Annotated in this window: 53 protein-coding genes and 1 pseudogene (2 of these 54 cut by a window edge); 32 read left to right on the forward strand and 22 right to left on the reverse strand. The window is 53.6% G+C overall.

From position 1 onward, the window contains the following. The 4 genes from lacA to On2M_RS09150 form a co-directional block, all read right to left on the reverse strand. A protein-coding gene (lacA, locus tag On2M_RS09135; RefSeq protein WP_210904695.1) for a galactoside O-acetyltransferase crosses the window boundary here: on the reverse strand, nucleotides 1-166 show its 5' portion. The gene continues 446 nt to the left of window position 1, outside the view; 166 of the gene's 612 nt are visible here — the first part of the coding sequence; the start codon lies at nucleotides 164-166; its stop codon lies off the left edge, out of view. A gap of 29 nt (nucleotides 167-195) precedes the next feature. Beyond that, a complete protein-coding gene (locus tag On2M_RS09140) occupies nucleotides 196-1,449 on the reverse strand; it encodes an MFS transporter (protein WP_187252955.1) in 1,254 nt (417 codons plus the stop codon). A 54-nt stretch (nucleotides 1,450-1,503) separates the two neighbouring features. Further along, nucleotides 1,504-4,581 carry a beta-galactosidase gene (locus On2M_RS09145; RefSeq protein ID WP_210904696.1) on the reverse strand — a complete coding sequence of 1,026 codons (3,078 nt, stop codon included), beginning with the start codon at nucleotides 4,579-4,581 and terminating at the stop codon, nucleotides 1,504-1,506. Nucleotides 4,582-4,702: 121 nt separating this feature from the next. Then, nucleotides 4,703-5,785, reverse strand: a complete 1,083-nt coding sequence (locus On2M_RS09150; protein ID WP_151224824.1) for a LacI family DNA-binding transcriptional regulator — start codon at nucleotides 5,783-5,785, stop codon at nucleotides 4,703-4,705. 133 nt (nucleotides 5,786-5,918) lie between these two features. Between On2M_RS09150 and On2M_RS09155 the strand changes: the two genes are divergently transcribed. Beyond that, nucleotides 5,919-6,557: a class I SAM-dependent methyltransferase gene (locus tag On2M_RS09155; RefSeq protein WP_210904783.1), complete on the forward strand. Its 639-nt coding sequence runs from the start codon at nucleotides 5,919-5,921 to the stop codon at nucleotides 6,555-6,557. On the opposite strand, the gene On2M_RS09160 is transcribed toward On2M_RS09155, so the two are convergent. Beyond that, a complete protein-coding gene (locus On2M_RS09160) occupies nucleotides 6,554-7,504 on the reverse strand; it encodes a helix-turn-helix domain-containing protein (RefSeq protein ID WP_151218772.1) in 951 nt (316 codons plus the stop codon). The two genes, On2M_RS09155 and On2M_RS09160, sit on opposite strands and share 4 nt — an antisense overlap. Before the next feature lie 18 nt (nucleotides 7,505-7,522). Then, nucleotides 7,523-8,299: an MBL fold metallo-hydrolase gene (locus On2M_RS09165; RefSeq protein WP_210904697.1), complete on the reverse strand. Its 777-nt coding sequence runs from the start codon at nucleotides 8,297-8,299 to the stop codon at nucleotides 7,523-7,525. A 406-nt stretch (nucleotides 8,300-8,705) separates the two neighbouring features. On the opposite strand from On2M_RS09165, the gene On2M_RS09170 reads away from it, so the two are divergent. After that, the gene (locus On2M_RS09170) at nucleotides 8,706-8,951 is read left to right on the forward strand and encodes a DUF2543 family protein (RefSeq protein ID WP_151218563.1); all 246 of its coding nucleotides are present in this window, start codon (nucleotides 8,706-8,708) and stop codon (nucleotides 8,949-8,951) included. Between the two features lie 86 nt (nucleotides 8,952-9,037). Beyond that, the gene (locus tag On2M_RS09175; RefSeq protein WP_187252951.1) at nucleotides 9,038-9,514 is read left to right on the forward strand and encodes a cold shock domain-containing protein; all 477 of its coding nucleotides are present in this window, start codon (nucleotides 9,038-9,040) and stop codon (nucleotides 9,512-9,514) included. 108 nt (nucleotides 9,515-9,622) lie between these two features. On the opposite strand, the pseudogene On2M_RS09180 reads toward On2M_RS09175, so the two are convergent. After that, nucleotides 9,623-9,812: pseudogene (locus On2M_RS09180) on the reverse strand (antibiotic biosynthesis monooxygenase); the annotation flags it as partial. 135 nt (nucleotides 9,813-9,947) lie between these two features. Then, nucleotides 9,948-10,760 carry a DNA-binding transcriptional regulator gene (locus tag On2M_RS09185; RefSeq protein ID WP_219608506.1) on the reverse strand — a complete coding sequence of 271 codons (813 nt, stop codon included), beginning with the start codon at nucleotides 10,758-10,760 and terminating at the stop codon, nucleotides 9,948-9,950. A 192-nt stretch (nucleotides 10,761-10,952) separates the two neighbouring features. Between On2M_RS09185 and On2M_RS09190 the strand changes: the two genes are divergently transcribed. The 9 genes from On2M_RS09190 to mmuM all read left to right on the forward strand — a co-directional run bounded on the left by On2M_RS09190 (nucleotide 10,953) and on the right by mmuM (nucleotide 21,114). Beyond that, complete coding sequence (locus tag On2M_RS09190; RefSeq protein WP_210904698.1) at nucleotides 10,953-12,617, forward strand: bifunctional 3-(3-hydroxy-phenyl)propionate/3-hydroxycinnamic acid hydroxylase; 1,665 nt, start codon at nucleotides 10,953-10,955, stop codon at nucleotides 12,615-12,617. 1 nt (nucleotide 12,618) lies between these two features. Next, complete coding sequence (gene mhpB / locus On2M_RS09195) at nucleotides 12,619-13,563, forward strand: 2,3-dihydroxyphenylpropionate/2,3-dihydroxicinnamic acid 1,2-dioxygenase (protein WP_151218566.1); 945 nt, start codon at nucleotides 12,619-12,621, stop codon at nucleotides 13,561-13,563. A gap of 28 nt (nucleotides 13,564-13,591) precedes the next feature. After that, on the forward strand, nucleotides 13,592-14,458 hold the full coding sequence (mhpC, locus tag On2M_RS09200) for a 2-hydroxy-6-oxonona-2,4-dienedioate hydrolase (RefSeq protein WP_151224829.1): 867 nt from the start codon (nucleotides 13,592-13,594) through the stop codon (nucleotides 14,456-14,458). 9 nt (nucleotides 14,459-14,467) lie between these two features. Beyond that, the gene (mhpD, locus tag On2M_RS09205; protein WP_187252948.1) at nucleotides 14,468-15,277 is read left to right on the forward strand and encodes a 2-keto-4-pentenoate hydratase; all 810 of its coding nucleotides are present in this window, start codon (nucleotides 14,468-14,470) and stop codon (nucleotides 15,275-15,277) included. After that, complete coding sequence (gene mhpF / locus On2M_RS09210) at nucleotides 15,274-16,224, forward strand: acetaldehyde dehydrogenase (RefSeq protein WP_151218569.1); 951 nt, start codon at nucleotides 15,274-15,276, stop codon at nucleotides 16,222-16,224. Before mhpD ends, mhpF begins: the two co-directional genes overlap by 4 nt. Then, complete coding sequence (gene mhpE, locus On2M_RS09215) at nucleotides 16,221-17,234, forward strand: 4-hydroxy-2-oxovalerate aldolase (RefSeq protein ID WP_151218570.1); 1,014 nt, start codon at nucleotides 16,221-16,223, stop codon at nucleotides 17,232-17,234. Before mhpF ends, mhpE begins: the two co-directional genes overlap by 4 nt. A 68-nt stretch (nucleotides 17,235-17,302) precedes the next feature. Next, nucleotides 17,303-18,517, forward strand: a complete 1,215-nt coding sequence (mhpT, locus tag On2M_RS09220; protein WP_210904699.1) for a 3-(3-hydroxy-phenyl)propionate transporter MhpT — start codon at nucleotides 17,303-17,305, stop codon at nucleotides 18,515-18,517. A gap of 274 nt (nucleotides 18,518-18,791) precedes the next feature. After that, nucleotides 18,792-20,195: an S-methylmethionine permease gene (gene mmuP, locus On2M_RS09225; RefSeq protein WP_151218572.1), complete on the forward strand. Its 1,404-nt coding sequence runs from the start codon at nucleotides 18,792-18,794 to the stop codon at nucleotides 20,193-20,195. Continuing rightward, entirely contained in the window at nucleotides 20,182-21,114 is a 933-nt protein-coding gene (gene mmuM, locus On2M_RS09230) for a homocysteine S-methyltransferase (protein ID WP_151218573.1), read from the forward strand. The genes mmuP and mmuM overlap by 14 nt, the downstream gene beginning before the upstream one ends. Before the next feature lie 38 nt (nucleotides 21,115-21,152). Here the strand turns inward: mmuM and fbpC are convergent, their stop codons facing one another. The 6 genes from fbpC to On2M_RS09260 all read right to left on the reverse strand — a co-directional run bounded on the left by fbpC (nucleotide 21,153) and on the right by On2M_RS09260 (nucleotide 28,947). Beyond that, complete coding sequence (gene fbpC, locus On2M_RS09235; RefSeq protein WP_151224831.1) at nucleotides 21,153-22,199, reverse strand: ferric ABC transporter ATP-binding protein; 1,047 nt, start codon at nucleotides 22,197-22,199, stop codon at nucleotides 21,153-21,155. 11 nt (nucleotides 22,200-22,210) lie between these two features. After that, entirely contained in the window at nucleotides 22,211-24,289 is a 2,079-nt protein-coding gene (locus tag On2M_RS09240; RefSeq protein WP_210904700.1) for an iron ABC transporter permease, read from the reverse strand. A gap of 69 nt (nucleotides 24,290-24,358) precedes the next feature. Next, a complete protein-coding gene (locus On2M_RS09245) occupies nucleotides 24,359-25,390 on the reverse strand; it encodes an ABC transporter substrate-binding protein (RefSeq protein ID WP_003021397.1) in 1,032 nt (343 codons plus the stop codon). Further along, nucleotides 25,387-26,691 carry an MFS transporter family glucose-6-phosphate receptor UhpC gene (uhpC, locus tag On2M_RS09250; RefSeq protein ID WP_151224833.1) on the reverse strand — a complete coding sequence of 435 codons (1,305 nt, stop codon included), beginning with the start codon at nucleotides 26,689-26,691 and terminating at the stop codon, nucleotides 25,387-25,389. Before uhpC ends, On2M_RS09245 begins: the two co-directional genes overlap by 4 nt. Nucleotides 26,692-26,776: 85 nt before the next feature. After that, on the reverse strand, nucleotides 26,777-28,318 hold the full coding sequence (locus tag On2M_RS09255) for an MASE1 domain-containing protein (protein ID WP_151224834.1): 1,542 nt from the start codon (nucleotides 28,316-28,318) through the stop codon (nucleotides 26,777-26,779). Then, nucleotides 28,318-28,947, reverse strand: coding sequence for a response regulator transcription factor (locus tag On2M_RS09260; RefSeq protein ID WP_151218773.1), 630 nt, complete (start codon nucleotides 28,945-28,947; stop codon nucleotides 28,318-28,320). The genes On2M_RS09255 and On2M_RS09260 overlap by 1 nt, the downstream gene beginning before the upstream one ends. A gap of 419 nt (nucleotides 28,948-29,366) precedes the next feature. Between On2M_RS09260 and tauA the strand changes: the two genes are divergently transcribed. The 4 genes from tauA to tauD are packed head-to-tail and all read left to right on the forward strand — an operon-like array spanning nucleotide 29,367 to nucleotide 32,786. Continuing rightward, complete coding sequence (gene tauA / locus On2M_RS09265) at nucleotides 29,367-30,329, forward strand: taurine ABC transporter substrate-binding protein (RefSeq protein WP_210904701.1); 963 nt, start codon at nucleotides 29,367-29,369, stop codon at nucleotides 30,327-30,329. Between the two features lie 14 nt (nucleotides 30,330-30,343). Then, nucleotides 30,344-31,111, forward strand: a complete 768-nt coding sequence (gene tauB, locus On2M_RS09270; RefSeq protein ID WP_210904702.1) for a taurine ABC transporter ATP-binding subunit — start codon at nucleotides 30,344-30,346, stop codon at nucleotides 31,109-31,111. Continuing rightward, nucleotides 31,108-31,938, forward strand: coding sequence for a taurine ABC transporter permease TauC (gene tauC, locus On2M_RS09275; protein ID WP_210904703.1), 831 nt, complete (start codon nucleotides 31,108-31,110; stop codon nucleotides 31,936-31,938). The genes tauB and tauC overlap by 4 nt, the downstream gene beginning before the upstream one ends. After that, nucleotides 31,935-32,786, forward strand: coding sequence for a taurine dioxygenase (tauD, locus tag On2M_RS09280; protein WP_151218580.1), 852 nt, complete (start codon nucleotides 31,935-31,937; stop codon nucleotides 32,784-32,786). The genes tauC and tauD overlap by 4 nt, the downstream gene beginning before the upstream one ends. A 58-nt stretch (nucleotides 32,787-32,844) precedes the next feature. On the opposite strand, the gene hemB is transcribed toward tauD, so the two are convergent. After that, complete coding sequence (hemB, locus tag On2M_RS09285) at nucleotides 32,845-33,819, reverse strand: porphobilinogen synthase (protein ID WP_042310217.1); 975 nt, start codon at nucleotides 33,817-33,819, stop codon at nucleotides 32,845-32,847. A gap of 487 nt (nucleotides 33,820-34,306) precedes the next feature. On the opposite strand from hemB, the gene ehaB reads away from it, so the two are divergent. Together ehaB and iprA are read left to right on the forward strand one after the other, a co-directional pair. After that, nucleotides 34,307-37,228, forward strand: coding sequence for an autotransporter outer membrane beta-barrel domain-containing protein (gene ehaB, locus On2M_RS09290; protein ID WP_210904704.1), 2,922 nt, complete (start codon nucleotides 34,307-34,309; stop codon nucleotides 37,226-37,228). 89 nt (nucleotides 37,229-37,317) lie between these two features. Beyond that, nucleotides 37,318-37,941 carry a hydrogen peroxide resistance inhibitor IprA gene (iprA, locus tag On2M_RS09295; RefSeq protein ID WP_151218582.1) on the forward strand — a complete coding sequence of 208 codons (624 nt, stop codon included), beginning with the start codon at nucleotides 37,318-37,320 and terminating at the stop codon, nucleotides 37,939-37,941. A 1-nt stretch (nucleotide 37,942) separates the two neighbouring features. On the opposite strand, the gene ampH is transcribed toward iprA, so the two are convergent. Continuing rightward, entirely contained in the window at nucleotides 37,943-39,100 is a 1,158-nt protein-coding gene (gene ampH, locus On2M_RS09300; protein ID WP_151218583.1) for a D-alanyl-D-alanine-carboxypeptidase/endopeptidase AmpH, read from the reverse strand. A gap of 383 nt (nucleotides 39,101-39,483) precedes the next feature. Between ampH and sbmA the strand changes: the two genes are divergently transcribed. Both sbmA and On2M_RS09310 read left to right on the forward strand, forming a co-directional pair. Next, complete coding sequence (gene sbmA / locus On2M_RS09305) at nucleotides 39,484-40,704, forward strand: peptide antibiotic transporter SbmA (protein ID WP_187252938.1); 1,221 nt, start codon at nucleotides 39,484-39,486, stop codon at nucleotides 40,702-40,704. A gap of 15 nt (nucleotides 40,705-40,719) precedes the next feature. Further along, a complete protein-coding gene (locus On2M_RS09310) occupies nucleotides 40,720-41,823 on the forward strand; it encodes a DUF1615 domain-containing protein (RefSeq protein ID WP_151218584.1) in 1,104 nt (367 codons plus the stop codon). Here the strand turns inward: On2M_RS09310 and On2M_RS09315 are convergent. Beyond that, the gene (locus On2M_RS09315) at nucleotides 41,808-42,131 is read right to left on the reverse strand and encodes a DUF2755 family protein (RefSeq protein WP_151218585.1); all 324 of its coding nucleotides are present in this window, start codon (nucleotides 42,129-42,131) and stop codon (nucleotides 41,808-41,810) included. The two genes, On2M_RS09310 and On2M_RS09315, sit on opposite strands and share 16 nt — an antisense overlap. A 263-nt stretch (nucleotides 42,132-42,394) precedes the next feature. Between On2M_RS09315 and On2M_RS09320 the strand changes: the two genes are divergently transcribed. Beyond that, a complete protein-coding gene (locus On2M_RS09320) occupies nucleotides 42,395-42,616 on the forward strand; it encodes a DUF2754 domain-containing protein (RefSeq protein ID WP_151218586.1) in 222 nt (73 codons plus the stop codon). A gap of 21 nt (nucleotides 42,617-42,637) precedes the next feature. On the opposite strand, the gene ddlA is transcribed toward On2M_RS09320, so the two are convergent. Continuing rightward, a complete protein-coding gene (gene ddlA / locus On2M_RS09325; protein ID WP_210904705.1) occupies nucleotides 42,638-43,732 on the reverse strand; it encodes a D-alanine--D-alanine ligase in 1,095 nt (364 codons plus the stop codon). Between the two features lie 301 nt (nucleotides 43,733-44,033). Between ddlA and On2M_RS09330 the strand changes: the two genes are divergently transcribed. The 5 genes from On2M_RS09330 (at nucleotide 44,034) to adrA (ending at nucleotide 48,864) form a co-directional block, all read left to right on the forward strand. After that, a complete protein-coding gene (locus On2M_RS09330) occupies nucleotides 44,034-45,230 on the forward strand; it encodes a multidrug efflux MFS transporter (protein ID WP_151218588.1) in 1,197 nt (398 codons plus the stop codon). 246 nt (nucleotides 45,231-45,476) lie between these two features. Next, nucleotides 45,477-45,719 carry a sigma-S stabilization anti-adapter protein IraP gene (locus On2M_RS09335; RefSeq protein WP_210904706.1) on the forward strand — a complete coding sequence of 81 codons (243 nt, stop codon included), beginning with the start codon at nucleotides 45,477-45,479 and terminating at the stop codon, nucleotides 45,717-45,719. A gap of 104 nt (nucleotides 45,720-45,823) precedes the next feature. Beyond that, a complete protein-coding gene (phoA, locus tag On2M_RS09340; protein WP_187259354.1) occupies nucleotides 45,824-47,239 on the forward strand; it encodes an alkaline phosphatase in 1,416 nt (471 codons plus the stop codon). Between the two features lie 97 nt (nucleotides 47,240-47,336). Beyond that, on the forward strand, nucleotides 47,337-47,657 hold the full coding sequence (gene psiF / locus On2M_RS09345) for a phosphate starvation-inducible protein PsiF (protein ID WP_003830956.1): 321 nt from the start codon (nucleotides 47,337-47,339) through the stop codon (nucleotides 47,655-47,657). Between the two features lie 91 nt (nucleotides 47,658-47,748). Then, nucleotides 47,749-48,864, forward strand: a complete 1,116-nt coding sequence (gene adrA / locus On2M_RS09350) for a diguanylate cyclase AdrA (RefSeq protein ID WP_187259458.1) — start codon at nucleotides 47,749-47,751, stop codon at nucleotides 48,862-48,864. Between the two features lie 17 nt (nucleotides 48,865-48,881). On the opposite strand, the gene proC is transcribed toward adrA, so the two are convergent. Then, the gene (proC, locus tag On2M_RS09355; protein ID WP_151218591.1) at nucleotides 48,882-49,691 is read right to left on the reverse strand and encodes a pyrroline-5-carboxylate reductase; all 810 of its coding nucleotides are present in this window, start codon (nucleotides 49,689-49,691) and stop codon (nucleotides 48,882-48,884) included. A 187-nt stretch (nucleotides 49,692-49,878) separates the two neighbouring features. On the opposite strand from proC, the gene On2M_RS09360 reads away from it, so the two are divergent. The 5 genes from On2M_RS09360 to ppnP all read left to right on the forward strand — a co-directional run bounded on the left by On2M_RS09360 (nucleotide 49,879) and on the right by ppnP (nucleotide 52,563). Then, nucleotides 49,879-50,334, forward strand: a complete 456-nt coding sequence (locus tag On2M_RS09360; RefSeq protein ID WP_151218592.1) for a YaiI/YqxD family protein — start codon at nucleotides 49,879-49,881, stop codon at nucleotides 50,332-50,334. A gap of 185 nt (nucleotides 50,335-50,519) precedes the next feature. Further along, on the forward strand, nucleotides 50,520-51,065 hold the full coding sequence (gene aroL / locus On2M_RS09365; protein WP_151218593.1) for a shikimate kinase AroL: 546 nt from the start codon (nucleotides 50,520-50,522) through the stop codon (nucleotides 51,063-51,065). 26 nt (nucleotides 51,066-51,091) lie between these two features. Continuing rightward, nucleotides 51,092-51,283 (forward strand): protein YaiA, encoded by a 192-nt coding sequence (yaiA, locus tag On2M_RS09370; RefSeq protein ID WP_151218594.1) that lies wholly within the window; start codon nucleotides 51,092-51,094, stop codon nucleotides 51,281-51,283. A gap of 246 nt (nucleotides 51,284-51,529) precedes the next feature. After that, nucleotides 51,530-52,207 carry an AroM family protein gene (locus On2M_RS09375; protein ID WP_151218595.1) on the forward strand — a complete coding sequence of 226 codons (678 nt, stop codon included), beginning with the start codon at nucleotides 51,530-51,532 and terminating at the stop codon, nucleotides 52,205-52,207. Between the two features lie 71 nt (nucleotides 52,208-52,278). Next, the gene (gene ppnP / locus On2M_RS09380) at nucleotides 52,279-52,563 is read left to right on the forward strand and encodes a pyrimidine/purine nucleoside phosphorylase (protein WP_151218596.1); all 285 of its coding nucleotides are present in this window, start codon (nucleotides 52,279-52,281) and stop codon (nucleotides 52,561-52,563) included. A gap of 50 nt (nucleotides 52,564-52,613) precedes the next feature. Here the strand turns inward: ppnP and rdgC are convergent, their stop codons facing one another. Next, nucleotides 52,614-53,525, reverse strand: coding sequence for a recombination-associated protein RdgC (gene rdgC / locus On2M_RS09385; RefSeq protein ID WP_003021479.1), 912 nt, complete (start codon nucleotides 53,523-53,525; stop codon nucleotides 52,614-52,616). 91 nt (nucleotides 53,526-53,616) lie between these two features. Here rdgC and mak point away from each other — a divergent pair, with 91 nt between their 5' ends. Beyond that, nucleotides 53,617-54,525: a fructokinase gene (gene mak, locus On2M_RS09390; protein ID WP_151224844.1), complete on the forward strand. Its 909-nt coding sequence runs from the start codon at nucleotides 53,617-53,619 to the stop codon at nucleotides 54,523-54,525. A gap of 7 nt (nucleotides 54,526-54,532) precedes the next feature. On the opposite strand, the gene araJ is transcribed toward mak, so the two are convergent. Both araJ and sbcC read right to left on the reverse strand, forming a co-directional pair. Next, nucleotides 54,533-55,705, reverse strand: coding sequence for an MFS transporter AraJ (gene araJ / locus On2M_RS09395; RefSeq protein ID WP_187253030.1), 1,173 nt, complete (start codon nucleotides 55,703-55,705; stop codon nucleotides 54,533-54,535). A gap of 192 nt (nucleotides 55,706-55,897) precedes the next feature. After that, nucleotides 55,898-57,671 carry the 3' portion of an exonuclease subunit SbcC gene (sbcC, locus tag On2M_RS09400; RefSeq protein WP_210904707.1) on the reverse strand. Its footprint extends 1,370 nt past the window's final position, so only the last 1,774 of its 3,144 coding nucleotides appear in the window; its start codon lies off the right edge, out of view — the gene reads right to left on this strand; it ends in the stop codon at nucleotides 55,898-55,900.

Genomic DNA, 57,671 nt, shown 5'->3' on the forward strand with positions numbered 1-57,671 from the left:
CAAACATTTCACGAATCAGTTTTTCCCTCTTTTTAATCTCCGATGGACGCGTGTGGTTAAATTCATACATCAACTCTTTTCCGCGCAATCTCTCTTCCGGCAGCCCTTCGCACATATCGGTATACAATCTGCCTGCTTTTATTCTGTCTCTCATAGACATGCTCATCGCAGCTATTCCTTTATTGTCATTCGTCTTCAGACTTGTTTGCTTGTTTGAGTGAAAACGCGGGAAAATGGCCCGGGCCCGCTAAGGGTAAAGACGGAAATCAGGGTGAAGCTCAGCGCAATTATTCCCAGTACCAGATAAGCCCCCTGGAAACCAATACTCTCATACATTTTTCCAGCCAGGACTGACATGAAAATCATGGCTAACTGCTTGAAGAAGCAGAAACACACCAGATAAATCGTCGCCGAGAAACGCACTTCAAACTGACTGGTGATGTATTTGAAGCAACCGACGATCAGGAACGGTATCTCAAACATATGCAACGTTTTGAGAATAACGACCTCCAGCGCAGAGGTGGCAAAGGAGGAGCCGATGATCCGCACCGACATAATCATCCCCGCCAGCAGCAGAGCGTTCTTACCGCCGATGCGATTCACAATCAGCGGCGCAAAGAACATGATTGAGGCATTGAGTAATTCCCCCATGGTCGTGACGTAGCCAAACACTCGGGTGCCTTGTTCGCCGGTGGCAAAGAACGAGGTAAAGAAGTTGGCGAACTGCTGGTCAAACACGTCATAAGTACAGGACACGCCGACCACGTACAGAGAGAGGAACCAGAGCTTCGGCTGTTTGAATAACTCCAGCGCCAGCTTCAGGCTGAATGCCGAGTTGTTGGCGCCTACCGCATCCGCGACTTTTGCAGAAGAGGGCGCATCGGTTTTTGAAAAGAGCAGCAGCAATGCCAGGATCACCGCGCAGCCAGAACCTAACCAGAAGACAAACTGGTTGTTGATGGTGAACATAATTCCGGCAATCGAGGCGCACAGCGCCCAGCCCACGCAACCGAACATACGCGCGCGACCAAATTCAAAGTTGCTTCGGCGGCTGGCCTTTTCAATATAGGCTTCAATCGCCGGGGCACCGGCATTGTAAATAAAACCAAGGTAAATCCCACCGACAATCGACCCCAGTAAAATATTAACCTGTAACAACGGGCCAAAGACGTAAATAAAGAACGGGGCAAACATCACCAGCATTCCGGTAATCACCCACAGCAGGTGTTTACGCAGACCAAGCTTATCGGAAAGCAGCCCAAAAACCGGCTGGAACAATAATGAAAATAGCGAAATACAGGCGAAAATAATTCCCGTATCCCCTTTACTGATGTGGTTTACATCGTGTAACCAGATAGGGAAGAAGGGGAAATATGCACCCATAATGAAAAAATAAAAGAAGAAAAAAAAGCCAAACATCCAAAAGTTCGTGTTCTTTAAATAATACATAATGGACTTCCTTAGGCAAAATAAGGGCAGGTTGCGACCTACCCTTTATTATGTTTAACCCCAGATAACCTGGTAGTGGTAACGCCCTGCGCTCAGTAGAAATTCTGGTGATACCGAAGGACTCCACGAATCATCGCCACCGACGCCCATATGGAAGCCATCAATATTGAGCCAGCTACCCGCTTCCGGTTGCAGCAGATGGCGGTGGCTGGTTTCCATCAATTGCTGCTGGCTAAAGCGGCTGATGTTGAACAGGAAGTCTCCGCGCCACTGGTGCGCGCCGTAGTGCAGTTCTCGCGTGCCGCAGCGCAGACCATTTTCACTTGGAAAAACATACGGCGTGTACATTTCATCGAGCGATAAATCCCAACGGTCGAAACAGGCGGCGCTCAGCCTGTCCGGGTAGTTCTCATGCGGGCCAAGACCTAACCAGTTCACCCGCTCAGCGACCTGCGTCAACTGGCAGCTCAGACCGATACGGGCCGGATGCGGCGTGTCGCTGGCGACGTTGACATCCACCGTTATCTGCATTTCACCCTTGCCGTCAATACGGTAGCTTTTTCGGCTGATGAACAGCGTTTCACCTTGATACTGCCACGCATGTTCGGTGGTAATCAGAACCGCATTGCTCAGCGTGTCGGCTGCACAGTGCAGTAACGTTGCCTCGACCTGATAATGACCGGCAGACTTCCAGCGTTCGACCCAGGCGTTAGGGTCGATGCGGGTTGACTCGCTCACGCCGATGTCGTTGTCCAGTGGGGCACGGATGAACTGGTCGGTTAGCGGAGTTAACAGTTGGGCTGTATCGCCAATCCAGTACTGTGCCAGCAGGCCAGACTGACGGTCGAATTGCCAGCGCTTGTTGCCGCTCTCAACAGTAAAGACGTTTTCGCTAGCGTTAAGCTGTGGCGCGATGTGGGCAGTTGGCAGTTGCGGCAGGCTGAGTTTCTCTTGAAGCTTCCATTGCTGCCAGGCGCTGATGTGCCCGGCGTCTGACCACGCAGTTGCCTGAGGTTGTTCTACGCGTACCGTCAGCCACACCTGACCTGCGGTTTTCGGCATCGGGACATCTGGCAGGGTAATCACCTGGCGACCCTGTGGAGCGATATCCAGAACGATTTCTCCGGCGGCTAGCGGGTTGCCATCCTGGGCGATCGACCAGTGCAGAACTTCGTTATCGCTGCGGCGGAACAGATATTCGCTGGTCACTTCAATCTGGCGTTCAGCGCCCGGCAGTAACGTGAACTGGAAAAACTGCTGTTCATGTTTGGCCTCATATAACGCCGGGTGTGGGGTGCGATCGGCGAACACCAGTCCGTTCATGCAAAACTGACGATCGTTAGGTGTGTCGCCAAAATCACCACCGTAGGCGGACCATGCCTTGCCGTTTTCATCATATTTAATCAGCGACTGATCCACCCAGTCCCAGACAAAGCCGCCTTGCAGGCGCGGATATTGACGGAACGCTTGCCAGTATTTGGCGAAGCCGCCAAAACTGTTGCCCATGGCGTGGGCGTATTCGCAAAGGATCAGTGGACGTTGCTCGCCGGGCATCGACAGCCACTTTTTAATCGACCATTTGGGTACGGCGGGGAAGGGCTGATCCTGATCGACGCGGGCATACATCGGGCAAATGATGTCAGTCGCCGTAGTATTTGCGCCGCCGCCTTCATATTGTACCGGGCGTGACGGGTCTTCTGATTTTATCCAGCGGTAGAGCGCGTCGTGATTGACCCCATGACCGGATTCATTGCCCAGAGACCAGATGATAATGCTCGGATGGTTGCGATCGCGCTGTACCATGCGCGTAACGCGCTGGCTCATGGCTGGCAACCACGCGGGATCGTCGGTGAGGCGATTCATCGGCACCATGCCATGGGTTTCAATGTTGGCTTCGTCCACCACGTACAGCCCGTAGCGATCGCACAGCGTGTACCATAACGGATGGTTCGGGTAATGCGAGCAGCGCACGGCGTTAAAGTTGTTCTGCTTCATCAACAGAATATCCTGCACCATCGTTGCTTCGTCCATCACCTGACCATTGACCGGATGGTGCTCATGACGGTTGGTGCCGCGAATCAACAGTGGCTTACCATTGAGTAACAGCAGTCCGTTTTCAATGCAAACCTGACGAAAGCCGACGTCACAGGCTTCCGCTTCAATCAGCGCTCCGTCCGCGGTGCGTAACTGCACAACGGCACGGTACAGATTGGGTGTTTCGGCACTCCACAGCGCCGGGTGTTCGACGTTCAGACGCAGGGTAACCCGGTCATGATAAGCACCGCGTTCATCAATAATCTCGCTGCCGAGTGGAGAAGTCGTTTCGGCTGTGAGCGTTTCTCCCTCCCACAATTGAAGGGCTACGCGTAAATCTTCGCTCGCGTTGCCCGCCACTCTGACTTCCACTGTCAGCGCAGCGCGGCTGAAGTCGTCGTTAAAACGGGTATTAATGCGCAGGTCGCGAATTTGCGTTGTAGGCTTATGTAGTAAAGATACGTCGCGAAAAATACCGCTCATGCGCCACATATCCTGGTCTTCCAGATAGCTCCCGTCGCTCCAGCGCAGCACCATCACTGCCAGACGGTTTTCGCCGTGCAGCAGATAATCGCTAAGATCGAATTCAGATGGCAGGCGGCTGTCCTGTCCGTATCCCACCCAGCGGCCGTTGCACCACAAATGAAATGCGGAGTTCACGCCGTCAAAAATAATGCGCGTCTGACCCTCATCTAACCATGCATCGTCAATATTGAATGTGAGCGAGTAACATCCTGTCGGGTTCTGTGCCGGAACGTACGGGGGGGTAACCGGAATTGGATAGGTGACATTGGTATAAATTGGGGCGTCGTAGCCGTCCATCTGCCAGTTAGAGGGGACGTTGATAATGTCAGCCTGGGGCAGATCGCTTGTCAGCCAGCTTTCCGGCACTGCCTCTGGCGCGGGAAACCAGGCAAATTGCCACTGGCCATTCAGCGAGCGTAACTGAGTCGAGTGCTGATTAGTACGCGCGTCATCTGCTGAACGCCAGCTACAGAACGGTGGGTGCGCCTCCAGGCGGTTGAGCTGCGTAACGCCGGGATTTTCCCAGTCGCGACGTTTCAGAACAGCGGAGAGTGAATCTGTGTTCAGGTTCATAACGGTATCCTGTTTGAATTTGTTATTCGCTCACAATTTCAATCAAAATACGGATAAGCGATCCCAACTGTAAAGGATGGGGCGTTCAATGAGTGAACTGACTCACACAATTGTTACGCGTTCACAATTTGGGGGTGAGCTGAGAAACTTGCCGCGCAAGCTGGATCAGTGAATCGGCCAGCGCCTGGGGCGAGGTGGTCTGTGTATCGGGTGGCAGAACTGTTTGGCGCTTAACCAGGGTGACGGGCAGTAATTGATTGCCAACGGTTGATTCACCACGGGGAAGTTGCAGCAGCCTGTCGACGCTGGTTTCACCCAATAACGGAAAATCCTGCCTGATGGTAGTCAGCGGTGGAATGTAGCAGGCGCTGTCTTCGGTGTCATCGTAGCCGATCACCGAGATATCCACCGCCACCCGCAGACCGAACTCGCTGATTGCACGCATCGCGCCTAGCGCCATTTGATCATTAGCGACCAGCATGGCGGTGGGGAGGTTGCCGTCATTAAGCATATGCAGCGTTTGCTGAAAACCGGACATCGCGCTCCAGTCGCCTTCCAGCTCCGCGACGGGTTTTAGCTGGTAGTGCGCCAGATATTTATGCCACCCCGTATGGCGAAGCCTTGCCGACACTGAAGTATGCGGCCCGCTCAGCAGGGCAATCCGCTGATGTCCATGCTGTACCAGATGTTCAACGCCGAGGCGTGCGCCGTCGTCATGGGAGAAAATCACGCTGTTAATCGGTGTCTGGTCAGAGACATCGAGAAACAGTACCGGCACCGTACCGCAGGCGGTGGCCACGGCAATGGCATCTTCTTCATCCAGCGGATAGTTGATGATAAGCCCAGTTACGCGTTGAGAAAGCAGGTTGTGGACGGCGGCTTTACATGCCTCAACGCCGCTACGCTCGACCATGGCGATCACCACGCTGGCACCGGACTGGTCGGCGCGGGATTTTATGGCGGCTACGATTTGCGAGGGGGCATGCAGGGCAAGGTTCGCCGTCACGACGCCAATTAGCGGCGTCTGTTTACCTGCCAACTGCTGTGCGACGCGGTTGGGGATGTAATTGAGCTCCGCCATCGCGGCCTCAACTTTCTGTCGGGTCTTTGCGGAAACGTGGCTGGCCTGATTCACGACGCGAGAGACGGTCTGGTAAGAGACACCTGCATGGTCTGCCACATCGTATAGCGTTACCGGTTTCACGTTTATCACCCCTGTCATGACGTTATCTGCGCGCTATGATGCCACAGCGGGAAGGTTTTGGGGTATTTACGCATGGGTTATGCGAGGTGCATTCCAGGGTTGCGGATTGTGTGCTGGAGGATTTATCGTCGTGATGCTGAACGGAATAAAAAGTGAGGACATCGTGAGCGATTCTGCGGCAAATAATATTCTGTCCATCTACCGACGCCATGCGGAGGCTTTTGCCAGCCAGCGCTCTCGCGCCTTGTTTGAGAAAAGCTGGCTGGACAAGTTCATTACCGTAATGGGCGGGCAGGGCTGCATTGTGGATATTGGCTGCGGCAATGGTCAGCCGATTGCGGATTATTTTATCCAGCAAGGCTTTCAGCTGACGGGCGTTGATGGTTCCCCGGAAATGCTGGCGCGGGCGCGGCACTCTTTCCCCGCACAGCGCTGGCTGGAGCAGGATATGCGCGAGCTGGCGCTTAACGAGACATTCGACGGACTGATCGCATGGGACAGCTTTTTCCATTTAACCCAACAGGATCAGCAAAAGATGTTCCCGATTTTTGACCAGCTCAGCCATCCTGGCAGCGCGCTGATGTTTACCAGTGGTACGGAAAACGGCATTGCGATGGGGGAATTTGAGGGCGAACCGCTGTTTCACGCCAGCCTCGCGCCGGATGAATACCGCGCATTGCTGTCAGCACACGGCTTTACGGTGGTCGAGATGGTGATGGAAGATCCGCACTGCGCCGGGCATACCATCTGGTTGGCGCAAAAAAGAAGCTAGTCGCCGCGAAAGGTTTTACGCCATTCTGCCGGGCTAACGCCAAAGTGGGATTTAAAATGCTGGCGCCAGGTTACGGGCGACTGGAAACCAACTTGTTCGGCGATGCGCTCAACGGGCAATGGGCTGGATTCCAGCAACGTCTGGCTACGCCGAAGACGCTCGGTAATCAACCAGTCGGCTACGCTCGACCCGGTGGCCTTCATAAAGTGGCGGGTCAGGGTGCGGCGACTCATCATCACCCGCTGTGCCAGCTCGTCGAGATTATGCGGTTCGTGGAGATGCTGGCGCAAATAGTCGAGCAAGGCGTTGATGCGTTGATCCTGGGTATTTTTCGCTACCGGTTGTTCGATAAACTGCGCCTGACCGCCCTCGCGGTGCGGTGGCACGATCATCCGTCGGGCAATCTGATTCGCCACCGTGCTGCCAAAACGCTGACGGATGACATACAGACAGCAATCCAGCGCCGCAGCGGTGCCTGCCGAGGTAATAATTCCGTCGTCATCCACGTACAGGGCGTTGATATCCAGACGGGCCGCCGGGAAGCGCGCCTGAAAATCCTGCTCGAACTCCCAGTGCGTAGCCGCCCGTTTTCCATCCAGCAGGCCGGCATATCCAAGGACAAACGCTCCCAGACATAGCCCGACAATCTGTGCGCCGTTTTGTCGTGCGCGGTTGAGCGCATCCAGCAAGCTTTGTGGTGGACGATGTGCGGTGGTGCTCCACCAGGGGATCACCACGATGTCGGCGGCCTCTACCGCTCCATAGCCGTAAGCGGCAGTAATGGAGAAGCCATCTTGCGAGGAAATGATGCCCGGTTTTTCGGCGCACAGTTGCACCTCGAAACGCTTTTTCGTTGCCACTTTGTCACTGAAAATAATGCACGGCACCGAGAAGTGAAACGGGCTGAAATCTTCCACGGCAACAATGGCGACGTTGAGCGGCTGCATACGATTCCTCTGTGGATGTTAGAACGTCAGGGTTTCGCCATCTTCCGGCACGTTAATGAATTGCGCAATCTGGTTGTCGCGGGCGTACTCTTTCAGCACCTCTCGGGTCAGTAGACAGTGGTTAATCGCCTCCATATGGGTCGCCACAATGTGTGCTTCGGGTAGCGTGAAGTGGGTTTTCAGCACATCTTCCGCGCCCATAATAATTGGGCCAAACCCGATAACGTGGGCAAAACCTGCATTCAAAATAACCACGTCTGGCTGGAATGTCCGCATGTTAGTTTCCACCTCATCGCGCCAGATGGTGTCACCGACCAGATACAGCGTTTTTTCTGCCGGATGCTGGAATATAACCCCACAGGCATCACCCAGACGCTCCGCCATTTGTGGGATAGCGTAGGCGCGATCTGAGCCGTGCTGGCCGCCGGTTTTACGCAGGGTGATATCGCCGATCACGGTGTTCTGCATCAGGACGGTCAGTTGTGTGAACCCCTGACCCCGCAACACCTGTGTGTCCTGCTCATTTTGCACATAGATCGGTTTATCTTTCGGGACGATGCGAGCCGCAGCTTCATCCCAGTGGTCTTCATGCAGATGGGTGACGATCAGCGCATCAACGTTGAGCAGCGTGTCGATATCGACAGGCAATTCCACGGTCGGGTTGCGGATCTCGGCGCGCGCCGTTCCGGCAAAGCCTGGATAAGCCCCTTTCTTCGCCAGCATCGGATCAACCAGAAAAGTTTTACCGCCAAAGGTGATGCGCTGCGTAGCGTTACGGATTTGCGTAATGTTCATGGTGTTTACTCCACGTGTTGGGTCTGTGGTGTCATCGTAGAGTGTTGTCCAGAAGATGAATGTGGGCAAATGGGCGACTAGCGATGAGATTGGGCCAATTGCATTCAGCCTGCAGAGAATGTTATTTACTGCGTTTAATCTCCGTCTCATTGTCTAAATTAATAAACGTCTATCTTCCTTTTTCTGCATTATTTATTCTGCAGGTATTATCAGAGTCTGAATAAAAATGCAGTTATTTTAATAAAAGGAAGATTTATTAAATTCGAAGCGACTCCGGAAAATAGTGTTGATATCTGCTACGCATCACAGACAGGAAACAGATCGCGAACCACGAAATAAGAATGCTATCATTCACATCAGACACGGCAGGAACCTGCTGGCCCACGCATTCACCCCGGAGTACCTGATGAACAACGACATAGCGCTAAAATATTATGATATCGCTGACGAGTACGCGACCGAAGCGGCAAAGCCGGTGAGCGACGCTGAACGCGACGCGCTGGCGCACTACTTCCAGCAGTTGATCACCCGTCTAATGAACAACGAAGAGATCAGCGAAGAAGCACAGCAGGAGATGGCAACCTTGGCCGGCGTCGACGCGCAGCGCATCGATGATATCGCGGAGTTTCTCAATCGTTGGGGTAACGAGTAGCCAAAGGTGTGGCCTGTGTTTTACACTGCGCGCAAATTGAGTAGGTATACTCTACAAGTAATAGGTTTAATCAGGCGGAAACAGCAATGAACGGAACAATCACAACGTGGTTTAAAGATAAAGGCTTTGGATTTATCAAAGATGAAAACGGCGATAACCGCTATTTTCATGTGATTAAGGTTGCGAATCCTGAGCTGATCAAAAAAGACGCGGCGGTGACCTTTGAACCCACCACCAACAACAAAGGCCTGTCTGCCTATGCGGTGAAAGTCATTCCGGACAGCAAATACATCTATATTGCAGGTGAGCGCCTGAAGCTTACCTCTATCAAATCATACCTGGTCTACAGCGAAGACGTTCCTGCCGAGACCCGTATCGACAAAGAGAACGCGGTACTGTCTGTTGGCGTGCTGATGAACAGCATCCGACCGAAATCAGACGTTAAGCCTGGCGAAATGCGCACGCTGAAAAAGCTGGCCATCACCACCTTCCAGGGCACGACGCTGATCTTCTCGGAAGATGAAATCGATATCGACGAGACGGTGAAACTGCTTAAAGTCTGAAGCCCTTCAGAGTGAATGAATGCCGAAACGCTGCTCTTTCTGAGCGGGTTTCGGTTTTTTTGCATCAAATAGTCAACTCAGTAATTTAAGCCTTCTGTAATAAATGCCATCGAGAGCCGCGTGCTCTGGCCATTCTTCTATAAAAATAACATGGCCCGGATCTTTTTCATCAATATAAAGGTTATAAGCAATACAGCGCGGTTCTTTCCTGGTGGTCGATATTTGCTCACGATACAAAGCAAGACCGGTTTCAATATACTCAAGTTTGATGAAGTCATTCGGCAATAATCTTTAACATTCAACCTCCTGGCAAAAAACGTAAGCACACTATGTAATGAAGATATATTGCGGGGAAGACGCCACAGTGATATATCGGTCGGTGAGTGAGTTATTCCAGCGCTCAATCAGATTATCTGCATAACTGTGATCAACTTCACCTCCCGGCAACCAAAATCTCCTGTGACTCGACGCCGTCCTCTATCTGTTTCGCCACCTTTTGTAAGGCTGGAAGATGCTTTTCCGCAGCCTGTTCGATGGTCATGGCGCTGGCCATATACACCAGATTCAGGCAGCCGATGACCCGCTGTTCGCTGCGGATGGGAACGGCGATAGAGGCAATTTTCTCCTCCTGATCCCAGCCGCGATAGTTCTGACCAAAACCGTCTTTTCGCGCACGAGCCAATATGGCGTCGAGCTTTAAGGGTTCTCGCGCCAACTGGAACTCTTCTCCCGGTCGTGAGGCCAGCATTTCAATCAGTTCCTGACGTTCATTTTCCGGGCTAAATGCCAGCCAGGTCAGGCCGGAGGCGGTTTTCAGCAGCGGCAGTCGACGCCCGACCATCGCCCGGTGAAACGACAGGCGGCTGAAGCGGTGGGTGGTTTCACGCACCACCATGGCATCCACATCCAGCGTGGAAACGTCGGTCGGCCAGATCACCTCGCGTAGTAAATCTCCCAGCAGCGGGGCGGCCAGCGCAGAAATCCACTGCTCGTCACGAAATCCCTCGCTAAGCTGGCGGACTTTAATGGTTAAGCGAAAGCTGTCATCGGACAAGCTGCGTCGGACGTAACCTTCATCCTGCAACGTTTCCAGCAGCCGCCTGACCGTGGTGCGGTGCAGGCCGCTCAGCTCAGCCAGCAGGCCAACACTGGCCCCGCCATCGAGTCGATTTAACATATTTAATAACATTAATCCGCGCGTTAGCCCGCGCACGGTTTTGTATTCGGTGTTGTCATCATTTTTCATATTCGTTGACAAATCTAAAGGTAAAACAACGTTGTGCACCTGGTGCACATCCAGGCATGTTTTGATTGTAGCGCAAAAACTCACTTCTATACTGACCGCACAATAAAAAATAATTTACATCTTTTTAACAAAACGCAATTGCACCTCACCTGGGGTAGTAATTGCGTTTTGACCGAGTCGTGAGGTTCTGAAATGACAACAATAAACCCTGATATCCAACCCGCAGTGCAACACACCGTTCAGGTCGCGATTGCCGGAGCCGGTCCGGTAGGGCTGATGATGGCGAACTATCTTGGCCAGATGGGCATTGAAGTGCTGGTGGTGGAGAAGCTCGACACGCTTATCGACTATCCCCGTGCTATCGGGATTGACGATGAAGCGCTGCGCACCATGCAGTCCGTCGGTCTGGTCGAAAACGTGCTGCCGCATACCACTCCGTGGCACGCGATGCGTTTCCTCACCCCGAAAGGCCGCTGCTTTGCTGATATCCAGCCGATGACCGACGAATTTGGCTGGTCGCGGCGCAACGCGTTTATTCAGCCGCAGGTGGATGCAGTGATGCTGGAAGGGCTGTCGCGTTTTCCCAACGTGCGCTGCCTGTTTTCCCGTGAACTGGAAGCCTTCAGCCAACAGAACGGGGAAGTAACGCTGAATCTGAAAGCGCCGGACGGCCAGCGCGAAACGGTGAAAGCCCAGTGGCTGGTGGCCTGCGACGGCGGGGCCAGTAACGTCAGACGGTCGCTGAATGTGCCATTTGAAGGCAAAACCGCTCCAAATCAGTGGATTGTGGTGGATATCGCCAACGATCCGCTCAGCACGCCGCATGTGTATCTGTGCTGCGATCCAGTGCGCCCGTATGTCTCCGCCGCGCTGCCGCATGCGGTGCGCCGCTTTGAATTTATGGTGATGCCGGGAGAAACCGAAGCACAGCTCAGTGAGCCGCAAAATATGCGCCAGTTGCTGAGCAAAGTATTGCCGAACCCGGACAACGTCGAACTGATCCGCCAGCGTGTGTACACCCATAACGCCCGTCTGGCCGAACGTTTTCGCGTTGACCGCGTGCTGCTGGCGGGCGATGCAGCGCACATTATGCCGGTCTGGCAGGGGCAGGGGTACAACAGCGGCATGCGCGATGCTTTTAATCTGGCGTGGAAACTGGCGCTGGTGATTAAGGGCAAAGCCGGTGATGCGCTGCTGGATACCTACCAGCAGGAACGTCGCGACCACGCCAAAGCGATGATCGATCTCTCCGTGACCGCAGGCAACGTACTGGCGCCGCCGAAACGCTGGCACGGTGCTGTGCGCGACGGGGTTTCCTTGCTGCTGAACTACATTCCGCCGGTCAAACGCTACTTCCTTGAGATGCGTTTTAAACCGATGCCGCAATACCACTCCGGGGCGCTGGTGCGTGAGGGCGACGCGAAAACTTCTCCGGTCGGCAAGATGTTTATCCAGCCGAAGGTGACGCTGGAAACTGGCGACGTGACGCTGCTCGACAATGTCATCGGACCGAATTTCGCTGTGATCGGTTGGGGGTGTAACCCGCTATGGGGCATGAGCGAGGCGCAGATCCAACAGTGGCAGGCGCTGGGCACGCGGTTTATCCAGGTGGTACCCGACACGCAAATCAGCACCGAGCAGGATAACTATGACGGCGTGACCCGCCTTGGCGATACGCAAAACCGCCTGCGCGCGTGGTTTGCCCAACATAACGCCTCGCTGGTGATTATGCGCCCGGACCGTTTCGTCGCTGCTACCGCTATTCCGCAAACCCTGGGCAGTACCCTGAATAAACTGGCGTCGGTGATGACCCTCACCCGAGTAAGCGCCGACATTCCCGTTGAAAAGGTAGCCTGATATGCATGCTTATCTTCACTGTCTCTCCCACTCGCCGCTGGTGGGTTACGTCGACCCGGCTCAGGCCGTGCTCGACGAGGTTAACGGCGTGATCGCCAACGCCCGGGCGCGTATCGCGGCGTTTGACCCTGAACTGGTAGTGCTGTTTGCCCCCGATCACTACAACGGTTTTTTTTACGATGTGATGCCGCCGTTCTGTTTAGGTGTGGGAGCCACGGCGATCGGCGATTTCGGCAGCGCGGCGGGGGAACTGCCAGTGCCGACAGATCTCGCTGAAGCTTGCGCTCACGCGGTGATGAAAAGCGGCATCGATCTCGCCGTGTCCTACAACATGCAAGTCGATCATGGTTTCGCCCAGCCGCTGGAGTTCTTGCTCGGGGGGCTGGATAAGGTCCCTGTGCTGCCAGTGTTTATTAACGGCGTCGCCACGCCGCTGCCGGGCTTTCAGCGTACCCGCATGCTCGGGGAAGCGATTGGCCGTTTCGCCAGCTCATTGAATAAACGCGTACTGTTTTTAGGCTCCGGCGGGCTGTCACATCAGCCGCCGGTACCGGAGCTGGCGAAGGCCGATGCTCATATGCGCGACCGTCTGCTCGGCAGCGGTAAGCAGCTGCCCGAAAACGAGCGCGAGCTGCGCCAGCAGCGGGTGATTAGCGCCGCCGAGAAGTTCGTGGCCGATCAAAACACGCTGCACCCGCTGAACCCTGTCTGGGATAACCGCTTTATGACCCTGCTTGAACAGGGGCGTTTGCAGGAGCTGGACGCGGTCAGTAACGAAGAGTTGTCTGCGATGGCGGGCAAATCAACGCACGAAGTAAAAACCTGGGTTGCCGCCTTCGCCGCTATTTCTGCCTTTGGCAACTGGCGCAGCGAAGGCCGTTATTACCGCCCGATCCCGGAGTGGATCGCCGGATTCGGCTCCCTGAGCGCCACCACAAAGAACTGAAACAGAACTGAATATGCAGGAGAAAACCATGACTTACCAACCGCAAACCGAAGCCGCGACCAGTCGTTTCCTGGAGGTGCAGGAAGCAGGCGAAACCCTACGCGTGCATTTCAATGACTGTGGACAGGGAGAAGAAACCGTTGTGCTGCTGCACGGCTCCGGTCCGGGGGCGACCGGCTGGGCGAACTTCAGTCGCAATATCGATCCGTTGGTGCAGGCCGGATACCGGGTGATCCTGCTGGATTGTCCTGGCTGGGGTAAAAGCGATGGGATCGTTAACCGCGGTTCGCGATCCGATCTCAACGCTCGCATCCTGAAAAGCGTGGTCGATCAATTGGATATTCAAACAGTCCACCTGCTGGGTAATTCGATGGGCGGTCACAGTGCTGTGGCGTTTACCCTGAGCTGGCCGGAGCGCGTGGGCAAACTGGTGCTGATGGGCGGCGGAACGGGCGGCATGAGTCTGTTTACCCCGATGCCGACCGAAGGTATCAAGCGGCTGAATCAGCTGTACCGCGAGCCGACCATCGAGAACCTGAAGCTAATGATGGAGATCTTTGTCTTCGATACCAGCGATCTCACTGAGGCGCTGTTTGAAGCGCGTCTGAACAATATGCTGTCGCGCCGCGATCACCTGGAAAACTTTGTGAAAAGCCTCGAAGCCAACCCGAAACAGTTCCCGGACTTCGGCCCACGACTGGGGGAAATTAAAGCCCAGACCCTGATTGTCTGGGGACGCAATGACCGCTTCGTACCGATGGACGCCGGACTGCGCTTGCTCTCCGGAATTGCGGGTTCTGAGCTGCACATCTACCGCGACTGCGGACACTGGGCGCAGTGGGAACATGCGGATGCCTTTAACCAGCTGGTGCTGAATTTCCTCGCACGCCCTTAAGGAACGGACATGACCAATCTTAATCTTGAGCAGTTAGCCGCCGATTTACGTCAGGCTGAGGAAAAAGGGGAAGCGATTGCTCCGCTGCGTGAACTGATCGGCGTGGACAACGGCGAAGCGGCCTACGCTATTCAACGCATCAACGTACAGTACGACGTGGCACGTGGGCGTCGCGTGGTGGGGCGCAAAGTAGGGCTGACGCACCCGAAAGTGCAGCAGCAACTGGGGGTCGATCAGCCGGATTTCGGCACGCTGTTTGCCGACATGTGCTACGGCGATAACGACACCATTGCGTTTGAGCGCGTGCTGCAACCGCGAATTGAAGCGGAAATCGCGCTGGTGCTGAACCGCGATTTGCCCAATGCCGACACTACCTTTGACGAGCTGTACAACGCCATTGAGTGGGTACTGCCCGCGCTGGAAGTGGTCGGCAGCCGTATTCGCGACTGGTCAATCAAGTTTGTTGATACCGTGGCGGATAACGCCTCCTGTGGCGTGTATGTGGTCGGTGGTCCGGCACAGCGTCCGGCAGGGTTAGATCTGAAAAACTGCACGATGAAAATGACGCGCAATAACGAAGAGGTCTCCAGCGGGCGCGGCAGCGAATGTCTGGGACATCCGATCAACGCCGCCGTCTGGCTGGCGCGCAAAATGGCCAGCCTCGGCGAGCCGCTGCGCGCCGGAGACATTATTCTCACTGGGGCCTTAGGTCCGATGGTAGCGGTGAATGCGGGCGATCGTTTTGAAGCCCATATCGAGGGTATTGGTTCAGTCGCCGCCACCTTTTCAGCGGCGGTTACAAAAGGAAGTCAGTCATGAGTAAGCGTAAAGTGGCCATTATCGGCTCTGGTAACATCGGCACCGATTTGATGATTAAAATTCTGCGTCACGGGAAACAGCTTGAAATGGCGGTGATGGTCGGTATCGACCCGCAATCCGATGGTCTGGCGCGTGCCAGACGTATGGGCGTTGCTACCACCCATGAAGGGGTTACGGGACTTATCGCCATGCCGGAATTTGCCGATATCGACATCGTGTTTGATGCCACCAGTGCGGGTGCGCATGTGAAAAACGACGCCGCGCTGCGCGCCGTAAAACCGGGGATCCGCCTGATCGACCTGACGCCTGCGGCGATCGGTCCGTACTGCGTCCCGGTGGTGAATCTGGACGCTAACGTTGACCAACAGAACGTCAATATGGTGACCTGCGGCGGGCAGGCGACTATCCCGATGGTGGCGGCAGTTTCTCGCGTGGCAAAAGTCCATTACGCCGAAATTATCGCCTCGATCGCCAGTAAATCTGCGGGTCCAGGCACGCGCGCTAATATCGATGAGTTTACTGAAACCACCTCGAAGGCGATTGAAGTGGTTGGCGGCGCGGCAAAAGGTAAAGCGATTATCGTCCTTAACCCGGCCGAGCCGCCGCTGATGATGCGCGACACGGTGTATGTGCTGAGCGAAGCGGCTTCCCAGCTTGAAGTTGAAGCGTCTATTAATGAGATGGCGGCGGCGGTACAGGCGTACGTGCCGGGCTATCGGCTGAAACAGCGCGTGCAATTTGAAGTCATCCCGCAGGATAAACCGGTCAATCTGCCGGGCATCGGTCAGTTCTCCGGGCTGAAAACCGCGGTGTATCTGGAAGTGGAAGGCGCGGCGCACTATCTGCCAGCCTACGCGGGCAATCTCGATATTATGACCTCCAGCGCGCTGGCGACCGCTGAGAAGATGGCGCAGTCATTGGTACGCAAGGCAGGAGAAGCAGCATGAACGGTAAAAAACTCTATATCTCTGACGTGACCCTGCGCGACGGCATGCACGCTATTCGTCACCAGTATTCACTGGAAAACGTGCGCCAGATTGCCAAAGCGCTGGACGACGCGCGGGTCGATTCCATTGAGGTGGCACACGGAGACGGCTTACAAGGTTCCAGCTTTAACTACGGCTTTGGCGCGCACAGCGATCTGGAGTGGATTGAAGCGGCAGCGGACGTGGTGAAGCACGCTAAGATCGCCACGCTGCTGCTGCCGGGTATCGGCACGATTCATGACCTGAAAAATGCGTATCAGGCTGGGGCGCGCGTCGTGCGTGTGGCGACCCACTGCACCGAAGCGGATGTGTCGGCCCAGCATATTCAGTATGCGCGTGAACTGGGTATGGACACCGTCGGCTTTCTGATGATGAGCCATATGACCACGCCGGAAAACCTCGCGCAGCAGGCGAAACTGATGGAAGGTTATGGTGCAACTTGTATCTATGTGGTCGATTCCGGCGGGGCGATGAACATGAGCGATATTCGCGCCCGCTTCCGCGCCCTGAAAGCGGTGCTGAAACCGGAGACGGAAACCGGGATGCACGCCCACCACAACCTGAGCCTCGGCGTGGCGAACTCGATTGCCGCGGTGGAAGAGGGGTGTGACCGTATCGATGCCAGCCTGGCCGGTATGGGTGCAGGCGCAGGCAACGCACCGCTGGAAGTGTTTATCGCCGCGGCGGATAAGCTCGGCTGGCGGCACGGGACCGATCTGTATGCGCTAATGGACGCCGCCGACGATCTGGTACGCCCGTTGCAGGACCGCCCGGTGCGGGTGGATCGCGAAACGCTGGCGCTGGGTTATGCCGGGGTGTACTCCAGCTTCCTGCGCCATTGTGAAGTCGCGGCGGCGCGTTATGGCCTGAGTGCGGTAGATATTCTGGTTGAACTGGGCAAACGCCGGATGGTAGGCGGCCAGGAAGATATGATCGTCGACGTGGCGCTGGATCTGCGCAACAGCAAATAAAAATGATTACGCGGCTGGCAATGTATCAGCCGCGATTCACCTGCATCGTGACTTCAGAGGTACATCTTATGACTACTCGTACCCCCGCATCCTCATCCCGCCTGACATTGACCGTCGGGTTGTGTTTTTTAGTCGCCCTGATGGAAGGGCTGGATTTACAGGCCGCCGGGATCGCTGCTGTCGGTATCGCCCATGCGTTTGCATTGGATAAAATGCAAATGGGCTGGATCTTCAGCGCGGGCATTCTCGGGCTGCTGCCCGGCGCGCTGGTGGGTGGCATGCTGGCCGATCGCTATGGCCGCAAACGGATTCTTATTGCCTCCGTGGCGCTGTTCGGCCTTTTCTCGCTGGCAACAGCGGTTTCCTGGAATTTCTCATCGCTGGTGTTTGCCCGTCTGATGACCGGCGTCGGGCTGGGCGCGGCGTTGCCGAATCTGATTGCGCTGACTTCCGAGGCGGCGGGTCCGCGTTTTCGCGGTACGGCGGTAAGCCTGATGTACTGCGGCGTGCCGATTGGCGCGGCGCTGGCGGCGGCGCTCGGGTTTAGCGGCCTGGCTTCAGCCTGGCAAACGGTGTTCTGGGTCGGCGGGGCGATCCCGCTGCTGCTGGTGCCGCTGTTGATGCGCTGGCTGCCGGAATCGCAGGTTTACACCCAACAAACGCAGGTTGCCGCTGCACCGCTGCGCGCCCTGTTTGCGCCAGCGACGGCCACCGCCACGCTGTTGCTGTGGCTATGCTATTTCTTCACCCTCCTGGTGGTGTATATGCTGATCAACTGGCTGCCGATGCTGTTGGTCGGGCAGGGTTTTGAGCCCTCGCAGGCGGCGGGCGTGATGTTTGCCCTGCAAATTGGCGCAGCCAGCGGCACCTTAATCCTCGGGGCGTTAATGGACAAACTGCGCCCGGTGGTCATGTCGCTGCTGATCTACACCGGGATGCTGGCATCTCTGCTGGCGCTGGGCACGGTATCGTCATTGAGCGGCATGTTGATGGCCGGATTTGTGGCGGGGATGTTTGCCACCGGCGGGCAAAGCGTGTTGTATGCGCTGGCACCGCTGTTTTACAACACGCAGATCCGCGCCACCGGTGTGGGTACCGCTGTTGCCGTCGGGCGTCTGGGTGCGATGAGTGGTCCGTTGTTGGCAGGAAAAATGTTAGCGCTCGGCACCGGAACGGTGGGGGTGATGGCGGCTTCTGCGCCGGGGATATTGCTGGCAGGGCTGGCGGTATTTATTCTGATGAGCCGCAAATCGCAGATGCCGATCCCGGCCAGCGGTGCTTAAGCGCTCATTCGGTAGTATGAGCAGGGAGATACGGTTCCCACTTCCGGGTGAACGCCAGTCGGTGAGGACGTTGCCAGAGTTTACATAAAGCCTGGCAACGGAGGCGTTATGAGCTGGCGGCCCTTTTTGTATTTGATTATTAATTCCCACCCGATCTTAAGCGCCCGGCGCGGGCATCTGCGCCTGGTGCAGGGTTGACTTTGCATTCTGTTAACAAACGCGGTATAACAAACCTTCTTTGGATGTTTAGATGTCCATACGGTTAGAAGGTTATATGCAAACAGCACAACAAAATGCGCCACTGAAGCGCACAATGAAAACGCGTCACCTGATAATGCTCTCCTTAGGCGGCGTGATTGGCACAGGGTTATTCTTCAATACCGGGTACATCATCTCCACCACCGGGGCGGCGGGAACGCTACTGGCCTATCTGATTGGCGCGCTGGTGGTCTGGTTGGTTATGCAGTGTCTGGGCGAGCTGTCGGTCGCGATGCCGGAGACCGGGGCGTTTCACGTATATGCTGCGCGTTATCTCGGCCCCGCAACAGGATATACCGTGGCCTGGCTCTACTGGCTGACCTGGACTGTCGCGCTGGGTTCGAGTTTTACCGCCGCCGGATTCTGTATGCAATACTGGTTTCCACAGGTGCCTGTATGGGTCTGGTGCGTGGTGTTCTGCGCGATTATTTTTGGTCTGAACGTCATCTCCACGCGCTTTTTTGCCGAAGGGGAGTTCTGGTTCTCGCTGGTGAAAGTGGTCACCATCATCGCTTTTATTATTCTCGGCGGGGCGGCGATTTTTGGTTTTATCCCGATGCAGGATGGCTCGCCCGCGCCTGGACTGAGTAATATCACGGCGGAAGGCTGGTTTCCACACGGTGGCTTACCGATCCTGATGACGATGGTGGCGGTGAATTTTGCTTTTTCGGGAACCGAGCTTATCGGTATTGCCGCCGGAGAAACAGAAAACCCGCGCAAGGTCATTCCGGTGGCGATCCGTACTACCATCGCGCGACTGATTATTTTCTTTATCGGCACCGTGTTTGTGCTGGCGGCGCTGATCCCGATGCAGCAGGCGGGTGTGGAGAAAAGCCCGTTTGTGCTGGTGTTTGAAAAGGTGGGGATTCCTTACGCCGCCGATATTTTTAACTTCGTGATCCTGACGGCTATTCTTTCCGCGGCGAACTCCGGGCTGTATGCCTCCGGACGCATGCTGTGGTCGCTATCGAATGAACGCACGCTGCCAGCCTGTTTTGCCCGAGTGACGAAAAATGGCGTGCCGCTGACGGCGCTGTCGGTCAGTATGCTTGGCGGCGTACTGGCGCTATTTTCCAGCGTGGTGGCCCCGGATACGGTATTTGTCGCGCTGTCGGCAATCTCCGGGTTCGCAGTGGTGGCGGTGTGGCTGAGCATTTGCGCTTCGCACTTCGTCTTTCGCCGCCGTCATCTGCAGCAGGGTAAGGCATTGAGTGAATTACATTATCGCGCGCCGTGGTATCCACTGGTGCCGGTACTGGGATTTATGCTGTGTCTGGTGGCTTGTGTCGGGCTGGCATTCGATCCAGCGCAGAGAATTGCGCTGTGGTGCGGGTTACCGTTTGTGGCGGTGTGTTATGGTGCCTATTTTCTTACTCAACCGCGTAAAGCCAAACAGGAGCCCGAACATGTCGCAGAATAATCCGTTAAGCGCCATCCTCGATAAACAGGATTTCCTGCTGCTCGATGGTGCGATGGCGACGGAGCTGGAAGCGCGTGGCTGTAACTTAGCCGATAGCCTGTGGTCAGCCAAAGTGCTGGTCGAAAATCCGGAGCTTATCCGCGAAGTCCATCTCGATTACTACCGGGCGGGGGCGCAGTGTGCGATCACCGCCAGCTATCAGGCGACACCGGCGGGGTTTGCCGCCCGTGGTCTGGATGAAGCGCAGTCGAAAGCGCTAATTGGTAAAAGCGTGGAGCTGGCGCGTAAAGCCCGTGAAGCGTATCTGGCCGAGAACCCGCAGGCAGGCACGCTGCTGGTAGCAGGATCCGTCGGGCCTTACGGCGCATATCTGGCGGACGGTTCTGAATACCGTGGTGATTACCAATGTAGCGCTGAAGAGTTTCAGGCGTTTCACCGCCCGCGCGTGGAAGCCTTGCTGGATGCCGGGGCCGATCTGTTAGCCTGTGAAACCCTGCCAAATTTTGCCGAAATTAGCGTGCTGGCTGAGCTATTGACAGCGTATCCGCGCGCACGGGCGTGGTTCTCATTTACCCTGCGCGACAGCGAACACCTGAGTGACGGTACGCCGCTGCGTGACGTAGTTGCGCTGCTATCGGGTTATCCGCAGGTGGTGGCGTTAGGGATTAACTGCATTGCGCTGGAAAACACCACCGCCGCGTTGCAGCATTTACACAGCTTAACGACGCTGCCGCTGGTGGTGTATCCGAACTCGGGTGAGCACTACGATGCCGCGAGCAAAACCTGGCATCATCACGGTGAGCATTGTGCGCAGCTGGCGGATTATCTGCCGCAGTGGCAGGCCGCTGGCGCCCGGTTGATTGGCGGGTGCTGTCGCACCACGCCGAAAGATATTGCTGAGCTGAACGCGCAGCGCTAAGAATAATGCCGGGTAAGCGCAGCGCCACCCGGCATAAATCATGCCGCATCCGCCAGAACAAACATGCCGTACGGATGGATTTCGAGATAATACTGCTCGCCGACGTCCGGCTGCAGACGTGTGGCGTTGACCTGTAATAAGATCTCCTGCCCGTGCCATTCCACCGTGACTTCATACTGGGGGCCCATATAGGCCACGTGGCGGATCACGCAGCGCTGACTCTCTTCGCCGCGATCGCTGAGCGTGATCGCTTCCGGGCGCACGCCGACCATACCTTCGCCTTGCGTACCAAAGTGCAACGGGCGCGGCAGGTGATAGCCGTAGATATCAACGTATTGGTCACTGAAGGTGGCCGGGAACAGGTTGGCATCACCCATAAAGCTTGCCATAAAGCGCGAGGCGGGCTGGCGATAGAGATCCTGCGGTGAACCGATCTGCATGATGTGTCCCTTGTTCATCACCAGCACGGTATCGGAAACCGCAAAGGCTTCGCTTTGATCGTGGGTGACGTACAACGAGGTGATATCAAACTGCTTTTGCAGTTCGCGGATCTTGTCGCGCATGCTGCGACGCAGGTTGGCGTCGAGGTTACTTAACGGTTCATCAAACAGCAGCACTTTCGGTTTGAGGATCAGTGCGCGCGCCAGTGCCACGCGCTGCTGCTGACCGCCGGAGATCTGATCAACATAGCGTTCTTCGAACCCCTCCAGATCGACCATCGCCAGCGCCTCTTTGACGCGGGATTTCACCTCAGCGCGGGACACACCGAGCATCTTCAGGCCATAACCAACGTTCTCTCCCAGCGACATATGCGGGAACAGGGCATAAGACTGAAACACCATACAGATATCACGCTGCTGAATTGAGCGATGGGTGACGTCTTCGCCATCAATGAAAATCTGTCCTTCGCTCGGTTTTTCCAGCCCGGCGACCAGGCGCAAAATGGTGGTTTTGCCACAGCCGGACGGGCCGAGCAGCGTGACCATTTGTCCCTGCGGAATGGTGAGATTGATATTGTCGATAACCGTGTTGCTGCCAAATCGTTTGGTGACGTTGCGCAGTTCAACGAAATTTTTCTGAGTCATAGTGCGCTCCATTACGCCTGGTTTTTGGCTTTTGAACGGGAGGTTCGTGATTCACCGATCAGCCAGTCAAAGATGAAAATAATCGCCAGCATCACCACGATCAGAATAGAACCGTAGGCAATCGCCACGCCGTATTCGCCGTCTTCCACGCGGTTAAGGATATAGGCTGTGGCTACGCGGGTATCCGGCGTGACGAGGAACACAATGGCGCTGACGGTGGTAATGGCGCGCACAAAGCTGTAGATCAGCGCCGAGAGGATCGCCGGGCGCAGCAGCGGCAGCAGGATGTGCGTAATGGTCCGCAACGAGCCAGCGCGCAGGCTAAGCGAAGCTTCATCCAGTGATTTATCGATCTGGCCTAAGCCCGCGATACCTGCCCGAATACCGACCGGGACGTTACGCATTACCATCGAGATAATGACAATCGCCGCCGTACCAGTGAGGTACACCGGGGCGCTGTTAAAGGCCAGAATGTACGACACGCCCGCGACGGTGCCCGGAACGGCAAAGCACAACATAGTGGTGAATTCGATGGTCTTTTTGCCCTTAAACTGCTGGCGCACCACAATCCAGGCGATCAGCAGGCCGAAGATAGCAGTGATCGGCGCGGCAATCCCGGCGTAGAGCAGGGTGTCGAGCAGTGAAGGCCACGCGCCGTCGCTCATCCCCTGGCCGAACAGTTTGGTAAAGTTCGCCAGCGTCAGCGTGTAGTCCACGCCCCAGTTAACGGTGAAACTGCCGTAGAAAATGCTGCCGTACAGCAGGGCGTTAAAGGCAATCCACACTGCCAACAGCGCGACCACGCTCCACACCAGCGTCACCGGCAGTGGCTGTACGTCGCCCCGGTAGGATTTACCGGAAACGGTGACGTACGAGCGTTTACCAATCCACATGTACTGCACGCAGAACACCAGCAGCGAGAACAGCAGCAGGAATGCGCCCAGCGTACTGGCGGCCTGGTAGTCGAGCTGCGAACCGGTGATGTAGAAGTAGATTTGCGTTGCCAGCACGTCGAAGTTTCCGCCGAGCACCAGCGGGTTACTGAAGTCAGCCAGCGATTGCACCACCACAATCAAAAAGGCGTTGGCCAGTGCTGGTTTCAGTAGCGGGACAAACACGCCGTTAAAGGTCTGCCAGCGGCTGGCGCGCAGGGTGTAAGAGGCCTCTTCCAGCGACGGATGAATGGTTTTAATCGCCCCGTCGAGGATCATAAATGCCATCGGCGTGAAGGCCAGTACCTGCGCCAGCCAGATGCCGGTAAAACCGTACAGCCAGTTGGTGTTGGTTAAGCCAAACCATTCGACCATAAATTCGGTGATGTAACCGGATCGCCCCATCATCAGCGTGACGCCTAACCCCACAACAAACGGCGGGGTGACGATCGGCAGAATCGAGAAAATTCGTCCGATAATGGCGCTGCGTTTGGCGATCCGGGTAGTGTAGATAGCCAGCACCAGGCCAAAGAAGGTGCAGCCGACGCCGACGGCAATCGACAGCATAATCGAGTTGAGGATCACCTGAATGATATGCGCCTGAGACAGCACATTCATAAATGCCTGCGGGGCAAATTCTCCGGCGTCGTTGGTGAACATCGGAATAAAAATAGCGATGCTCGGCCAGACGATAAAAATACCGATTAGCGCGACAATCGCGGTGAGCGAACCGATGACGAAACGGTCGCCGCCCAGCCATTCCAGACGGGTGAGTGCCAGGGTCATGATCGCGCCAAGTGCCACAAACAGCACAATGGTGGCATAGCCTAAGCCGCGCCCCTCAAGAGTCGCGCTGGCGACGATAAACGCCATACAGAAGAATGCCCAGCCAGCGTCAAGATAATGGCGGCCGCGCTGTTCGCGCCTGGCCTCATGGAACGGACGTACCAGCAGCAGGCTCGGCAGCAGATACCATAACCAACTGATATTGAACTGTGACCAACCGTAGGCGGCGAGTATTTCCTCGCGCGTCGACTCCAGCAGGCCGTAGTCCAGGCTCCAGCTTGGTAACAGGGCAAACGCCAGCCAGCCAAGCAAAACCCAAAGAAATATCGCATCCCGTTTTTTCACGGGATGGAGTGCAAGTGTGTGTGACATAGCGGTTCCGGTATTCCAGGCCGGATGCGGTATTTACGCCGCACCCGGCAAATGATCGCCGATGTAGGTTTATTTACCCATCTTCACTTCGCTGACCCACTTATTGATCAACGCTTTACGGACATCGGTTGAGCCGTACTTATCCATGTCGTAATTGATAAGCTTCAGGTCGTCGAGTTTCAGCGAGTTAGGAGACGTCTCGGCGGTGGTGTTGGTCAGGATCTGATAGGACTTGCCTTTCTTCCACGCCAGTTCCTGAGCATCTTTTGACAGTACCCAGTCAACGAAAAGTTTGGCGTTATCGAGGTTGCGCGCGCCTTTCAGAATGCTGACGCCGCCGATCTCATAGCCAGTACCTTCGCACGGTGAAATTAGCTCCAGCGGTGCGCCCTGTTCTTTTTCCAGCGAGTAGTCGTGCAGGAAGCCAATACCAATCGCTGTTTCGCCACGTGCGGCGTTACGCGCTGGGGCAATGCCTGATTTAGTGTATTGAGAGACGTTGGCGTTGAGCTGTTTCAGGTAGTCAAAGGCCTGATCTTCACCCCACAGTTGGGCAAAAGTCGCCAGCGCGGTGTAGGCGGTACCGGAGCTTTGTGGGTCAGCAATCTGGATTTCGCCTTTGTATTCCGGTTTGGTCAGATCTTTCCAGCATTTTGGCACCGGCAGATTTTTCTCTTTCAGGCGCTGGGTATTGACGCCAAAACCCAGAATACCGACGTAAACCGCAGAGGACAGGTTGCCTTTCACCTTCGCGGGATCGCGGAATTTCTCCATGATCTGTTCGAGATTGGGGGATTTATAGGGCTGCAGCAGACCCATTTCACCGGCCTGGGACTGCGGATCCAGCGTCCCGCCGTACCAGACATCCGCCTGCGGGTTTTTCTTCTCGGCATCCACTTTTGCCAGCGTACTGCCCGAGCCGTTGCGAATGAATGAGGTTTTCACGTCATATTTTTCACCGAAGGCCTTGGTTTCGGTTTCGCACATCTCGTTAGTGGCGCTGCAATACACCACCAGACGGCCCTGCGCCTGAGCGGCATTGCTGAAGGCCGCCAGCGTCAGAGCGGAAGCAATCAGGGTAGAGGTAAGCGTCAGTTTCATTGTTTTATCCTTTGACTGAGAGAAGGGGTAATACCCGCAATGAGCAGCGGCATTAGCAATAAACCCATAAAGACAGCAGCGACCGAGAGCAAACTGAACATTCCCGACCAGCCGTAGTGTTCTATGACCAGCGACAGCGGCCAACCCGCAAGCGCGGCCCCCAGATAGGCGAACAGTCCGAGAAAACCGGTGATTGAACCTGCCGCCGCCTTGTGTCCGCACTCCACCGCCGCGAGGCCAATCAACATCTGTGGGCCAAACACAAAAAAGCCCACCGTAAAGAAACACATTGCCAGTAGTGCGTAGTGGTGTACCGGTGCCAGCCACAGCGCGGCGACAGAGACCATCAGCCCCAACGTGAACAACAAAATCATCGGCGCACGCTGACCGCTGAACAGCAGATCTGATCCCCATCCGGCAAACAGCGCGCCGAACAAGCCGCCGACCTCAAACAGCATCACCGTGGCATTGGCGCTGAGCAGATTCACGCCGTGGCTTTCTGTCAGCCAGAGATTGCCCCAGTCATTAAGCGCAATACGGATCAAATAGACCAGCACATACGACACGCCGAGCAGCCAGATCATCGGGTTCTTCAGCATGGTGGTGCGCAACATTTGCCACAGTCCCATCGGCGGGCTTTGCTGTTCCTGGCGCAGTTCCAGCGGGTCGTGTCGCCATTCTCCAACCGTTGGTAATCCCTCTTCCCGGGGCGTGCCTTTCAGTTGCAGGGTGAGCCAAATGCCTAACGCCATGCTGATAATCCCCGGTGCCAGCATCGCCGCCTGCCAGCCCCACCAGTGGGCGGCAAAGGCGCTTATCAGCGGGATAATTGCCCCACCCATGTTGATCGACATATTCCAGCAGCCCCACCAGAATCCGCGTTCGTTGCGCGAGTACCAGTGAGTCAGCAGTCGGGCGCAGGGAGGCCAGCCCCAACCCTGGAAAAAACCGTTTAGTGTCCACACCACCAGCAGCAGCGTTAGCGATTCACCAAAGGCGAACAGCACATTCAAAACGCCGGTGGCGAAAAGGCCGATGCCCATAAATGCGCGCTGTCCGTGGCTGTCGTGCCACAGTCCGGCGGTAAATTTCGACAGGCCATAGGTCAGGTAAAACAGCGACCCCAACAGGCCGATATCGCTTTTATCCAGACCGAGGTCCGTTTGCAGCGCCGGGAGAACGTAGTTGACGCTTTTGCGTGTCAGATAAAACGCGGCGTAACCAATTACCATACACATCAGCAGCCGAGGGCGTAGCGCCCGGTATTGTTGGTCTGTTTCGCTGGCTGAGCGTGCGTGCATGGCTGTCTCCGTTTGTGCTGACTATAGGAAAGTGAAAGCAAAAGAGGATGAGAGAAAGTCCAGAGTGGCTAAGACTTTTTCCTGGTTAGCGGCTGATTTGTTGCAAATTTGTGGGCAGGTTAACAATTACCCGTGTGCCACCGTTCGATTCGAGCGTCAGTTCGCCGCCAAGAGCGCTGACCCGCTCACGCATCCCCTGAATACCGAAACCGGGAATTTTTTCCGGCAGAATACCCACGCCGTTGTCAGCGACTTCCAGAAACAAGCGCTGTTCCTGCTGACGCAGCGTAATCGATACTTCGCTGGCGTCGGCATGTTTACAGACGTTGTTGAGTAACTCCTGCAGCAGCCGATACAGTGTGAAGCGCACCGTTTCATTTTCTGGCGTATTTTCAAGCTGATAGTCAAACCAACAGCGAATGCCTCGTTCGGCAAAGGCAAATTCATTCACCAGGTGATGCAGGGCATCTTTAAAGGCCAGTTCATCGAGCGCGGGCGGGCGCAGTTGGCGCAGCAGCTGGCGGGTGGAGTGGTGAATACGCCGGGCAAGGTCGTTGATCTGATTTGCCGCCACAAGCGTTTGCTCGCGTCCCGGCGCGCGTTTGACCAGCTGCGACTGAATTTGAATGGCGGTGATATTCTGACCAATTTCGTCATGCAGTTCCCGTGCCAGGCTTTTGCGCGTATTTTCTTCGGTGCGGATCAGTTGCTCGGTCAGCTCGCGGCGTGCCGCCAGTTCGGCTTCCAGACGCTGGCGATAATGGTGCAGGTTTTGTGCAAGATGTTGCTGGCGGCTGATAGCGATCCCAAGCCCGATGCCCAGCAGCGCCTGGGTGGCGAGGAAAATCTCCAGCTCCAGTAAATTACTGAACCCGACGCCGATTTGCCGGGCGATAGTGATCATCATACTGCCGAGCAATCCGGACAACACGCCGCCCTGCCAGCCGAATTTCCATGCCATCACCACGTTCGGTAGGAACACCACGATCAGCAGCAGACGCTCAATCTCTGGTGACAGCACCATCTGGGTGCCAATGCCAATAATAAAAAACAGACTGCACCAGATGATAAGTGAGGTGCGCAGCGGGGGATTGGTGGTATCCAACCCGAGCAGATGATAGCGGTGCTGCTGGCGCAGAAATTCATAGATCAGATAGACAAACGGCGTCAGCAGCACGCCACCGGTAAATGACGCCAGGCCAATTAACGTTGCCGGGCTTTGGATAAATGGTGAAAGCAGGGCGGTATTGAGCAATGAGGTAAGCGTCACCGCAGCCAGCAGTAGCGTTAAGCGCTGCCAGTAAAGGGGGAAGCGGTGCCAGTATGACTGGCCGATGCTTGCCGGAATAAGGCTAATAAACGGCGCAGCCAGCAGGATATAGCCGCTCAATAATTGCTCGCTGTGCAGCCAGAACAACATCAGCACCGGCGGCAATATCAGCGCGGGCCAGTAACGGCGAGAAAGCAGGATGAGCAGCGCGAGATAGACGCCGTGCGGCAGGAATAGCGCCGCCTGCTGGCCGTTGTGGGTCAGGTAAAAACCCAGCGTCCACAGCATCAGCCAGCCCGATCCCCAGGCCAGCAGAATAAACAGAGAAATAACCCAATGACGAAGGTTACGCGACATTAATGCCCCGTCAGCAACTGGTGGTCGAGGGCAAAATGCACCAGATCGATGGTGCTGTGGCATTGCAGTTTGCCCAGCACGTTCGCGCGATGAACATGCACCGTTTTATGGCTGAGATCGAGCTTGAAGGCTATCTCTTTCACGCTGTCGCCTTTGACCAGCAGATCAAACACTTCGCGCTCGCGGGGGGTCAGTACCTCCAGGACCCGTGCGGGTTGTTCGCCGCCGCGTAGCGCCCGCAGCGCGTCGGCGCACAGGTAATGCCCGCCCATACCGACTGAACGTACCGCCTGCACCAGTTCCTCTGGTCCGCAGCGTTTGGTCAGATAACCGCTGGCGCCGGCATCCAGCGCGCTTTGCACAAATGTGGGAGAGTCATAAATGCTGAGAATAATGGCGCGAAAACCGGGCTTTTGTGCTCGCAGTCGTTTTAACAGGCTCAGACCATTTTCATCCGGCATGGCGATATCCATCACCGCAACGTTTACGTCATCATGCAGTAACGCAGGCCACGCCTGAGCTGCGCTGCTGTACTGACCGGTAACGTTGAGATCGTCTTCGAGACTGAGTAATTGCGCAAAGCCGGAACGCACCACCACATGGTCATCCACCAGCACAACATGAATCATGATATTGCTCTCTTGCCTGATAATGCAGTCTATGATGCCTGCCAGCGCCGCGCTGGCAATCATCCAGGTGCAGTTATGTAACGAATGTAACAAAATCGCAATACAAGGCATCCTTCAAGCTGCCTCATTGTTGGCTGCGGATTACTCGGCCCATCCCTGGGCCTCGCCCCTTATGGGGCCGCTGCAAACAGCGTTCAAATCTGCTCCCGGCAGATTTGTCAGAAACCCCAGTCACATAGTTATCTATGCTCCTGGGGGGCTTCCGTTACCGCCTCAACGTATCTTGAATGATTTTGTGTATAAGCATTGCCGCTTTTTTTCTAAAAACGCTTTGTTCTTAGCCAGAATTTTTAATTCCTTTATCAAATTGTGCCGCAACGAAATACTGCCCCCATAACAAGACAGGGGAACAGAAAATCATGGCTATTTCATCGCGTAACGCATTTCTCGGCGTACTGGCATTCATCGCATTTCAGGCACAGGCGGTGAACGTCACCGTCGCTTATCAGACCTCCGCCGAACCCGCCAAAGTGGCGCAGGCGGATAACACTTTTGCGAAGGAGAGCGGCGCGACTGTTGACTGGCGCAAATTTGACAGCGGCGCGAGCATCGTCCGGGCGCTGGCCTCCGGCGACGTGCAGATCGGTAATCTTGGCTCCAGTCCGCTGGCGGTAGCAGCCAGTCAGCAGGTGCCGATTGAGGTTTTCCTGCTGGCATCAAAACTTGGCAATTCTGAAGCGCTGGTGGTGAAGAAAAATATCAGTAAACCGCAAGACTTGATAGGTAAACGCATTGCCGTGCCGTTTATCTCTACTACTCATTACAGCCTGTTGGCAGCGTTAAAACACTGGGGCATCAAGCCCGGTCAGGTTGAGATTGTGAACCTGCAGCCACCGGCAATTATTGCCGCCTGGCAGCGTGGGGACATTGATGGCGCGTACGTCTGGGCGCCTGCGGTCAATGCGTTGGAAAAAGATGGCAGGGTGTTAACCGACTCATCGCAGGTTGGCGAGTGGGGCGCGCCGACGCTGGACGTATGGGTGGTGCGCAAAGATTTTGCCGAGAAATACCCAGAGGTAGTTAAAGCCTTTGCCAAAAGCGCTATCGACGCGCAGCAACCTTATATCGCCAATCCTGATGAGTGGCTAAAGCAGTCAGAAAATATCAGTAAATTGTCGCGTTTAAGCGGTGTGCCGGAGGCGGATGTACCGGGGCTGGTGAAAGGTAACGCTTACCTGACGCCGCAACAGCAGACTGCCGAACTAAATGGAGCGGTGAATAAAGCGATTATCGACACCGCGCAGTTCCTTAAAGAGCAGGGCAAAGTCCCCGCCGTGGCGACAGATTACAGCCAGTACGTGACCGATCGCTTCGTGCAATAAATAAGGAGGCACTGATGCTGAAAATCTCACATCTTGCCGCCAGCTACGGTGGAAAACCGGCGCTGGAGGATATCAACCTGACGCTTGATAGCGGCGAACTTCTGGTAGTACTCGGACCTTCCGGCTGCGGGAAAACCACGTTGTTAAATCTGATTGCCGGGTTTGCGCCGTATCAGCACGGTAGCATTACGTTGGCGGGCAAGAAAGTTGACGGTCCCGGCGCAGATCGCGGAGTCGTGTTCCAGAACGAAGGCCTGCTGCCCTGGCGCAACGTGCAGGACAACGTGGCTTTTGGTCTGCAGCTAGCGGGGGTGGATAAACCACAGCGTCAGCGTATTGCCCTGGAGATGTTGCAGAAAGTCGGGCTGGAGGACGCGGGCAAACGTTTTATCTGGCAGCTTTCCGGTGGACAGCGGCAGCGCGTCGGTATTGCCCGGGCGCTGGCAGCCAACCCGCAGCTGTTGCTGCTGGATGAACCCTTTGGCGCGCTCGACGCTTTTACTCGCGAGCAGATGCAAACTCTGCTGCTGAAGCTGTGGCATGAGACGGGCAAACAGGTGCTGTTGATTACCCACGATATTGAAGAAGCCGTGTTTATGGCAACGGAGCTGGTATTGCTATCGCCAGGCCCTGGCCGGGTACTGGAGCGTCTGCCGCTGAATTTCGCCCGTCGCTTTGTGGCTGGAGAGTCGAGTCGCAGCATTAAGTCCGATCCGCAGTTTATCGCCATGCGCGAGTACGTGTTAGGTCGAGTCTTTGAACAACGGGAGGCGTTTTCATGAGCGTGGTGATTAATGATAAACCCCGCCGCCAGCGGGTACTGAACTGGCGCTGGCCGTTCTCGCGGCAGATTACCTTAAGCCTTGGTACGTTGGCCGTCATTTTGGTGTTGTGGTGGACTGTGGCGGCGCTGCAGTTAATCAGCCCGCTGTTTTTGCCGCCACCAGGGCAGGTTTTGCAAAAGCTGATCGTTATTGCCGGTCCGCAGGGATTTATGGATGCCACGCTGTGGCAGCATCTGGCGGCGAGTTTGACACGTATTGTTATCGCGCTGCTGGCGGCGGTGCTGCTGGGCGTTCCGGTTGGAATCGCTATGGGGCTGAGTCCGACGATGCGCGGCATTCTCGATCCGATCATTGAGCTGTATCGTCCGGTTCCGCCCCTGGCCTATCTACCGCTGATGGTCATCTGGTTTGGCATTGGCGAAACCTCGAAGATCCTGCTGATCTATCTGGCGATTTTCGCCCCTGTAGCAATGTCTGCGCTGGCGGGGGTCAAAAGCGCGCAGCAGGTGAGAGTACGTGCTGCTCAATCGCTGGGAGCCAGCCGTGCGCAGGTGCTGTGGTTTGTTATTTTGCCGGGGGCATTGCCGGACATACTCACCGGGTTACGGATCGGGCTTGGCGTGGGCTGGTCGACGCTGGTGGCTGCAGAGCTGATAGCCGCCACGCGAGGTTTAGGATTTATGGTGCAGTCAGCCGGTGAGTTTCTGGCAACGGATGTGGTGCTGGCGGGGATTGCGGTGATTGCCGTTATCGCGTTTATTTTAGAACTGGGTCTGCGTGCGCTTCAGCGCCGTCTGACGCCCTGGCATGGAGAAGTACAATGAGTGAACGTCTGATCATTACCCCGCTGGGGCCGTATATTGGCGCACAAATTACCGGTGCGGATTTGGCGCGCCCGCTGAGTGATAACCAGTTCGAGCAGCTTTATCACGCAGTACTGCGTCACCAGGTGGTGTTTCTGCGTGAGCAGGTGATTACGCCGCAACAGCAGCGTACGCTGGCGCTGCGTTTCGGCGATCTGCATATTCATCCGGTCTATCCGCATGCCGAAGGGGTAGAAGAGATTATCGTGCTGGATACGCATAATGATAATCCCCCGGATAACGACAACTGGCACACCGATGTAACCTTTATTGACACGCCGCCTGCCGGGGCGATTTTAGCGGCGAAAGAGCTTCCATCAACCGGGGGCGATACCCTGTGGACCAGCGGAATTGCTGCGTTTGAGGCGCTTTCAGAGCCTTTGCGTCAGTTGCTGAGCGGTCTGCGGGCAGAGCATGATTTCCGTAAATCATTCCCGGAATATAAATACCGCAAAACGGAGGAGGAGCATCATCGCTGGCTGGAGGCGGTAGTGAAGCATCCGCCTCTGTTGCATCCGGTGGTGCGCACACATCCGGTAAGCGGAAAACAGGCGCTGTTTGTGAATGAGGGATTTACGACGCGAATTGTCGATGTGACGGAAAAAGAGAGCGAGACGTTACTGGGATTTCTGTTCGCGCATATCAATAAACCGGAGTTCCAGGTGCGCTGGCGCTGGCAGCCTAACGATGTCGCGATTTGGGATAATCGCGTGACGCAGCATTATGCGAATGCGGATTATCTACCGCAGCGGCGCATTATGCATCGGGCAACGATTCTGGGAGATAAGCCTTACTTCCGTGCAGGCTAACAGTCCGGTGGTGCTTTTTCATCGGGCCTGAAAAAGCAGGCCCGATAAGGCGACGTTATTAACGCAGGATTTTTTTCTCAGCCAGATCCAGTGCGAAGTAGCTGAAGATCAGATCCGCGCCAGCGCGTTTGATCGACCCTAAGCTTTCCAGCACCACTTTCTCTTCATCAATAGCGCCCGCCATTGCTGCGAATTTAATCATCGCATACTCGCCGCTGACCTGATAAGCGCCAATCGGCAACTCGGTGCGCTCGCGAATATCGCGCAGAATATCGAGGTATGCGCCAGCCGGTTTTACCATCAGGCAGTCTGCGCCCTGGGCTTCATCCAGCAGTGATTCACGGATCGCCTCGCGGCGGTTCATCGGGTTCATCTGATAGGTTTTACGATCGCCCTTCAGAGCGGTACCTGCAGCTTCACGGAACGGGCCGTAGAAAGAAGAGGCAAACTTAGTGGAGTAGGACATGATCGCGGTATCGGTGAAGCCCGCAGCATCCAGCGCCTGGCGAATCGCCTGCACCTGACCGTCCATAGCGGCGGAAGGCGCAATGAAGTCCGCACCCGCTGCTGCGGCAACGACCGCTTGTTTGCCGAGGTTAGCAAGGGTTAAATCGTTATCAACGCCGTGATCGCATAACACACCACAGTGGCCATGCGAGGTGTATTCACAGAAACAGGTGTCGGACATGACAATCATTTCCGGCACGGTCTGTTTACAGATACGCGACATGCGCGCCACCAGACCGTCTTCTTTCCAGGCATCGCTGCCGGTGTCATCCGTATGGTGGGAAATGCCGAAAGTCATGACCGAACGGATGCCCGCATTGGCAATGCGTTCAATTTCGCGCGCCAGATGCTTCTCTGGAATACGCATCACGCCAGGCATGGCGTCAATAGCTTTGTAATCGTCGAGTTCTTCTTCAACAAAGATCGGCAACACCAGGTCATTTAAGCTGAGTGTTGTCTCTTCAAACATAGCGCGCAGCGCAGGAGATTTGCGCAGGCGGCGAGGGCGTTGGATTAGGTCTGTCATGGTATGCCTGATGTTTGTGGAATCGAAGATCGCAGTATACCCGAACCTGAAGGCGAGGGGGTTACGAAAGTTGGCGTTATATCTGGATTTCCCTTGATGGAAGGTTGAGTCATTAGAGCCATTTATTCATATTCATTATGTTGTTTATTATTATTTATTATTTTAAATATCTATATGTTTGCTTTTATATCCCGATGCATAAGATGCGTCTATTTATTAGTTATTTGTTTGTATGCATCGTAATTCATTGGTAAATAATATTTTTTGAACGACTGGTTGTCCGTAATTAATTGAAGGTAATGATTTTTTTGTTTCTTAAATAAAGAAGTTGGCATTCGTGGTGTTGTCCGTTTTCGGACAACGGGCAAAGAATAATTGAACCTTTCCTCCATGACGCCGCATAATCGTTCCTGCGAAACATAAAATGTTTTCTATGCATTGATAATTGATGGATCAACTATATTACGTCCCTGAGGAGGGATGACAAATGCACACTTGGAAAAAGAAACTTGTAGTCTCACAATTAGCATTAGCCTGCACTTTGGCAATCACTTCTCAGGCGAATGCTTCCACTGATATCTCTGGCACTCCTTATACTACTTTCACGCATTATAACGACGCATCTTATACTGATGGCGTTTACTATGATGGATATGTCGGTTGGAATAATTACGACACTGATAGTATTTATAACGGTGATATTTATCCGGTAATCAATAACGCTACTGTCAACGGCGTTATTTCGACTTATTACCTGGATGATGGAGTTTATGCTGACAGCAATAACAATAGCCTGACGATTAAAAATAGTACTATTCACGGCATGGTGACATCCGAGTGTATGACCACGGATTGTGCTAACCGTACGGGCACCGACTATTACTACGATCGTCTGGCGATGAACGTCATTAATTCAACTATCGATGACAACTACGAACATTATACCTACAACGGTACGTATAATGACGCCGCTGATACGCATGTTGTCGATGTTTATAATCTGGGCACGGCTATTACTCTGGATCAGGAAGTTGATCTGTCTATCTCCAATAACTCTCACGTTGCGGGTATTACGCTGACTCAGGGTTACGAGTGGGAAGATATTGACGATAATACCGTTAGTACTGGTGTAAACAGCAGCGAAGTATTTAATAATAATATTGCTGTCAGTGATTCTACTGTGACCTCAGGTTCATGGTCTGATGAAGGCACTTCTGGCTGGTTTGGTAATACCAGCAATGCAAGCGATTACAGCGGTTCTTATACTGCTGATGATGTTGCATTGGCTGTTATTGCGCATCCAGATGCCGACAACGCGATGCAGACTACTGCCACCTTTAACAATTCCACGCTGATGGGCGACGTGGTGTTCTCCAGCAACTTCGATGAGAACTTCTTCCCGAACGGCGCTGATACTTACCGTGATACTGATGCCGATCTGGATACCAATGGTTGGGACGGTACTGACCGTCTGGATCTGACCCTGAACAACGGCAGCAAGTGGGTTGGCGCAGCGATGTCCGTACATCAGGTTGATGTTGATGGCGATGGTGTTTACGACAGCTATACTGCGGGTACAGAAGCTACCGCTACGCTGATTGATATTGCAGCCAATAGCCTGTGGCCTGATTCAACCTACGGTATTGACAGCGATACGAGTTCTTATAATGAAAATGGTCATGTGGTTGGCAACGCCGTCTACCAGAGCGGTCTGTTCAACGTCACGCTGAACGGCGCTTCACAGTGGGATACCACCAAAACTTCTCTGATTGATACCCTGAGCATCAACAGTGGTTCCGTCGTGAATGTAGGCGATTCTGATCTGATTTCTGACTCTATCGCGCTGACCGGTGCTTCTGCCCTGAACATCAACGAGGATGGTCATGTTGCGACCGATACCCTGTCTATTGACAACAGTACCGTCACAATTGCGGATGATGTTGCTGCTGGCTGGGGCGTAGGTGATGCTGCGCTGTATGCAAATACTATCAACGTAACCAACAATGGTGTTCTGGATGTGGGTAACAGCACAGGTGATGCACTGCAGGTTGATACGCTGAATCTGACCAGCTACACCGACGCTTACAACCATGTTAATGCGGGTGTTTTCGACATCAACAGTACCAACTATGTGTTGAATGCCGACCTGACCAACGACCGTACTAACGACAAAACTCAGGCTAACTATGGTTACGGCGTGATCGCAATGAACTCTGATGGTCACTTGACTATCAATGGTAACGGCGATTCCGACACCTCCTACGATCAGTCTGAAGTTGATAACTATGGTGACCACGTTGCAGCTGCAACTGGTAACTATAAAGTACGTATCGATAACGCGACCGGTACTGGTTCTATTGCTGATTACAAAGGCAAAGAACTGGTTTATGTTAACGACACCAACAGCACTGCGACCTTCTCTGCAGCTAACAAAGCGGATCTGGGTGCTTACACCTATCAGGCGCAGCAGCAGGGTAACACCGTTGTTCTGCAGCAGATGGAGCTGACCGACTACGCGAACATGGCGCTGAGCATTCCGTCTGCTAACACCAATATCTGGAACCTGGAACAAGACACCGTTGGAACTCGTCTGACTAACGCTTGTCATGGTCTGGCAGATAATGGTGGTGCATGGGTAAGCTACTTCGGCGGCAGCTTCGACGCGGATAACGGCAGTATTAACTACGATCAGGATGTCAGCGGCATCATGGTCGGTGTTGATTCCAAAATCGATGGCAACAACGCTAAGTGGATTGTCGGTGCTGCGGCAGGCTTTGCGAAAGGTGATATGAGCGACCGTACTGGTCAGGTGGATCAAGACAGCCAGACGGCCTACATCTACTCTTCTGCTCGCTTTGACAACAACATCTTTGTTGACGGTAACTTAAGCTACTCCCACTTCAACAACGATCTGTCTGCTAACATGAGCAACGGTCAGTATGTTGATGGCAGCACCTCTGCTGATGCCTGGGGCTTTGGCCTGAAACTGGGTTACGACCTGAAACTGGGTGATGCCGGTTACGTGACGCCTTACGGTAGTGTATCCGGTCTGTTCCAGTCTGGTGATGACTATAAGCTGAGCAACGACATGAAAGTTGACGGTCAGTCTTATGACAGCATGCGTTATGAACTGGGTGTAGATGCAGGTTATACCTTCGCCTACAGCGAAGATCAGGCGCTGACCCCGTACTTCAAACTGGCCTATGTTTACGATGACTCTAACAACGATTCTAACGTAAACGGAGACTCTATCGACAATGGCGTAGAAGGTTCTGCGGTACGTGTGGGACTGGGTACTCAGTTCAGCTTCACCAAGAACTTCAGTGCTTACACCGATGCTAACTACCTCGGTGGCGGTGATGTTGATCAAGACTGGGCTGCAAACGTTGGTGTTAAATATACCTGGTAAGAATTTTCTCGCTGAGAAGTATAAGGTAATTTAATTCAGAATAATGCCCGTCACGGATTTGACGGGCATTTGTTGCAAGGAATGCACAAATGTTCTCGACGAATAAACCTCTTTTGGAATTTGGTAAGCTTGATAAATGTTTGTCAAAATACGGACAACATTTCAAATATGATAACGAAAAGCAAATTATATATTCCAGTGATATAAATAGTGACGATACCTTTATTATATTAAGCGGCGTAATTTCCCTGCGACGAGGAGAAAATGTGCTGGTTGGCATCGCGCAGGCTCCGTTTATTATGGGGCTTTCGGATGGCGTGATGAAAACAGATGTACCTTACAGATTAATAACCGAAAGTAATTGTACGGGATATCATCTTCCAGCTTCACAAACGATTAATATAATTGAACAATGCCAGGTTTGGCGCGAAGCCTTCTGCTGGTTAGCGTGGCAAAACTGCATGCTTGAAATGCGCGACTTACAGTTAATTGGCAATAACTCCTACGATCAGATCCGCGCGACGCTGATATCCATGACGAAATGGGACGACGAACTGCGTTCGCGTGTCGGTGTCATGAACTATATTCACCAACGCACGCGAATTTCACGCTCAGTTGTTGCTGAAGTTCTCGCGGCTTTGCGTAAAGGTGGTTACATTGAAATGAATAAAGGCAAACTGGTGAACATTAACCGTTTGCCTTTTGAGTATTAAGTCAGGATGCGGGAATAACCTGCGGTTTGTTTCCGCTCAACTCTGCAACCAGATCGTTGATACCGTCGCTCATATTGGTAAAGCGGGTCAGCGGAGAACGTGTTACCACGACAAACGCCCCAACGTTTTGCTGCGGGATCATCGCCATATAGGTGATGAATCCGCCGCCGCCGCCGGTTTTTTGAATAATTCCCGGTCGGCCATTTTTCGGTGCCATATAGACCCAGCCCAAACCAAGTGCATCGGCCTTGCCCGGAACATCCATCCCTATCACTTTGGTCAACTGTGTACGCTGATAAATCAGCGTCTGCATCCGATCGGCCTGTTGGCTACGATGATAAAAATCAGATGAGAGATACTGCTGCATCCAGCGCATCATATCGCCGGGTGTTGAATAGACGCCGCCGCTGCCCATCGCCGCCAGCGTGTTGTTGCAAGGGCTGGCTCCTTTTTCCGCGACCATCAGGCGTCGACATTGATCGGGGGACGGCGTAAAGGTGGTGTCTTTCATCCCCAGCGGACGGGTGATTTTTTCTTCAAACAGCTGCGGATAAGGCTTACCTGAGGCGGTTCCCAGCGCATCGGCCAGTAGATCAAACGCCAGGTTGGAATAAGAAGCCTGCGAGCCCGGTGCGGCTTTTAGCGTGGCGGTTGAGAGATAGCTCCAGCGCTGTTCGCGGGTTGGCCAGACAAACACGGGGCGCTTTGCTGCGCCGCCTGGCTGTTCGCGCGGCAGCGCACTGGTATGCGTCGCCAAATTCACCAGTCTAATCGGTGTGCCCTGATAAGTCGGCACGCGTGCGCCAGGTGGTGCATATTTACTCAACGGATCGTTGAGTTTAACTGTGCCCTGATCGAGTAATTTTACCAGCATTTCGCTGGTCATTAATTTGGTGATGGAGGCAATACGAATTACGGAATCCAGTTGCGGATGGACGTTGTTACCGGGACGCGTTTCGCCAAAGCTGCGAAATACGCGCTGATTGCCATCAATCACCACGAGTGCCATCCCTGTAGCACCACTGCCGTAAAATATATGGTCGGCATAACGATCGACGATATCAGAGGCGAAGACCGGATCGGTTATAGGCTGTGCCGCCTGGACAGATGTCAATGACGCCGCACACAGCGCGGCAGAAAAAAGCAGACTACGTTTCAACGGTGGTGTCCATGAGTTAGAGAAAGTGAAAAAGGATGTCGTGCGTATGCGTATTTATACTACTCATCAGCGTATTGCAAAGCGCTTATCAGCCAATGATAGTGTGAAAAACGTAACGATGAGTAAACGCGATCGTTTTCGGGATTATGCATATTCGCTTTTGTGATCTCACGCTGTGATAATCAGCACAGATTGGAACGTTGTCGAGTGTGAAAACCACAGAAACAATTCTTCATAACTGGGGGGCGAACTAAGTGCCCCGGTTTTGGTCACAATGTGGGTTTCAGCTTGTGTTTTTGGGCGTAAGCCATCTGGCCACGTACTTTCAGAGTGGCAAATGCACAGCAGTCGTCATAACGATAAGAAGTTAGCAGGAGAGCACTATGTTTAAGTCTTTTTTCCCAAAGCCGGGAGCGTTCTTTATTTCGGCATTTATTTGGGCACTGGTCGCTGTTGTATTCTGGCAAGCAGGTGGGGGAGCCTGGGTTGCACGCTTTACCGGCGCGTCGGGAGATGTACCGATTAGCGCGGCCCGATTCTGGTCGTTGGATTACCTGATTTTTTATGCGTATTACATTCTTTGCGTTGGGGTGTTCGCGCTGTTTTGGTTTATCTACAGCCCGCACCGCTGGCAGTACTGGTCGATACTCGGCACATCGCTGATTATTTTCGTGACCTGGTTTCTGGTTGAAGTTGGCGTCGCCGTCAACGCCTGGTATGCGCCATTCTATGATCTGATTCAAACCGCACTCAGCGCGCCGCACAAGGTGAAGATTGAGCAATTCTATCATGAAGTGGGCATCTTTCTCGGCATTGCACTGATTGCCGTAATTATTGGCGTGATGAACAACTTTTTTGTCAGTCACTATGTCTTCCGCTGGCGGACCGCAATGAATGAACACTATATGGCGCACTGGCAGCATCTGCGTCATATCGAAGGCGCTGCGCAGCGTGTGCAGGAAGACACTATGCGTTTTGCCTCCACGCTGGAAAATATGGGAGTCAGCTTTATCAACGCGATTATGACGCTGATCGCCTTTTTGCCCGTGCTGGTCACACTTTCTGCCCATGTTCCTGACCTGCCAATTATTGGGCATGTGCCTTATGGCCTGGTGATTGCCGCGATTGTCTGGTCCCTGATGGGAACTGGCTTACTGGCGGTAGTCGGGATTAAACTTCCAGGGCTGGAGTTTAAAAACCAGCGCGTGGAGGCGGCCTACCGTAAAGAACTGGTATACGGTGAAGATGACGCCAATCGTGCGACACCGCCAACGGTGCGTGAACTGTTTCACGCGGTACGCCAGAACTACTTCCGCCTCTATTTTCACTATATGTACTTCAATATCGCCCGTATTCTGTACCTGCAGGTTGATAACGTTTTCGGTTTGTTCCTGCTGTTTCCGTCGATTGTTGCCGGTACGATTACGCTTGGTTTGATGACGCAAATTACAAACGTGTTTGGTCAGGTGCGCGGCTCGTTCCAGTATTTGATTAACTCCTGGACAACGTTAGTTGAACTGATGTCTATATATAAGCGTCTGCGCAGCTTTGAACGTGAGCTTGATGATCAGGATATTCAGGAAGTTACCCATACCCTTGGTTAATAATGAGGAGATGTTATGTCGACGGTTTCCCGTCTTTACCCCTTGTCCGGTTTGGCCGCTCTGGTGCTGGTGGGATGTAGTAGCCAACCTGCGCAGCCGTTAAAAAAGGGGGAGAAAGCCGTCGATGTGGCGAGCGTGGTGCGCCAGAAAATGCCCGCCAGCGTGAAAGACAGGGACGCGTGGGCACAGGACCTGGCGAAGACGTTTGAAAGCCAGAAGCTGGCGCCGACGGTTGAAAATATCTGTTCGGTGCTGGCGGTGGCTCAGCAGGAGTCTAACTATCAGGCGGACCCTGCTGTTCCAGGACTGAATAAAATCGCCTGGAAAGAGATCGACCGCCGAGCCGAGCGGATGCACATTCCGCTGTTTGTGGTGCATACCGCGCTGAAGATTAACTCGCCAACGGGGAAAAGCTACAGCGAGCGTCTGGATTCGGTGAAGACGGAAAAACAGCTGAGTGCCATCTTTGATGATTTTATTAATATGGTACCGATGGGGCAGACGCTGTTTGGTTCGCTTAATCCGGTGCATACCGGCGGTCCGATGCAGGTCAGTATCGCCTTTGCCGAGCAACATGCTGGCGGTTATCCGTGGAAAATGGCGGGAACCGTGCGTCAGGAAGTGTTCAGCCGTCGCGGCGGGCTGTGGTTTGGTACATATCATCTGCTTAACTACCCGGCGAATTACAGTGCGCCCATCTTCCGCTTCGCCGATTTTAATGCCGGGTGGTATGCCAGCCGCAATGCGGCTTTCCAGAATGCGGTCAGTAAAGCCAGCGGGGTGAAGCTGGCGATGGATGGGGATTTGATTCTCTACGGTAGCAGCGAACCGGGTAAAACCGAGCTGGCAGTGCGTAAACTGGCCGGGAAACTGGATATGAGCGAGAGTGAGATCCGCCGTCAATTGCAAAAAGGTGACAGCCTGGCGTTTGAAGAGACTGCGTTGTACGAGAAGGTCTATAAGCTGGCGGAAGCGAAGACCGGGAAAGCGCTCCCCCGTGAAATGCTGCCAGGCATTCAACTGGAAAGCCCGAAGATCACGCGAAATCTGACTACCGCGTGGTTTGCGAAACGCGTGGACGATCGTCGGGCGAGATGTATGGGTCAGTCGTCGTTATGATGACGACGGCGCCAGTGCACGAATGCCGCGATAGCACCCAGAATCAGGCTTCCGGTGATGAAAGGGACCAGCCCAAAAAGGGTACCGACACCCAAACCGATTTCAACTCGCGGTCGCCCTGTCTCTTGCATTTGTAACTGCATTAGTTGTTCATAGATGCCGGGAGCGTGGGCCAACAGATTTAAAATCTGCGCGCCCGCCCAAAAGCAAAACAGCACAAATACGGCATACGCAATGTTGCCGGGCAGGGAGGAGGTGTCCCGATGCTTGCCCTTAAAAAGGGATTTTGAGAGCGTAAAATCAGCCATAAAGACCTCCGGAAATAACCTGCTTTTTTGACGTAATGCCTGGAACTCACCGTGAGTCTGACAGGTGATCGGCAATGTCAATATCAGAATGATGGTAATTTCAGGTAGAGATTATTCCTGGATTTCGGTTTTTTGCTTTCCGTCACAATTGAGTAACCTTAAGTGAAATTAAGTTACATTTCAGAATTTCCGTACAGGCCACAGACGTCCATGAGGAAATGTGCGAGGATGCGCTTCCATGTTGTATTTCTACCGGAGCTGTTATGAACCTGCCTGTAAAAATCCGCCGAGACTGGCACTACTATGCCTTCGCAATCGGGCTTATCTTTATTCTGAACGGCGTGGTGGGCTTGCTCGGTTTTGAAGCGCAGGGGTGGCAAACCTATGCGGTGGGGCTGGTTACCTGGGTGATTAGCTTTTGGCTGGCCGGATTAATTATTCGTCGCCGGGTGGAAGATGAAGATGAAACAAAGGATGCCCAATAGAGATCGGGCATCCTGACGGGTTTACATACTGGTTTTCAGCGCGCTATCTGCCACATGGCGTTCCAGCGCCAGCTCGATCAGGCGAGTGATCAAATCGGTATAGCCTAAACCGCTCGCCTGCCACAGTTTTGGATACATGCTGATGTTGGTAAAGCCCGGCAGTGTGTTGATCTCGTTGATCACAACCTCGTTCTCTGCGGTTAAGAAAACGTCCACGCGGGCCATGCCGGCACAGCCCAACGTCTGATAAGCCTGAATTGCAATGTTTCGGATCTTATCGTTAATTTCCGGTGCGATTGCTGCCGGAACAACCACTTTGGCACCGTTGTCGTCAATATATTTGGTGTCGTAAGCGTAAAAATCACTGTTCAGCACGATCTCGCCACAGGTACTGGCCTGCGGATGATCGTTACCCAGCACCGCGCATTCGATCTCGCGGCCTTTGATCCCTTGTTCGACGACGACTTTATGATCGAATTCAAATGCCAGTCCGACGGCCTGGTCGTATTGTGCTTCGCTGGTCACTTTACTGACGCCAACGGACGATCCCTGGTTGGCCGGTTTTACAAACAGCGGCAGACCCAGGCGAGACTCAACCTCGGCAAAGCTGATGCTGTTGCGATTGGCGCGAGTCAGCGTAATAAACGGGGCGATGTTTAATCCGGCATCGCGCAGCAGACGTTTGGTCACGTCTTTATCCATACAGGCCGCAGAACCTAATACATCAGATCCGACGAATGGTAGATTCGCCACGCGCAGCATCCCCTGCAAAGAGCCATCTTCACCCAGCGTGCCGTGTACAATTGGGAAAATAACATCGACCGTAGGCAGTGGCTGACCGTTTTGCGCATCGATCAACTGATGTTCTTGTTTACCCGGTACCTGAGCAAGGCTGGTCGCGGAGGGACGCAGCGCTATATGCGCCGGATCGTTTGAATTGAGCAGATAATTACTGGCATCGCTGACGTGCCATTGCCCTTGTTTATCAATACCTAACAGCACAACGTCAAAGCGAGTCTTGTCGATGGCATCGACAATATTTTTTGCCGATTGCAATGACACTTCATGTTCCGCTGATTTACCACCAAATACGATTCCTACCCGCAACTTTGCCATCTTAAAAACCCATTCCATGAATGCAAAGCACATACATTACCACGACAAAACGTAGGTTTCCTCGGCTTCTGGCAGATTGTTTTAGTGGATAACCGGGGAAGTGATAGGCGTAAACGCGCAGATCGACCGTGAAGCATAATTCCCTGTTTAAATTATGGGTTTGGTGTGAGGTGTATCACAAATATGATGAGCGGGGAGATAAAATCCTAAACTGTGATTTATCGCACCTGTGAACCCTTATTTGGCTAAGTAATTTGTTAAGCTGCTCGCAGTTTTCAGCTATTTATCGTTATGAGTCCTTATGGAATCCTGGAGAGTTAACCTTATTTCCGTGTGGTTCGGTTGCTTTTTTACCGGACTGGCGATTAGCCAAATCCTGCCTTTTTTACCGCTCTATATCTCCCAACTGGGAGTGACCTCGCATGAAGCGCTCTCAATGTGGTCCGGCTTAACGTTCAGCGTCACCTTCCTGATTTCAGCCATTGTCTCTCCGATGTGGGGCAGTTTAGCGGACCGTAAAGGACGTAAGCTGATGTTGCTGCGTGCTTCTCTGGGGATGGCGATTGCGATTTTACTGCAGGCCTTTGCCACCAACGTCTGGCAGCTTTTTCTTCTGCGTGGGGTGATGGGGTTAACTTCTGGCTATATTCCCAATGCGATGGCGCTGGTGGCCTCACAGGTACCGCGCGAACGCAGCGGATGGGCACTGAGTACACTTTCGACGGCGCAAATTAGCGGCGTCATTGGCGGGCCGCTGATGGGGGGCTTTATTGCCGATCATGTTGGTTTACGGGCAGTATTCTGTATTACAGCAGCCTTGCTGGTGGTGAGTTTCCTGGTCACGCTGTTCTTAATCAAAGAGGGCGTGCGCCCGACTATCAAAAAAAGCGAACGTCTGAGCGGTAAGGCCGTCTTTGCCTCACTGCCTTACCCGGCGCTGGTGATTAGCCTGTTTTTTACTACTATGGTTATCCAACTGTGTAACGGCTCAATTGGACCGATTCTGGCGCTGTTTATTAAATCGATGGTGCCAGACAGTTCGAATATTGCCTTTCTCAGCGGGTTGATTGCTTCGGTGCCGGGCGTCTCGGCCCTGATTTCAGCGCCCCGGCTAGGTAAGTTAGGCGACCGTATTGGGACCGAACGGATTTTAATGGCGACGTTAATCTTCGCGGTAGTGTTGTTTTTCGCCATGTCATGGGTCACCACGCCATTGCAGTTGGGAATCTTACGTTTTCTGCTCGGATTTGCCGACGGCGCAATGTTGCCCGCAGTGCAGACACTGCTGGTGAAATACTCCAGCGACCAAATAACCGGGCGAATTTTTGGTTATAACCAGTCATTTATGTACCTCGGTAACGTGGCCGGGCCATTAATGGGAGCAACGGTATCAGCAATGGCGGGCTTTCGCTGGGTGTTTATTGCCACGGCGAGCATTGTGCTTATCAATATCTGGCAACTGGCTATCGCGCTGCGACGTCGACGTAGCGTACGCTGAAGTTCTGATTAACAACGCTGCTCGTCAGCGTTGTTAATCCATAATTGTGCATTATATATCTATGTTATTATTAATTCCCATACCCTTTTATATGCAATGATTCTACTTTACTACGCCCCTCCTTATTTTGTGTTGTGATTGTTTTCGCAAAATGTTTTATTTTTTATAAAAATACAACTTTCATCCTCTAGGCAGTGGTGAGTCTTAATGATAACGTGGCTCATATTTGGTTAAGGGAATACGCAAATGAAAAATCTCATCACTGAGTTGTTACTTAAGCTCGCCCAAAAAGAAGAAGAGTCGCAAGAGCTGGCGACGCAGGTTGAAACGCTCGAGCAGGTAATCATCGAAATGCTGCGTAATATGACGTGGAACGATCGGCAAATTTTTATTCGCCAGATAGAGGATGCTGTGGCTGGGGTAGACCGTATGCCTGCATTTCTGACCAGCATTCATAACGCAGGCGAGAGTGTGCCAAAAGCGTTTTGAGTCATCTGTGGCGCGTCGTCCACGAATTATCATAAAAGTGTCACATCAAATACTTATAGTCGCTTTGTTTTAATTTTACTGTATTTATACATGGAGAAAATAAAGTGAAACAAAGCGCACTCGCTATTGCCCTGTTACCTTTGCTGTTTACCCCGGTTATTTATGCAGAATCATCTGCTATGCCGGTTCTGGATAATCGTGCCGCTCAGGGTGATATCACCACACCGGGCGGTGCCCGCCGATTGGCTGCCGATCAAACGGCGGCTTTGCGCGATTCTCTGAACGATAAACCTGCCAAAAATATTATTCTATTGATTGGTGATGGGATGGGTGACTCAGAAATAACGGCAGCACGAAATTATGCCGAAGGCGCAGGCGGCTTTTTTAAAGGTATTGATGCTTTACCGTTGACCGGACAATACACGCATTATGCGCTGGATAAAAAAACGGGCAAACCCGATTATGTGACGGATTCTGCGGCATCCGCCACGGCGTGGACCACCGGTGTGAAAACCTATAATGGTGCTCTGGGCGTGGATATCCACGAAAAAGATCACACCACAATTCTTGAAATGGCAAAAGCAGCGGGGCTGGCGACGGGCAACGTTTCTACCGCTGAATTGCAGGATGCGACTCCGGCAGCGCTGGTTGCTCATGTGACCTCGCGTAAGTGCTATGGCCCTGACGTGACCCGTGAAAAATGTCCAACTAATGCGCTGGAAAAAGGCGGCAAAGGGTCAATCACCGAACAATTACTCAATGCCAGGGCTGACGTTACGTTGGGTGGCGGGGCAAAAACGTTTGCGGAAACCGCAGCGGCAGGCGAATGGCAGGGTAAAACGTTGCGTGAACAAGCCCAGGCCCGCGGTTATCAACTGGTGAGTGATGCGGCTACGCTGGCGGCGATTACTGAAGCTAATCAGGATAAACCGCTGCTGGGTCTGTTCTCTGACGGCAATATGCCGGTACGCTGGGAAGGACCGAAGGCATCTTATCATGGCAATCTGGATAAACCGGTTGTGACCTGTGCGCCAAATCCAAAGCGTAATGACAGTGTGCCGACGCTGGCGCAGATGACGGATAAAGCGATTGAACTGTTAAGCAAAAATGAGAAAGGTTTCTTCCTGCAAGTGGAAGGGGCGTCAATTGATAAACAGGACCACGCCGCCAACCCATGCGGACAGATTGGCGAAACGGTCGATCTGGACGAAGCGGTACAGCGCGCGCTTGCCTTTGCGAAGAAAGATGGCAACACCCTGGTAGTGGTAACCGCAGACCACGCGCATGCCAGCCAGATTGTCGCACCGGATACCAAAGCACCAGGCCTGACTCAGGCACTGAACACCAAAGATGGCGCGGTGATGGTTATTAGCTACGGTAACTCTGAAGAGGAATCTCAGGAGCACACTGGCAGCCAACTGCGAATTGCAGCCTACGGCCCGCATGCGGCGAATGTGGTTGGTTTGACCGACCAGACCGACCTGTTCTACACCATGAAAGCGGCGTTAGGACTGAAATAACCCGACGCCCGGCGGCAATACTTTTGCCGTCGGGTGGTATTTTTATCGTTAGCAGCCAAACTTACCTGTGTGTCGTCGTTCAGAAAAGGATGGTGCTATGAAAATTACATTATTAATGACGTTGCTTTTTGGTCTTATTTTTTTAACTACCGTCGGTGCTGCCGAGAAGACATTAACCCCGCAACAACAACGTATGACCACCTGCAATCAGCAGGCAACGGCGCAGACCTTAAAAGGGGATGCGCGTAAGACGTATATGAGTGATTGCCTGAAAAACAGTAAATCTGCGCCTGAGGAAAAGAGCCTGACGCCGCAGCAGCAGAAAATGCGTGAATGCAACGTCAAGGCGACGGAGCAGTCCCTGAAAGGTGATGATCGTAATAAATTTATGAGCGCTTGCCTGAAAAAATCTGCGTAGCACTTACGGGTGAGCAGGTAAAATCGCTCACCCGAAATATCATACTTCCGCCGCCAGACCCCTTCCTATAATTTGGGAAATTTGTTTCAGAATATTCCCAAATACGATGAATGATGAAAACTTTTATCAAAAGAAGGTCGTCCCGAATGACGCGTTTTTATCGCTTCATCAGAATGACCACCAGCGCTCCGGTCTGCGATTCGCCCGACGGATCAGGCTGCCGCGAGCGGTGGGATTGGGGGGAATGTTTTTATCTATCGCGTCGGTACTCGTTACTCAGCCCATTACCGGTGGCTGGTGGCTGTTACTGGTGGGATGGGCGTTTGTCTGGCCGCATCTGGCCTGGCAGCTGGCAAGCAAAGCTGACGATCCTCTGCATAGTGAATTTACCAACTTAAAAGCTGATGCCATTCTTGCCGGTATGTGGATAGGAATTATGGGAGTGAATCTGTTGCCATCCACGGCGCTGCTGATGATTACCTGCATCAACCTGATGGGTGCAGGGGGGATGCGAATATTCATTGCAGGCGCTGTTTTGATGGTGGTTTCATGCCTGGTGACGTTACAGTTAACCGATATCTCCGTCGCGTTTAGCAGTACTCAACTTAGCGTGCTATTGACGCTGCCGGTGCTGGTGATCTATCCGCTGATTTTTGCCTGGGTAAGTTATCAAACGGTCATCAAACTGGCGGAGCATAAGCGCCGCTTACAGGTGATGAGTACGCGAGATGGCATGACCGGAGTGTATAACCGTCGTCATTGGGAGCTGTTACTGCGTAATGAATTTGATAATTGTCGCCGCTACCAGCGTGACGCCACGTTACTGATTATCGATATTGACCATTTCAAAAGCATTAATGATACCTGGGGTCATGACGTTGGGGACCAGGCGATTGTCGCGCTGACCCGCCAGTTGCAAATGACCTTACGCGGTAGCGATGTGATAGGGCGCTTTGGTGGTGATGAATTTGCAGTGATTATGTGTGGTACGCCGGCAACCAGCGCGATAGCAGCGATGTCTCGTGTGCACGAACGACTTAGCCACTTGCGTTTATCCTGCGCGCCACAGGTTGCCCTGCGTATTAGCGTGGGCGTTGCGCCGCTGACCTCAGAAACCGAGCATTATCGGGAATGGTTAAAGTCGGCGGATATGGCTCTTTACAAAGCAAAGAATTCCGGACGTAACCGCACTGAAGCGGCGGCCTGACGTCCGGAGGTGTTGACTCAGGAGCGGCTGAGTTTTTCAGACTGTTCCATGCACTTAATCATCGCTTCGATCACTGCTGAACGGAAACCGCGTTCTTCAAGGACGCGTACCGCTTCAATGGTGGTTCCACCAGGCGAGCACACCATATCTTTCAGCTCTCCGGGATGTTTACCCGTTTCCAGCACCATCTTCGCCGAACCCATTACCGCTTGTGCCGCGAATTTATAAGCCTGTGCGCGAGGCATGCCGCCTTGTACGGCGGCGTCCGCCATTGCTTCGATAAACATAAAGACATAGGCCGGTGCTGAACCGCTGACGCCAACAACCGGGTGAATCATTGCCTCCGCAATGACTTCTGCTTCGCCAAAGCAGCGGAAGATATTCAGCACGTCGGCCGTATCTTCCGGCGTGACTAAAGCGTTCGGTGTGACGGAGGTCATTCCCGCGTTCACCAGAGACGGCGTGTTTGGCATCGCGCGAATGATTTTACGGTCATGGCCCAGCGCACGGGCGAGTTGATCGAGGGTGACGCCTGCGGCAATTGAGACGACCAGAGAGTCTTTGTTCAGGCTGGAGGTAATTTCGCTCAGCACCTTAATCATGATGCCTGGTTTTACGGCCCCAAATACGATATCGGCGATTTGTGCGACTTCTTGTGCAGACTGCGCCGCATTAATACCGTACTGGTCGTGCAACGCAGCGACTTTATCGGGGGAGGGAGTATAGACCCAGATTTGGCCGGGGAGAACCTGGCCGCTGGCGATCATGCCGCCAAGTATCGCTTTGCCCATATTACCGCAGCCGATAAAACCAATTTTCTTGTCCATTTGTCACTCCCTATGGATGATATTCATTGTTTTATACCCTAATTACTTCAAGTAACTTGAATTATTTAAGGTAAACCGGGGAAAGCTAAGTCTAGCGCGGAAAGAATATGTGCAGAAGGATAAACAGCACTTTGCCTGAAAGTAAAAGCACGCGACAATGTGCGATTGCACATCAGTGGGAGAGGTTATGACAATATGGGTGGATGCCGATGCGTGTCCGAATGTGATCAAAGACATTTTGTACCGCGCTTCAGAGCGCATGCAAATGCCGCTTATTTTGGTAGCGAACCAAAGCCTGCGCGTCCCTGCTTCGCGTCTTATCCGTACACTACGCGTTCCCCCCGGATTTGACGTGGCGGATAACGAGATTGTGCGCCAGTGTAGCGCCGGTGATTTAGTGATCACGGCGGATATCCCGTTGGCGGCAGAAGTGATTGAAAAAGGTGCGGCGGCGCTTAATCCACGCGGCGAACGTTATACCGTAGCCACGATCCGTGAGCGTCTGATGATGCGTGATTTTATGGATACGCTACGCGCCAGCGGTATTCAGACCGGGGGACCAGACAGCCTTTCCCCTCGTGACAGGCAGCATTTTGCGGCTGAACTTGATAAGTGGTGGCTGGAAGTACAGCGGAGAAAATAAAATGTGTAATTTATTATTTACACTACATTCGTTGTGAATTCTTGTTATAGTGGGTTTTAATAGGTATCGCCACTCTATCTGTAATTTAATCTTTACGAATTGGTGATGTACTAGTTTGATGATATGATTAGATCTTTAACCGCATCAGATCCCGCTCGTTTGCGGTTCTCTGGGGAATTTCTGTGATGACGCAACCTCTATTTCTTGTTGGCCCCCGGGGGTGTGGTAAGACAACTACCGGTATGGCGCTGGCGAAGGCTATCGATTTCCAGTTTGTCGATACCGATCGCTGGTTGCAATCGCACGTGCAGATGACCGTGGCGGAGATCGTTGAAAGAGAAGGATGGGAAGGGTTTCGTGCCCAGGAGACGACCGCGCTGCAGGCCGTCACAGCCCCGGCAACGGTTATTGCGACCGGCGGCGGCATTATTCTTACCGAATTTAATCGTCACTACATGCGCAGCCACGGCGTGGTTATCTATTTAAGCGCATCGGTATCGGTACTGGTCGATCGTCTGGAGGCCACGCCTGAAGAGGGCTTGCGTCCAACCTTAACCGGTAAACCTCTGACTGAGGAAGTGCAGGAGGTTCTCGCCCAGCGCGATGTTTTGTATCGTGAGGTAGCGCACTATATCGTTGATGCCACCAATGAACCTGCGCAGGTGGTGGAAGACATTCTTGGGATACTGGCGCAGGCAGCACCACGGTTACAGGGCGGTGTCTATACTTAGTGTTCATCCAGTGAAAAGGAAGAACTATGCCGACAAAACCACCTTACCCACGTCAAGCGACCATTGTTACGGTTGAAAAAGGGACGCCAGGCCAGACGGTAACCTGGTATCAACTTCGAGCCGATCACCCTAAACCGAATTCGTTGATCAGTGAGCACCCTTCTGCGCAGGAAGCCATGGATGCCAAAAAGCGCTACGAAGACCCCAATAAAACCTGATATAAGCACCGCCCGGGCACGTGTCTTAAAAGTGCCAGTACGGGCGTGCATCACATTTTTTTAAATTTCGCCGTGTACAGTCAAAATTGAAAATTAAACAATAACAATCCAGTACTGGAATGATTTGGAATCTTTACACAATACACCGCCGATCTACTGCTACGCTTTTGAGCATTTATAGTGCAGGTCAGCGCCCGGCAATTGTCCGGGATTTCACAGCAAAGTAAGAAGACGGTGGAGCAACAAATGAGTACGTCGTTGGCTATCCTCACGATTGGCGTGGTGCCAATGTGTGAGGTGTTACCGCTCCTGACGGAATATATCGATGAACAGCACATTACTCACCACAGCCTGCTGGGGCAGATGCGGCGAGAAGATGTGATGGCTGAATACGGGGTTTCGCCCGGTGACGAGCTATTATTAACGTTGCTCAGTGACCATCAACTTGCACATGTCTCACGTCAGAAGGTGGAGCGCTCCCTGCAAAGCATTGTAGAGGTGCTGGATAACCAGGGCTTTGACGTTATCCTGCTGATGAGTACCGCCTCAATCGCTCGTCTGACCGCACGCAATAGCATTTTGCTGGAGCCGTTACGGATTATCCCGCCACTGGTGGCCTCGATTGTTGATGGGCATCAGGTTGGGGTGATTGTCCCCGTCACCGAATTACTCAAAGCCCAGACGCAAAAATGGCAGGTGCTACAAACGCCGCCAGTGTATGCCGTGGCAAATCCGATCGACGGTAGCGAAGAACAATTGATTGATGCGGGGAAAGAACTGCTGGAGCAAGGTGCGGATGTGATCATGCTGGATTGCCTTGGGTTTAATCAACGCCACCGTGATCTACTGCAAAAATCGCTGGATGTCCCGGTACTTCTGTCCAATGTGCTAATTGCCCGACTGGCTTCGGAATTATTGACGTAATTTTGCGTGACAGGTGGAACGTCAGCCCCCTATATTGGTTGTTAACTTAATCACGAGACAGGGCCAGTTGTATGCTTCAAAGTAATGAATACTTTTCCGGCAAAGTAAAATCGATCGGTTTTACCAGCAGCAGTACTGGCCGCGCCAGTGTTGGCGTAATGGCTGAAGGTGAATATACCTTTGGTACTGCGGCGCCTGAAGAGATGACGGTCGTCAGTGGCGCACTGAACGTGTTGCTGCCAGGGGAAACAGAGTGGAAGGTGTATGCCACAGGGGACGTGTTTAACGTACCGGGCAACAGCGAGTTTCATCTGCAGGTGGCAGAACCAACGTCCTATCTTTGCCGCTATCTGTAAGCGTAAAAATAACGAATGGCGACACTGAGCCGCCATTCGGTAAATACGGCTTAGCGCTGTGCTTCGCCGCCTAATCCTTCCACCAGACTTTTAATCAGAGCAGCCAGTTCACCCGTCATCAGGATGAAATCGGCGTCAAAACGCTGAGCATAATCTTCGCGGTCGATATCTTCGTTCTGATCGCGCAGCTCGTCGCTAAACTTCAGACGCTTAATGGAGCCGTCATCACACATAACGAACTGAATGCGCTGCTGCCAGTCGAGGGCCAGTTTGGTGACCAGTTTGCCTGCTTCGATATGCACGGCGATTTCGTCGCAGACCAGATCCTGTTTTTTCGCGCGGATCACGCCGCCGTCTTCAAGGATCGCTTTCAGTTCGGCTTCGTCCAGCAACTGGAATCCTTGTGCCGTTGTGCCGGAGCGAACCCATTCAGTCAGCGTCAGCTCAATAGGGTTTTCCATCGTCAGCGGAACGACCGGCAGCGAACCGAGGCTCTTACGCAGTAGCGCCAGCGTATCTTCCGCTTTCTTCGCGCTCGCACAGTCGACCATGATCAGATCGTTGACGGTGTCGATCCACATCATTGTCTGGCTGAAGCGGCTAAAGGCGCGCGGCAGCAATGAGTGCAGAACTTCATCTTTCAGCGAGTCTTTTTCAGTCTTCTTGAGTTTGCGACCTTGCTCAGCTTCCAGTTTGAATATTTTGGCTTCCAGCGCCTGTTTGATAACCGGCGACGGCAGAATTTTTTCTTCTTTGCGGGCGCAGATAATAATTTGGCCATTGGCGGTATGCGTTAATGCATCACTGTGCGATCCCATCGGCGGAACCCAGCCCATTTTTGCCATATCCTGGCTACCGCAAGGGGTGAACGTCATTGATGCCAGCTGTTTTTCCATCTCTTCGGCACGCAAAGAAACATCGCGGCTAAGACGGTAAACCATTAAATTTTTGAACCACAGCATGATAATTTCCACGGCCTTGTCGTTAAATCCAGCGGGCATGATAGCGAATTGTCGCTATGCTTGCATTGTTAATCGGGAAGAGGAGCAAACAGTGCGTATAGGTATCGATTTGGGCGGTACAAAAACGGAAGTTATCGCGCTTGGCGATGCGGGCGAACAGCTTTTTCGCCATCGCCTGCCTACGCCGCGTGATGATTATCGGCAAACGATAGAAACCATCGCCGCGCTGGTGGAGATGGCGGAAAAAGCCACCGGGCAGACGGGAAGCGTAGGGATGGGCATTCCCGGTTCAATATCGCCCTACACCAGAGTAGTGAAGAATGCCAACTCGACCTGGCTTAACGGGCAGCCTTTTGACAAAGACTTAAGTGCGCGTCTTAACCGCGAAGTGCGGCTGGCAAATGATGCCAACTGCCTGGCGGTTTCTGAAGCGGTGGATGGCGCAGCGGCGGGGGCGCAAACCGTGTTTGCGGTGATTATTGGCACCGGATGTGGTGCAGGCGTGGCGCTGAACGGCCGGGCGCACACGGGCGGCAACGGTACTGCGGGCGAGTGGGGACATAACCCACTGCCGTGGATGGACGAAGATGAGCTGCGTTATCGGCAGGAAGTACCTTGTTATTGCGGCAAGCAAGGCTGCATTGAAACCTTCATCTCCGGGACCGGTTTTGCCACCGATTACCAGCGTCTGAGTGGTAATCCGCTCAAGGGTAGTGAAATTATCAACCTTGTTAATGTGCGGGATGCGCTGGCAGAGCAGGCGCTAAGTCGTTATGAGCTTCGCCTGGCGAAATCATTGGCGCATGTAGTGAATATTCTTGATCCAGACGTCATTGTGCTGGGCGGCGGAATGAGCAATGTCGACAGGTTGTATCAAACCGTTCCGACGTTGATGAAGCAATTTGTTTTTGGCGGCGAGTGTGAAACGCCTGTACGCAAGGCGTTGCACGGTGACTCCAGCGGTGTACGCGGCGCAGCCTGGCTGTGGCCGCATATATAAACGGTTTCTATGTCGCGGGTGCAACCTGTTGTTGCACGCCGCGCTTCAGGCGACCATAGAGCAGCAGCGACGACATCGCAGAAAACGACAGCAGTGCCGCCGGCAGCGTCACGTAGTTGTAGGCAAATCCCAGCGTCAGCATCATGCCCCCGCAGTACGCGCCAATCGCGCTGCCGAGATTAAAGGCAATTTGCCCCCCAGCAGCACCCAGTAGCTCGCCCCCTTTAGCATTTTGCAGCAGCAAAATTTGCAGCGGTGCCGACAGGGCAAACAGACCCGCGCAGCAAATGAAAGCGAAGGTCAGCGACGCGGCTTTGATCCCGCCAAAAGCAAAGAGCAACAGCAAAGCCAGCACAATGACGAAGTCGGTTATTACCGCAATTCGCAGCGGCGTATAGCGGCCAGACAACCTACCGCTTAGCAGATTTCCCAACACCATTCCCAATCCCACCAGCATCATGATGAAAGTCATTAGCGCCTCGGGGAAGCCGGAGATGTACATCATGTACGGTTTGACGTAGCTGAACCAGGCGAAAACCCCGGCGTTACCAAACATGGTGGCGGAAAAGATGAGCCACGGGGCGGGGTTTTTTAAGAAGTGAAATTGCTCGCGCAGTTTCCCTTTTGCTTCATCGCTGATGTTGGGTACCCAAAACGCGACCGAGACTATCACCGCGATATTAAAAACGGCGATCAGCAGAAACGTGTAGCGCCAGCTAAATTCCTGACTCAACCAGGTGCCAACGGGAATGCCAATCAGATTAGCAACGGTCATTCCCGAAATCATGCCCGCGACGGCGGCGGTGACTTTTCCCGGACGAGCCAGCTTCGACAGGATAATAGCGCCAACGCCAAAAAATGCGCCATGTGGGAAGCCGGAAACCAGCCTGCCCACCGCCAGCATAAAATACGAGGAAGAGAGGGTGAAGATGGCGTTGCCAATTACGCACAGTGTGACCAGAAACAGCAAAATATGCTTGAGCGAAAAGCGATTGGAAAAGAGCGCAATAATGGGCGCGCCCAGCACCACGCCAAAGGCGTAAAACGAAATCATATGGCCAGCGGCAGGAATGGAAATTCCCACGTCCCGCGCCAGCTCAGTGAGGACACCCATGATACCAAACTCGGCCATGCCCAGCCCAAATGTTCCCAACGCTAAAGAGAAAATGACTTTTTTCATACCACCTGCCAACAAGAAAGACGCAGGATTTGCGCCATAGCGGCGAACGTTCGCTGCCAATCGGGATAGCTTGCGGATAAGCGAAGTGGAATGCCATTTCATATCCGTCCCTGAGTATGCAATATTGTGCTACATAGCGTGCTGGATAGCGCTGGCGCTTATCCAGCCTGTGAAATCATATCCGCGGGTCGATTACTCCACCGCAAAAATCTTGTCGAGCTTGCTGTAGCCCAGTCCGTTGATTTTTTTAACTTTGATTTGCACCGGTATACGTTCTTTCATCGCTTCAACGTGGCTGATGACGCCAATAGTCTTGCCGGTGGCGTTGAGTGCATCCAGCGCGTCAAGAGCGGTATCCAGCGTTTCGCTATCCAGCGTGCCGAAACCTTCGTCGAGGAACAGGGAGTCAATTCGCGTTTTGTGGCTTACCAGATCGGACAACGCCAGCGCCAGCGCCAGACTGACGAGGAAGCTCTCACCGCCTGAAAGCGTACGCGTGTCACGTACCGCATCGGCCTGCCAGGTATCTACCACTTCCAGCTCCAGCGCTTCGCTGGCCTTGCGCTGTAACAGATAGCGGCCGTGAAGACGGGTTAGCTGGTTGTTGGCAAGCCAGACCAGATTATCCAGCGTTAGCCCCTGGGCGAACTTGCGGAATTTATCCCCCTCTTTTGAGCCGATCAGGGCATTCAGATAGCCCCAGTCTTCGACCTGTTGTGCGACCCTTTCAATCTCCAGCATCAGCGTCTGCTGCTGTTGGCGGTTGTCTGCATCCTGTTTGAGCTGCTGGCGAATTTCACCCTGACGCGTGGTGTTATCCCGTAACTGCTGGGTGAGCTGCGCCAGCGCGTCGTGCAGATGCTGCGCCGTCAGCGTGAGATCCACTTCTGTTGGTTGCTGCTGTTGATGAGCCGCCAGCGCTTGCTGGGCCTGATTAAGCAGCGTTTGCGCCTGCTGTCGCTGGCCTTCCAGTGATTGCTTTAACTGCTCCAGGCGGTTAAAGGTCTCTTCGTCCAGCAGGGCGGCAATAAAGGCGTCGCGATCGGCAAAGATGCTGGCCTGCAATGCGGCATCAAACTGTGCCTGGATTTCCGCAGCGCGCTGAACGTCCTGCGCCTCCTGCTGTTGCAACGTTTGCCACTGTCCCTTTAAAGAGAGGCAATCGTCGTGCACCTGCCGCCAGTTTTCCAGCGACAGATCCTCAGTGCTTTCAGATAGCGCCTCGGTTTCTGGCAGTGTTTCCAGCAGCGGAGCAAGCTGGGCTATTTGGGCCTGTAAAGCGGCCAGTTCGTTCTGGCGCTGTTGCCAAATTTGCGCTTCGTTCGCCCGTTCGCTCAGCCATGAGGCGACGTCATCCTCGGCAGGCAGGACAAGACCATGGCGTGCCAGCTCGGTGGTTAGCGTCGCCTGTCGCTGGTCAATATGTTGCTGGAGCTGAGTAATCTGTTCCGTATGCGCGGTGATTTGCGCCTGCAAGGTATGACGCAGGCTCAGCTGGTGAAGCTGCTGCTCGTGTTCTTCCTGAGCGGCAAGCCATGGGACGATATCATCTTGAGGTTGCAGCGTTATGTTGAGGCTGGCGGTGACCGTCTGCCATTCCAAAGTAAGCGCTTGCTCCTCCTGAGAAAGCGTCTGTACTTCGCGTTCATCTCGCTGAAGCTGCTGAGTTATTGCTTCGAGCTGACCGCGTAGCGTTGACCCTTCATCGGCCAGCGCCTTGACCTCTTTTTCCAGTGCTTCACGTCGCGTCTGATTCACGCTCAGTTCGAGCGTGTGATAGCGTTCAATTGCCGGATGAGCGGTCGAGCCGCAAAGCGGGCAAGGCATGCCGGATTGCAACAATGCCCGTTGGCTTTCCAGATCTTTGATGCGGGCTTCTTGCTCGCAAATGACTCTCACATCAGTAAGTTGCTGATTTTTATCTTTATAGCGCTGACGTTTTTCGGCTAATACCACGTTACGTTGC

This window comes from Citrobacter sp. On2M, from assembly GCF_018035235.1.
Classification (GTDB): domain Bacteria; phylum Pseudomonadota; class Gammaproteobacteria; order Enterobacterales; family Enterobacteriaceae; genus Citrobacter; species Citrobacter meridianamericanus.

Coding starts and splice junctions, on each gene's coding strand:
- On2M_RS09140 (WP_187252955.1), bottom strand. CDS start 1,449: ATGTATTATTTAAAGAACACGAACTTTTGGATGTTTGGCTTTTTTTTC.
- On2M_RS09145 (WP_210904696.1), bottom strand. CDS start 4,581: ATGAACCTGAACACAGATTCACTCTCCGCTGTTCTGAAACGTCGCGAC.
- On2M_RS09155 (WP_210904783.1), top strand. CDS start 5,919: ATGCTGAACGGAATAAAAAGTGAGGACATCGTGAGCGATTCTGCGGCA.
- On2M_RS09160 (WP_151218772.1), bottom strand. CDS start 7,504: ATGCAGCCGCTCAACGTCGCCATTGTTGCCGTGGAAGATTTCAGCCCG.
- On2M_RS09165 (WP_210904697.1), bottom strand. CDS start 8,299: ATGAACATTACGCAAATCCGTAACGCTACGCAGCGCATCACCTTTGGC.
- On2M_RS09170 (WP_151218563.1), top strand. CDS start 8,706: ATGAACAACGACATAGCGCTAAAATATTATGATATCGCTGACGAGTAC.
- On2M_RS09175 (WP_187252951.1), top strand. CDS start 9,038: ATGAACGGAACAATCACAACGTGGTTTAAAGATAAAGGCTTTGGATTT.
- On2M_RS09185 (WP_219608506.1), bottom strand. CDS start 10,760: ATGAAAAATGATGACAACACCGAATACAAAACCGTGCGCGGGCTAACG.
- On2M_RS09190 (WP_210904698.1), top strand. CDS start 10,953: ATGACAACAATAAACCCTGATATCCAACCCGCAGTGCAACACACCGTT.
- mhpB (WP_151218566.1), top strand. CDS start 12,619: ATGCATGCTTATCTTCACTGTCTCTCCCACTCGCCGCTGGTGGGTTAC.
- mhpC (WP_151224829.1), top strand. CDS start 13,592: ATGACTTACCAACCGCAAACCGAAGCCGCGACCAGTCGTTTCCTGGAG.
- mhpD (WP_187252948.1), top strand. CDS start 14,468: ATGACCAATCTTAATCTTGAGCAGTTAGCCGCCGATTTACGTCAGGCT.
- mhpF (WP_151218569.1), top strand. CDS start 15,274: ATGAGTAAGCGTAAAGTGGCCATTATCGGCTCTGGTAACATCGGCACC.
- mhpE (WP_151218570.1), top strand. CDS start 16,221: ATGAACGGTAAAAAACTCTATATCTCTGACGTGACCCTGCGCGACGGC.
- mhpT (WP_210904699.1), top strand. CDS start 17,303: ATGACTACTCGTACCCCCGCATCCTCATCCCGCCTGACATTGACCGTC.
- mmuP (WP_151218572.1), top strand. CDS start 18,792: ATGCAAACAGCACAACAAAATGCGCCACTGAAGCGCACAATGAAAACG.
- mmuM (WP_151218573.1), top strand. CDS start 20,182: ATGTCGCAGAATAATCCGTTAAGCGCCATCCTCGATAAACAGGATTTC.
- fbpC (WP_151224831.1), bottom strand. CDS start 22,199: ATGACTCAGAAAAATTTCGTTGAACTGCGCAACGTCACCAAACGATTT.
- On2M_RS09240 (WP_210904700.1), bottom strand. CDS start 24,289: ATGTCACACACACTTGCACTCCATCCCGTGAAAAAACGGGATGCGATA.
- On2M_RS09245 (WP_003021397.1), bottom strand. CDS start 25,390: ATGAAACTGACGCTTACCTCTACCCTGATTGCTTCCGCTCTGACGCTG.
- uhpC (WP_151224833.1), bottom strand. CDS start 26,691: ATGCACGCACGCTCAGCCAGCGAAACAGACCAACAATACCGGGCGCTA.
- On2M_RS09255 (WP_151224834.1), bottom strand. CDS start 28,318: ATGTCGCGTAACCTTCGTCATTGGGTTATTTCTCTGTTTATTCTGCTG.
- On2M_RS09260 (WP_151218773.1), bottom strand. CDS start 28,947: ATGATTCATGTTGTGCTGGTGGATGACCATGTGGTGGTGCGTTCCGGC.
- tauA (WP_210904701.1), top strand. CDS start 29,367: ATGGCTATTTCATCGCGTAACGCATTTCTCGGCGTACTGGCATTCATC.
- tauB (WP_210904702.1), top strand. CDS start 30,344: ATGCTGAAAATCTCACATCTTGCCGCCAGCTACGGTGGAAAACCGGCG.
- tauC (WP_210904703.1), top strand. CDS start 31,108: ATGAGCGTGGTGATTAATGATAAACCCCGCCGCCAGCGGGTACTGAAC.
- tauD (WP_151218580.1), top strand. CDS start 31,935: ATGAGTGAACGTCTGATCATTACCCCGCTGGGGCCGTATATTGGCGCA.
- hemB (WP_042310217.1), bottom strand. CDS start 33,819: ATGACAGACCTAATCCAACGCCCTCGCCGCCTGCGCAAATCTCCTGCG.
- ehaB (WP_210904704.1), top strand. CDS start 34,307: ATGCACACTTGGAAAAAGAAACTTGTAGTCTCACAATTAGCATTAGCC.
- iprA (WP_151218582.1), top strand. CDS start 37,318: ATGTTCTCGACGAATAAACCTCTTTTGGAATTTGGTAAGCTTGATAAA.
- sbmA (WP_187252938.1), top strand. CDS start 39,484: ATGTTTAAGTCTTTTTTCCCAAAGCCGGGAGCGTTCTTTATTTCGGCA.
- On2M_RS09310 (WP_151218584.1), top strand. CDS start 40,720: ATGTCGACGGTTTCCCGTCTTTACCCCTTGTCCGGTTTGGCCGCTCTG.
- On2M_RS09315 (WP_151218585.1), bottom strand. CDS start 42,131: ATGGCTGATTTTACGCTCTCAAAATCCCTTTTTAAGGGCAAGCATCGG.
- On2M_RS09320 (WP_151218586.1), top strand. CDS start 42,395: ATGAACCTGCCTGTAAAAATCCGCCGAGACTGGCACTACTATGCCTTC.
- ddlA (WP_210904705.1), bottom strand. CDS start 43,732: ATGGCAAAGTTGCGGGTAGGAATCGTATTTGGTGGTAAATCAGCGGAA.
- On2M_RS09330 (WP_151218588.1), top strand. CDS start 44,034: ATGGAATCCTGGAGAGTTAACCTTATTTCCGTGTGGTTCGGTTGCTTT.
- On2M_RS09335 (WP_210904706.1), top strand. CDS start 45,477: ATGAAAAATCTCATCACTGAGTTGTTACTTAAGCTCGCCCAAAAAGAA.
- psiF (WP_003830956.1), top strand. CDS start 47,337: ATGAAAATTACATTATTAATGACGTTGCTTTTTGGTCTTATTTTTTTA.
- proC (WP_151218591.1), bottom strand. CDS start 49,691: ATGGACAAGAAAATTGGTTTTATCGGCTGCGGTAATATGGGCAAAGCG.
- On2M_RS09360 (WP_151218592.1), top strand. CDS start 49,879: ATGACAATATGGGTGGATGCCGATGCGTGTCCGAATGTGATCAAAGAC.
- aroL (WP_151218593.1), top strand. CDS start 50,520: ATGACGCAACCTCTATTTCTTGTTGGCCCCCGGGGGTGTGGTAAGACA.
- yaiA (WP_151218594.1), top strand. CDS start 51,092: ATGCCGACAAAACCACCTTACCCACGTCAAGCGACCATTGTTACGGTT.
- On2M_RS09375 (WP_151218595.1), top strand. CDS start 51,530: ATGAGTACGTCGTTGGCTATCCTCACGATTGGCGTGGTGCCAATGTGT.
- ppnP (WP_151218596.1), top strand. CDS start 52,279: ATGCTTCAAAGTAATGAATACTTTTCCGGCAAAGTAAAATCGATCGGT.
- rdgC (WP_003021479.1), bottom strand. CDS start 53,525: ATGCTGTGGTTCAAAAATTTAATGGTTTACCGTCTTAGCCGCGATGTT.
- araJ (WP_187253030.1), bottom strand. CDS start 55,705: ATGAAAAAAGTCATTTTCTCTTTAGCGTTGGGAACATTTGGGCTGGGC.